This is a genomic window from Bradyrhizobium sp. JYMT SZCCT0428 (assembly GCF_018131075.1).
Classification (GTDB): Bacteria; Pseudomonadota; Alphaproteobacteria; order Rhizobiales; family Xanthobacteraceae; genus Bradyrhizobium.
This window is the reverse complement of record NZ_JAFCLS010000045.1, coordinates 1-56,832: the sequence shown is the minus strand read 5'-3', so window position 1 is coordinate 56,832 and position 56,832 is coordinate 1. Positions and strand designations below refer to the sequence as shown.

Annotated in this window: 52 protein-coding genes and 2 pseudogenes (1 of these 54 only partly in view); 25 read left to right on the top strand and 29 right to left on the bottom strand. The window is 63.3% G+C overall.

Translation table 11 applies throughout. The features are described 5' to 3' along the window. The 3 genes in view from JQ575_RS33930 to JQ575_RS33920 are tightly spaced (at most 18 nt apart) and all read left to right on the top strand, a layout consistent with a single transcriptional unit that may run on beyond the window. Positions 1 to 1,316, top strand: the 3' portion of a protein-coding gene (locus tag JQ575_RS33930; RefSeq protein ID WP_212037517.1) for an NAD(P)/FAD-dependent oxidoreductase. 103 nt of this gene lie to the left of the window's left edge; only the last 1,316 of its 1,419 coding nucleotides appear in the window; the start codon falls outside the window, past its left edge; its stop codon occupies positions 1,314 to 1,316. Next, positions 1,313 to 2,434, top strand: coding sequence for an FAD-binding oxidoreductase (locus JQ575_RS33925; protein ID WP_212037516.1), 1,122 nt, complete (start codon positions 1,313 to 1,315; stop codon positions 2,432 to 2,434). The genes JQ575_RS33930 and JQ575_RS33925 overlap by 4 nt, the downstream gene beginning before the upstream one ends. Positions 2,435 to 2,452: 18 nt before the next feature. Then, entirely contained in the window at positions 2,453 to 2,800 is a 348-nt protein-coding gene (locus JQ575_RS33920) for a RidA family protein (protein WP_212001947.1), read from the top strand. Between the two features lie 191 nt (positions 2,801 to 2,991). Here JQ575_RS33920 and JQ575_RS33915 read toward each other — a convergent pair whose 3' ends face one another. The 8 genes from JQ575_RS33915 to JQ575_RS33880 form a co-directional block, all read right to left on the bottom strand. Beyond that, on the bottom strand, positions 2,992 to 3,201 hold the full coding sequence (locus JQ575_RS33915; RefSeq protein ID WP_212037515.1) for a hypothetical protein: 210 nt from the start codon (positions 3,199 to 3,201) through the stop codon (positions 2,992 to 2,994). A 157-nt stretch (positions 3,202 to 3,358) separates the two neighbouring features. Beyond that, complete coding sequence (locus JQ575_RS33910) at positions 3,359 to 4,099, bottom strand: DUF3750 domain-containing protein (protein WP_212037514.1); 741 nt, start codon at positions 4,097 to 4,099, stop codon at positions 3,359 to 3,361. 170 nt (positions 4,100 to 4,269) lie between these two features. Next, on the bottom strand, positions 4,270 to 5,151 hold the full coding sequence (locus tag JQ575_RS33905) for an MBL fold metallo-hydrolase (protein WP_212037513.1): 882 nt from the start codon (positions 5,149 to 5,151) through the stop codon (positions 4,270 to 4,272). Between the two features lie 35 nt (positions 5,152 to 5,186). Then, complete coding sequence (locus JQ575_RS33900; RefSeq protein WP_212037512.1) at positions 5,187 to 5,978, bottom strand: alpha/beta fold hydrolase; 792 nt, start codon at positions 5,976 to 5,978, stop codon at positions 5,187 to 5,189. 106 nt (positions 5,979 to 6,084) lie between these two features. Beyond that, a complete protein-coding gene (locus JQ575_RS33895) occupies positions 6,085 to 6,534 on the bottom strand; it encodes a nuclear transport factor 2 family protein (protein ID WP_212037511.1) in 450 nt (149 codons plus the stop codon). Between the two features lie 306 nt (positions 6,535 to 6,840). Further along, complete coding sequence (locus JQ575_RS33890; RefSeq protein ID WP_212037510.1) at positions 6,841 to 7,035, bottom strand: hypothetical protein; 195 nt, start codon at positions 7,033 to 7,035, stop codon at positions 6,841 to 6,843. A gap of 83 nt (positions 7,036 to 7,118) precedes the next feature. Beyond that, on the bottom strand, positions 7,119 to 7,451 hold the full coding sequence (locus tag JQ575_RS33885) for a hypothetical protein (protein WP_212037509.1): 333 nt from the start codon (positions 7,449 to 7,451) through the stop codon (positions 7,119 to 7,121). Between the two features lie 136 nt (positions 7,452 to 7,587). Next, positions 7,588 to 9,057: a mannitol dehydrogenase family protein gene (locus JQ575_RS33880; RefSeq protein ID WP_212037508.1), complete on the bottom strand. Its 1,470-nt coding sequence runs from the start codon at positions 9,055 to 9,057 to the stop codon at positions 7,588 to 7,590. Between the two features lie 187 nt (positions 9,058 to 9,244). On the opposite strand from JQ575_RS33880, the gene JQ575_RS33875 reads away from it, so the two are divergent. The 6 genes from JQ575_RS33875 (at position 9,245) to uxuA (ending at position 15,383) form a co-directional block, all read left to right on the top strand. Continuing rightward, positions 9,245 to 9,979, top strand: a complete 735-nt coding sequence (locus JQ575_RS33875; protein WP_212037507.1) for a FadR/GntR family transcriptional regulator — start codon at positions 9,245 to 9,247, stop codon at positions 9,977 to 9,979. Between the two features lie 79 nt (positions 9,980 to 10,058). Then, on the top strand, positions 10,059 to 11,036 hold the full coding sequence (locus tag JQ575_RS33870) for a sialic acid TRAP transporter substrate-binding protein SiaP (RefSeq protein WP_212037506.1): 978 nt from the start codon (positions 10,059 to 10,061) through the stop codon (positions 11,034 to 11,036). A gap of 90 nt (positions 11,037 to 11,126) precedes the next feature. Continuing rightward, entirely contained in the window at positions 11,127 to 11,699 is a 573-nt protein-coding gene (locus JQ575_RS33865) for a TRAP transporter small permease (RefSeq protein WP_212037505.1), read from the top strand. 4 nt (positions 11,700 to 11,703) lie between these two features. After that, positions 11,704 to 13,110, top strand: a complete 1,407-nt coding sequence (locus JQ575_RS33860; protein ID WP_212037504.1) for a TRAP transporter large permease — start codon at positions 11,704 to 11,706, stop codon at positions 13,108 to 13,110. Positions 13,111 to 13,123: 13 nt separating this feature from the next. After that, positions 13,124 to 14,164 carry an L-idonate 5-dehydrogenase gene (locus JQ575_RS33855; protein WP_212037503.1) on the top strand — a complete coding sequence of 347 codons (1,041 nt, stop codon included), beginning with the start codon at positions 13,124 to 13,126 and terminating at the stop codon, positions 14,162 to 14,164. A gap of 25 nt (positions 14,165 to 14,189) precedes the next feature. Beyond that, complete coding sequence (gene uxuA, locus JQ575_RS33850) at positions 14,190 to 15,383, top strand: mannonate dehydratase (RefSeq protein ID WP_212037502.1); 1,194 nt, start codon at positions 14,190 to 14,192, stop codon at positions 15,381 to 15,383. A 37-nt stretch (positions 15,384 to 15,420) separates the two neighbouring features. On the opposite strand, the gene JQ575_RS33845 is transcribed toward uxuA, so the two are convergent. Continuing rightward, a complete protein-coding gene (locus JQ575_RS33845; RefSeq protein WP_212037501.1) occupies positions 15,421 to 16,278 on the bottom strand; it encodes an SUMF1/EgtB/PvdO family nonheme iron enzyme in 858 nt (285 codons plus the stop codon). A gap of 55 nt (positions 16,279 to 16,333) precedes the next feature. Next, on the bottom strand, positions 16,334 to 17,455 hold the full coding sequence (gene nirK, locus JQ575_RS33840) for a copper-containing nitrite reductase (RefSeq protein ID WP_212037500.1): 1,122 nt from the start codon (positions 17,453 to 17,455) through the stop codon (positions 16,334 to 16,336). A gap of 176 nt (positions 17,456 to 17,631) precedes the next feature. Here nirK and JQ575_RS33835 point away from each other — a divergent pair, with 176 nt between their 5' ends. Next, entirely contained in the window at positions 17,632 to 17,826 is a 195-nt protein-coding gene (locus JQ575_RS33835) for a DUF1858 domain-containing protein (protein WP_212037499.1), read from the top strand. 33 nt (positions 17,827 to 17,859) lie between these two features. Here JQ575_RS33835 and JQ575_RS33830 read toward each other — a convergent pair whose 3' ends face one another. Further along, complete coding sequence (locus JQ575_RS33830) at positions 17,860 to 18,558, bottom strand: Crp/Fnr family transcriptional regulator (protein ID WP_212037498.1); 699 nt, start codon at positions 18,556 to 18,558, stop codon at positions 17,860 to 17,862. Positions 18,559 to 18,767: 209 nt separating this feature from the next. Here JQ575_RS33830 and JQ575_RS33825 point away from each other — a divergent pair, with 209 nt between their 5' ends. The 6 genes and pseudogenes from JQ575_RS33825 to JQ575_RS33800 all read left to right on the top strand — a co-directional run bounded on the left by JQ575_RS33825 (position 18,768) and on the right by JQ575_RS33800 (position 24,618). Then, entirely contained in the window at positions 18,768 to 19,223 is a 456-nt protein-coding gene (locus tag JQ575_RS33825) for a pseudoazurin (RefSeq protein ID WP_212037497.1), read from the top strand. Positions 19,224 to 19,644: 421 nt separating this feature from the next. Further along, entirely contained in the window at positions 19,645 to 20,781 is a 1,137-nt protein-coding gene (locus tag JQ575_RS33820) for an NnrS family protein (protein WP_312016070.1), read from the top strand. 246 nt (positions 20,782 to 21,027) lie between these two features. Next, positions 21,028 to 21,930 (top strand): CHAD domain-containing protein, encoded by a 903-nt coding sequence (locus JQ575_RS33815; protein WP_212037496.1) that lies wholly within the window; start codon positions 21,028 to 21,030, stop codon positions 21,928 to 21,930. A 52-nt stretch (positions 21,931 to 21,982) separates the two neighbouring features. Continuing rightward, positions 21,983 to 23,218: pseudogene (locus tag JQ575_RS33810) on the top strand (SulP family inorganic anion transporter); the annotation flags it as partial. A gap of 67 nt (positions 23,219 to 23,285) precedes the next feature. Then, a complete protein-coding gene (locus JQ575_RS33805) occupies positions 23,286 to 23,921 on the top strand; it encodes an FMN-binding negative transcriptional regulator (protein ID WP_212037494.1) in 636 nt (211 codons plus the stop codon). Positions 23,922 to 23,991: 70 nt separating this feature from the next. Next, the gene (locus JQ575_RS33800; protein ID WP_212037493.1) at positions 23,992 to 24,618 is read left to right on the top strand and encodes a pyridoxamine 5'-phosphate oxidase family protein; all 627 of its coding nucleotides are present in this window, start codon (positions 23,992 to 23,994) and stop codon (positions 24,616 to 24,618) included. 11 nt (positions 24,619 to 24,629) lie between these two features. On the opposite strand, the gene JQ575_RS33795 is transcribed toward JQ575_RS33800, so the two are convergent. The 4 genes from JQ575_RS33795 to JQ575_RS33780 all read right to left on the bottom strand — a co-directional run bounded on the left by JQ575_RS33795 (position 24,630) and on the right by JQ575_RS33780 (position 29,965). Next, on the bottom strand, positions 24,630 to 27,002 hold the full coding sequence (locus JQ575_RS33795) for a hypothetical protein (protein ID WP_212037492.1): 2,373 nt from the start codon (positions 27,000 to 27,002) through the stop codon (positions 24,630 to 24,632). 234 nt (positions 27,003 to 27,236) lie between these two features. Continuing rightward, entirely contained in the window at positions 27,237 to 27,824 is a 588-nt protein-coding gene (locus JQ575_RS33790; protein WP_212037491.1) for a DUF2889 domain-containing protein, read from the bottom strand. 10 nt (positions 27,825 to 27,834) lie between these two features. Beyond that, positions 27,835 to 28,812, bottom strand: coding sequence for an NADPH:quinone oxidoreductase family protein (locus tag JQ575_RS33785; protein ID WP_212037490.1), 978 nt, complete (start codon positions 28,810 to 28,812; stop codon positions 27,835 to 27,837). A 79-nt stretch (positions 28,813 to 28,891) separates the two neighbouring features. Then, positions 28,892 to 29,965, bottom strand: coding sequence for an LLM class flavin-dependent oxidoreductase (locus JQ575_RS33780; RefSeq protein ID WP_212037489.1), 1,074 nt, complete (start codon positions 29,963 to 29,965; stop codon positions 28,892 to 28,894). 203 nt (positions 29,966 to 30,168) lie between these two features. Here JQ575_RS33780 and JQ575_RS33775 point away from each other — a divergent pair, with 203 nt between their 5' ends. The 4 genes from JQ575_RS33775 (at position 30,169) to uraD (ending at position 33,437) form a co-directional block, all read left to right on the top strand. Then, the gene (locus tag JQ575_RS33775; RefSeq protein WP_409364849.1) at positions 30,169 to 31,038 is read left to right on the top strand and encodes an aldose 1-epimerase family protein; all 870 of its coding nucleotides are present in this window, start codon (positions 30,169 to 30,171) and stop codon (positions 31,036 to 31,038) included. Positions 31,039 to 31,191: 153 nt separating this feature from the next. Further along, positions 31,192 to 31,605, top strand: a complete 414-nt coding sequence (locus JQ575_RS33770) for a DUF3830 family protein (protein ID WP_192734938.1) — start codon at positions 31,192 to 31,194, stop codon at positions 31,603 to 31,605. Further along, positions 31,606 to 32,544, top strand: coding sequence for an allantoinase PuuE (gene puuE, locus JQ575_RS33765; protein ID WP_212037487.1), 939 nt, complete (start codon positions 31,606 to 31,608; stop codon positions 32,542 to 32,544). It begins immediately after the preceding gene. A gap of 8 nt (positions 32,545 to 32,552) precedes the next feature. After that, a complete protein-coding gene (gene uraD, locus JQ575_RS33760; protein ID WP_212037486.1) occupies positions 32,553 to 33,437 on the top strand; it encodes a 2-oxo-4-hydroxy-4-carboxy-5-ureidoimidazoline decarboxylase in 885 nt (294 codons plus the stop codon). Between the two features lie 104 nt (positions 33,438 to 33,541). Here the strand turns inward: uraD and JQ575_RS33755 are convergent, their stop codons facing one another. Beyond that, positions 33,542 to 34,945, bottom strand: coding sequence for a nucleobase:cation symporter-2 family protein (locus JQ575_RS33755; RefSeq protein ID WP_212037485.1), 1,404 nt, complete (start codon positions 34,943 to 34,945; stop codon positions 33,542 to 33,544). Between the two features lie 179 nt (positions 34,946 to 35,124). On the opposite strand from JQ575_RS33755, the gene pucL reads away from it, so the two are divergent. Beyond that, positions 35,125 to 35,967, top strand: coding sequence for a factor-independent urate hydroxylase (gene pucL / locus JQ575_RS33750; RefSeq protein WP_212037484.1), 843 nt, complete (start codon positions 35,125 to 35,127; stop codon positions 35,965 to 35,967). 137 nt (positions 35,968 to 36,104) lie between these two features. Next, entirely contained in the window at positions 36,105 to 36,356 is a 252-nt protein-coding gene (locus JQ575_RS33745) for a DUF3551 domain-containing protein (RefSeq protein ID WP_192734935.1), read from the top strand. 14 nt (positions 36,357 to 36,370) lie between these two features. Here the strand turns inward: JQ575_RS33745 and JQ575_RS33740 are convergent, their stop codons facing one another. From JQ575_RS33740 to JQ575_RS33730, 3 genes are all read right to left on the bottom strand, one after another. Next, on the bottom strand, positions 36,371 to 36,643 hold the full coding sequence (locus JQ575_RS33740; protein ID WP_212037483.1) for a hypothetical protein: 273 nt from the start codon (positions 36,641 to 36,643) through the stop codon (positions 36,371 to 36,373). 166 nt (positions 36,644 to 36,809) lie between these two features. Then, positions 36,810 to 39,536 carry a molybdopterin-dependent oxidoreductase gene (locus tag JQ575_RS33735; protein WP_212037482.1) on the bottom strand — a complete coding sequence of 909 codons (2,727 nt, stop codon included), beginning with the start codon at positions 39,534 to 39,536 and terminating at the stop codon, positions 36,810 to 36,812. Further along, on the bottom strand, positions 39,533 to 40,366 hold the full coding sequence (locus JQ575_RS33730) for an FAD binding domain-containing protein (protein WP_212037481.1): 834 nt from the start codon (positions 40,364 to 40,366) through the stop codon (positions 39,533 to 39,535). The genes JQ575_RS33735 and JQ575_RS33730 overlap by 4 nt, the downstream gene beginning before the upstream one ends. A 124-nt stretch (positions 40,367 to 40,490) precedes the next feature. Between JQ575_RS33730 and JQ575_RS33725 the strand changes: the two genes are divergently transcribed. Then, complete coding sequence (locus JQ575_RS33725; protein ID WP_212037480.1) at positions 40,491 to 41,840, top strand: 8-oxoguanine deaminase; 1,350 nt, start codon at positions 40,491 to 40,493, stop codon at positions 41,838 to 41,840. Positions 41,841 to 42,054: 214 nt separating this feature from the next. On the opposite strand, the gene JQ575_RS33720 is transcribed toward JQ575_RS33725, so the two are convergent. The 10 genes from JQ575_RS33720 to JQ575_RS33675 all read right to left on the bottom strand — a co-directional run bounded on the left by JQ575_RS33720 (position 42,055) and on the right by JQ575_RS33675 (position 52,855). Further along, positions 42,055 to 43,134 (bottom strand): BMP family ABC transporter substrate-binding protein, encoded by a 1,080-nt coding sequence (locus tag JQ575_RS33720; RefSeq protein ID WP_212037479.1) that lies wholly within the window; start codon positions 43,132 to 43,134, stop codon positions 42,055 to 42,057. 76 nt (positions 43,135 to 43,210) lie between these two features. Then, positions 43,211 to 44,128 carry an ABC transporter permease gene (locus tag JQ575_RS33715; RefSeq protein ID WP_212037478.1) on the bottom strand — a complete coding sequence of 306 codons (918 nt, stop codon included), beginning with the start codon at positions 44,126 to 44,128 and terminating at the stop codon, positions 43,211 to 43,213. Then, positions 44,115 to 45,206, bottom strand: a complete 1,092-nt coding sequence (locus tag JQ575_RS33710; protein WP_212037477.1) for an ABC transporter permease — start codon at positions 45,204 to 45,206, stop codon at positions 44,115 to 44,117. Before JQ575_RS33710 ends, JQ575_RS33715 begins: the two co-directional genes overlap by 14 nt. After that, the gene (locus JQ575_RS33705; protein WP_212037476.1) at positions 45,190 to 46,761 is read right to left on the bottom strand and encodes an ABC transporter ATP-binding protein; all 1,572 of its coding nucleotides are present in this window, start codon (positions 46,759 to 46,761) and stop codon (positions 45,190 to 45,192) included. The genes JQ575_RS33710 and JQ575_RS33705 overlap by 17 nt, the downstream gene beginning before the upstream one ends. Before the next feature lie 219 nt (positions 46,762 to 46,980). Then, positions 46,981 to 47,478 carry a nucleoside deaminase gene (locus JQ575_RS33700; protein ID WP_212037475.1) on the bottom strand — a complete coding sequence of 166 codons (498 nt, stop codon included), beginning with the start codon at positions 47,476 to 47,478 and terminating at the stop codon, positions 46,981 to 46,983. 9 nt (positions 47,479 to 47,487) lie between these two features. Further along, the gene (locus JQ575_RS33695; protein WP_212037474.1) at positions 47,488 to 49,020 is read right to left on the bottom strand and encodes an ABC transporter ATP-binding protein; all 1,533 of its coding nucleotides are present in this window, start codon (positions 49,018 to 49,020) and stop codon (positions 47,488 to 47,490) included. Then, positions 49,017 to 49,700 carry a cysteine hydrolase family protein gene (locus tag JQ575_RS33690; RefSeq protein ID WP_212037473.1) on the bottom strand — a complete coding sequence of 228 codons (684 nt, stop codon included), beginning with the start codon at positions 49,698 to 49,700 and terminating at the stop codon, positions 49,017 to 49,019. The genes JQ575_RS33695 and JQ575_RS33690 overlap by 4 nt, the downstream gene beginning before the upstream one ends. A 13-nt stretch (positions 49,701 to 49,713) precedes the next feature. Beyond that, positions 49,714 to 50,640 (bottom strand): ABC transporter permease, encoded by a 927-nt coding sequence (locus tag JQ575_RS33685; RefSeq protein WP_212037472.1) that lies wholly within the window; start codon positions 50,638 to 50,640, stop codon positions 49,714 to 49,716. Beyond that, on the bottom strand, positions 50,640 to 51,749 hold the full coding sequence (locus JQ575_RS33680; RefSeq protein ID WP_212037471.1) for an ABC transporter permease: 1,110 nt from the start codon (positions 51,747 to 51,749) through the stop codon (positions 50,640 to 50,642). Before JQ575_RS33680 ends, JQ575_RS33685 begins: the two co-directional genes overlap by 1 nt. Beyond that, positions 51,746 to 52,855, bottom strand: a complete 1,110-nt coding sequence (locus JQ575_RS33675) for a BMP family ABC transporter substrate-binding protein (protein ID WP_212037470.1) — start codon at positions 52,853 to 52,855, stop codon at positions 51,746 to 51,748. Before JQ575_RS33675 ends, JQ575_RS33680 begins: the two co-directional genes overlap by 4 nt. Before the next feature lie 421 nt (positions 52,856 to 53,276). Between JQ575_RS33675 and JQ575_RS33670 the strand changes: the two genes are divergently transcribed. Continuing rightward, complete coding sequence (locus JQ575_RS33670) at positions 53,277 to 54,542, top strand: allantoate amidohydrolase (protein ID WP_212037469.1); 1,266 nt, start codon at positions 53,277 to 53,279, stop codon at positions 54,540 to 54,542. Positions 54,543 to 54,921: 379 nt separating this feature from the next. Beyond that, a pseudogene (locus JQ575_RS33665) lies at positions 54,922 to 56,285 on the top strand (hypothetical protein). The last annotated feature ends 547 nt before the right edge of the window (positions 56,286 to 56,832 follow it).

The window sequence follows — 56,832 nt, the reverse complement described above, 5'->3', positions numbered from 1 at the left end:
CGTTGCTGCTCGACGAGAATGCCGGTCCCGGCGGCCAGGTCTGGCGCGCCATCGCTTCAACGCCGGTGAGGGATCGCAACCATCTCGGCGCCGACTATTGGGCGGGTTCGGAACTTGTCGAGGAGGCGCGATCGAGCGGCGCCGAGATCATCCAGCGCGCCACCGTCTGGAGCCTCGACCGCAATCTCGAGATCGGCGTGTCGGTCGGCGGCGCGTCGTTCTTCGTCAAGGCGCGTCGTGTGATCCTGGCGACGGGTGCGCTGGAGCGGCCGTTTCCGATTCCCGGCTGGACCCTCCCGGGCGTGATGACCGCAGGCGCCGCGCAGACGATGCTGAAATCGTCGGGCCTCGTCCCGAGCGGGCCGACGGTGATCGCCGGCCAGGGGCCACTGCTTTGGCTGCTCGCCGCGCAGATCCTGCGCCTCGGCGGCCGTATCGACCGCATCCTCGATACGACCGAGCGTCGCAACTATCTTGCCGCGCTGCCTCACGCCTTCGCCTTCATGACGTCGCGCTATTTCGCAAAGGGTTTGGCGTTGATGAAGCAGGTGCGCGCCAAAGTGCCCGTCGTGACGGGTATTAGCGAACTCGCGGCCGCCGGCGACGGCCAGCTCGCAACTGTAACGTATGTGTCGGGCGGCCGGCGCGAGACTGTTCCGGCCGAGTTGCTGCTGCTGCACCAGGGCGTGGTGCCCAACGTCAATCTGGCGATGGCAACAGGGATCGAACATCGCTGGGATGATTTACAGCTGTGCTGGTCGCCGGTGCTCGATCGTGACGGCAACACATCGGTTGAAGGCATCGCGATCGCCGGCGACGGGGCCGGGATCGGCGGCGCGGATGCCGCCATTGTCCGCGGCCGTATCGCTGCACGCGCCGCGGTCGAGGCGCTGGCGCCGGCGGCTGCTGCCAGGCTCGCACCGATGGCATCCTTCAAGGCATCGCTGGTAAAGGCCGAGCGCGGCCGCATCTTCCTCGACACGCTGTTCCGTCCGGCCCCGCAGTTTCGCATCCCCTCTGGCGACACCATCGTCTGCCGCTGCGAGGAGGTGTCGGCCAGGGACATTCTCGACGCGGTCGCGATCGGTGCGACCGGTCCCAACCAGCTCAAGGCCTATCGCCGCACCGGCATGGGTCCCTGCCAGGGCCGGCTCTGCGGCCTGACGGTCACCGAGCTGATGGCGCAAGCGCGCGGCAAGAGTCCTCAGGAGATCGGCTACTACCGGCTGCGTGCGCCGGTGAAGCCGATCACGCTGGCGGAACTGGCGGCGGTGCCGAAGACGGAAGCCGACGTCAATGCGGTGGTGCGCGGATGACGAAGCTTGCGGATGCCATCATCATCGGTGGCGGCATCCACGGATGCTCGACCGCACTTCACATGTGTCTCGCCGGCATGAAGCCGGTGCTGATTGAAAAGGACTATGCCGGCCGCCATGCCTCGGGCGTAAACGCCGGCGGTGTCCGCCAGCTCGCACGGCATGTCGCCGAGATCCCGCTCTCGATCCGCTCGATGGGAATTTGGGAGCGGATTGAAGAACTGGTCGATGATAGCTGCGGCTTCGAAAGCCACGGCCAGGTGCTGGTCGCCGAGAACGACGCCGAATTCGACGCCTGTCGCGCGCGCGTCGCCGAGCTGAACGCGCTCGGCTTCACCCACGAGGAACTGATCGATGGGCCGGAGCTGCGGCGGCTGGTGCCGGCGGTGGCGGAGAGCTGCCCTGGCGGCGTGGTGTCGCGGCGCGATGGCGCGGCCGAACCGGCGCGAACCACTACCGCGATCCGGCGCAAGGCAGAAGCGCTCGGCGCCACCGTTCGTGAGGGCGTCGCCGCAACCAACATTCGAAAGCAGGATGGGCTGTGGCGGGTCGATGTCGGTGCCGATAGCTATGCGGCGCCGGTGCTGGTCAATGCCGCAGGTGCCTGGGCCGGCCGCATCGCCGCTGATCTTGGCGAGCCGGTGCCGGTCGAAACCGTGGCGCCGATGCTGATGATCACGTCCCGCGTGCCGCATTTCATCGATCCCGTCGTGATCCTGCGCGGCCGCAAGCTGTCCTTCAAACAATTCGCCAACGGCACGGTGCTGATCGGCGGTGGTCATCTGGCGACGCCGGACCAGGACCGCAACGAGACGGTGCTGGACTGGCGCAGTCTCGCCATCAGCGCCCGCACCGTGTTCGAGTTATTTCCCGTGATGCGCAGCGCCACCATCGTGCGCGCGTGGGCCGGCATCGAGGCTCGCACAAAAGACGAACTGCCCGTCTTCGGCCCGAGTGCTCGTCACTCAGGGCTCTATCACCAGTTCGGCTTTTCGCTGCACGGCTTCCAGCTCGGCCCCGGCGCCGGCGCCGTGATGACGGAGCTGATCGCGAGCGGTGGCACCCAGACCCGGATCGGCGATCTTGGCATCGACCGCTTTCATTCTTCCCAACCCTAGAACCAAGATGAGGACATCATGAACATCATCCGCAACATCCGCACGCCGATCATGCACCGCGCCGTCGAGGCCAACGGTTTTGTCTTTGTCGGCGGCACGATCGCCGACGACACCAGCGTCTCGATGGGCGAGCAGACTCGCAACATCCTCGGCAAGATCGCGGGCTATCTGAAGGAGGCGGGCACGGATCGATCGCGCGTCGTCAGCGCCTCGATCTTTGTCACGGATCTCTCGAAGAAAAAGGAGATGGATGCGGCCTGGACCGAATTCTTCGGCGACAATTTGCCGGCGCGCGCAACCGTAGGCGTGGCCGATCTCGGTGGCGGCGCCTTGATTGAGGTCGTGGTCACCGCGCTCAAGGGCTGACGCGGGCATTTCCCTCTCGTTTCACCGGCTGACCGGTGAAACGAAGGGGACCTGTGCGCGGTGCGGCTATTCTTCCGCTGGGCCGGCGAGGCTGCGACGGAGGCGCTGGGTTTCGCGCCACGTCTCATGAGCCTGTTTGCCAAAACGAGCGAGCCTGGTTGCGACCTGCATGATGATGAGTGTGACCATGGTTATCGGCCCGCTCTGGAGAACAAGCGGTCGATCTGGCGCTCGGCATCATCAGACAGGTTTTGCAGCCCGTGGGCGGCAACGTATGTCTCAACAATGTGGGCAGCCCGCCGCTCGTTGGATTCGATACGGACGCGCAACAATCTTGCAAGAAATGAGGGTTTTTTGGTCGGGGCAGAAAGCCAGGCCCCAGTGGTTAGAACATTCGCCATTAGATGGCTCCTTTTCGGAGTTGTCCTTGGAGCGAATTTCCTTCCTGATTCCTACATAGATATTGCAGCGCACAAATGCGAGGTCAAAAAGCGCGCATCAGGCATCAATTTTTGCCGCATCGGGTGAACGACAATTCGGCACAAGGTTAACGGCGGGTTAAACTCCGGCCGTCATTCCCAATCGGCCGATTCCCGGAAATTTCAGCGCCGGCCGGCGAACATCGAATCCCAGCACCGCGCCGAGGAAATTGATTTCGAAGCCTTCGACCCATCCGATGGTGAGGCCGAGATAACCCCCGAGCGACGCAAAAACGCCGGTGCCGGAAGCCGTCAGTCCGAACGACCTGCCCTCGTAGGGATAGTCTTTTCCGATCGCGGTGGGCGGCAGCACAGCCATCAGTTCGGGGACCGCGTTGAGGACGGCCTGCACGAAGGTGTTGGAGTTCGGACCCGGCCACGGGCTGTAGTCGCCATAGGCCCGGAATCGATAATTTTCGACGACGTGACGGATCTTGGGGATCAGGCGACTTGCTTCCTCGCCATCGACCGCGACGATGGTTTCAGGGGTGGCGCCGAACCAGCGCGCATCGGCCGCGAAGCCGTTGGTCCGAATCGGCTCGCCCCAGGCGGTGTAGTCATAGCGGGTGTAGGTCGCGGCGTTCTGCTCCTTGATAACGATCCAGGTGTGGATCGCGAAGATCGCCTTCCACCGCAGCGTGCGCGCGCCATAAATGCGAATGACCGCATCGGGATGGCGGGATGCCTCGGGCAAAAGCCCGGCGCTGGAGCGGTCCGCCGTCTGCCAGCCGCCGCGGGGTTCAGCGGAAAAATAGCGGGCCGCCGATACACCGATCGGCACAAAGACCAACGACAGAAAGATGATGACGGGTTTGATCAAGGGCCTAGCTGGCGTGATGGATATGACGGACTACGATCCCTCATATAGTCCGCATCTTTGTTTGCGCCAGTTTGGTACCCGGACTGGGCCCGGACAAAAAATCGCGAAAACAACCCCATGCAAAGTAGAACGGGCTCCTGGTCACGCCACCCGGGTTGCGCTGCGTCCCCCTAGGCCAGATTGTGAACCCATGCCTCCGGATAAAGCGCATAGGCGTCGCCACGGCGTGCAAGGCGCGAGAATGCGGGGAAATGCAGGTGCATCCCGGCGATCAGGATGCCGTCTGCGCTGACGCGATCGAACATACGTTTTCGTGAGGCTGCTGCCGCGGCGAGGTCGGTGTCGAAGGCCATGCCGGCTTCGGGAAACGCGGTCTGCACTTCCGGCACGTGCACGGTGTCGCCCCAGATCATCAACTGATCATTATCAGATGCAATCAGATACGCGGTATGACCCGGCGTATGCCCGAGGCTGGGTACTGCGGTTACGCCGGGAAAAACCTCGCCGTCTCGAAACAAACGCGTGCGTTCCCTGTACGGTTCGACCTGCTCCCGGCCGGCGCCAAAATAGAGCTGCCTGGCTCGCTCGTCGACCTTGCTCATCTCGCCATCGTCAAACCAATAGGCCTGTTCGTTTTCGTGCATGACCAGTTCCGCGTTCGGAAACAAGCGTTGGCCGTTCGACATGTCGGTCAGGCCGGCGGAGTGATCCGGGTGCATGTGCGTGAGCAGCACGGTGTCGATCGATTTCGGATCGATGCCGGCTGCCGCAAGATTACGCTGCACGTGGCCGGCGGTCGGCTGCAGATAATTGCCCGATCCGGTGTCGACGATCGCGATACGACCCCTCGAATGGATCAGGAATGTGTTGACGCTGGTTCGCCGCGCCGGCCGGAATGCGTCCTGCAGGATTCGGCGTGCTTTCTCGACGTCGACGTTACGCATTACCTCGAGATTGCCGTCGAGATAGCCATCGCTGATCGTGGTGACGACGATGTCCCCGACCTTGCGATGATAAACGCCGGGAATTTGCTGTGCGGGTTGCGAAGGCATGTTGGAAGACCCTGTGCAATGGAGGAGGGGTGCGATCAGGCATCGAGCGTGTTGAGGAACGCGTCGATGCAATCGGAAAACAGATCAGGCGTTTGCACCGCCATGTAGTGGCCGGAGGGAATTTCGACGTAGCGTGCCCCGGGGATCGTTTTGGCCGTGGCTTCCGCGAGTGCGGGCGGGCGCACGCGGTCAAAACTGCCGCCGATCACGAGCACGGGACAGCGCAGCCTTGTCAGTTCGTCCTGCATGTCGAGGCCGGCCAGCATGCGCCAGATCGTGGCATAGCTCGCGGGATCGTTGCCGAGCCACCGCGCCCGGTATCGTTCAAAGCGCGCGATGTCGCCGCGAAGCTCCGGCGCATAACCATTCTGCGTCGAATCGGCGACGGCGAAAGCCATGCCGGCAGCCTCGATCTTGAGGAGCCGTTCAAGCGCTGCCGCGCGACGCTCCGCGGCTATGCCGGTGGCCGGGCTGCTGACCGCGACCGCACTCGTGCGTTCGGGGTATCGGGTCGCGAAATGAAGTGCGATCGCGCCGCCGAGGGCGACGCCCGCCAGTGCGACCTTGCCGGCGATGCCGAGCGCATCGAGTAGACCTGCGATGTCGTCGGCCATCGTATCGATGCCAAGCTCGCCGCGCACCTTCTGGGACATTCCCGCGCCTCTGGTGTCGTAGCGCAACACCCGGCGCGCTTCCGAGAACCGTGGCACGACGTCGTCAAAACTTTCGAGCGAGCCAGCCATTTCGTGCACCAGCACCAGGGTGCGGTCACCCTTGCCGCTAAGTTCGTAGCGCAGCCCGACGCCATCAAGTTCGATGAAATCCATTACAAGTTCCCGGCTTCTTTTTTGGCACCTGCCAACGCACCAACAGCGCACGGCGTGCGCTGTTGGTGGTCGATTGGCGGCAAAGGCCGTTTCGAAGCGGAGGCTGCTACCCGAGCTTGGTCGACGAGCGCGACAGCAGTTTCCAGTCCGATCCCTGCTTTAGCCAGGTCATCAGGATGTGGAGGTTGGTGGCGGTCTTCTTGCCGTCGGCGACGGCCTCCTGCTCACCGAGCCAATTGAACCGGACGGTCGCGACCGGACCGACGACGCGGATCGCGGGGTCTTTATAGGTCAGCGACAGCCATTTCGATTTTCCGCTGGTCGCGCCGGCGATGAAGGCCGCCTTGTCCTCGACCCGGCCATCCGAGTGGCTGTAGCTGAGCTCGGCTGCGCAAAGCGCGGCGAGCCCCTCGGCGTTGGCGGCGGCCTGCGCGGTGCGGAAGGCCTCGAGGTTCTTGGCGATCGCATCTTCATCGGCGCCGGCGAAGGCCGGCATCACGCCGAGAAGTCCGATGGCGAGTACCGGTAACGCAAGCTGACGACGATCGATGTCCATGGATTTCCTCCGTTGTTATGGTTTTGAGACCGTGCGTTGTTTTCTGCTGGCCGGGACTCGCGATCGGGGCAGGATCCGGCCTGCGGACGCACGCGGTTGCAGTTTCCGCAGGACCGATTGAAACACAGGGTTGTGTCTTCTGAAAGTATTATCAGCGGTGTGCGCTGCGAGAGAGAACGATCCCGTGGCCCGAGTCAGGTTTGCAATTTTGGTGCTTGCAATCTGGCGAGCGTTAGCGTCAGGCGAGTAGAGGGTTTCGAATAGTTCTACGGCGGTTGTAAAATTCTGCCGCCATGCAGATCAGAATCAGACCAGCACCGTCGGCTTGGGTGGGTGGGCGGTCCGGGGATGATGATCGTGCAGGTAGGTTGCGAGCGTGTTTGCAATGACCCCGTCATCGACGGCAGCTGCAAACAGCATTTCCTGGGCGTCGCGCGACAGCTCCGGCCACACCTTCAGCGCTGCGTGACCGAGCAGTGCGGCGAACTTGTTTTCGTCCATCTCAAATCCTCAAGCGATACCGGAAACCAGGCGCGCCGAAGGCCGCAGATTTCTCTGCGGCCCCGACTTGACGAAACTGGATCTTACCAGCGCGGTCCGACGCCAAATCCAACACCGACGCCGCCCGGTCCCACGCCGATACCGACGCTCGGGCCGTCATTGTAATAGCCGCGGCGTTCAATGTATCGCTCGCGCGGAGCGTAATAATTGTAGCTGTCGCCGTATTCCCGCTCAACGACGACGCGGCGGCCGCCACGGGTGCGGTAGCACTGGCCATATTCGTCGCACACCATGCTGACATGTTCGATGCCGTTATCCGGCATCACGGTAATGCCATTCGAGAGTGGTGCGGCCGTTGCGCCGGTAGCGAGCAGCGTGCCGGCGCCAATCGCGAGCACTACGATAAATTTCTTCATGACTGAACTCCTTCAGGTCGATGAACACCAACCCCACCGCTTACCGAATGTTCCCGGATTTGGAATGTTCCCGGCCACTCATTTGGCGCGCGAATCGGAACCCTGCGAAGCAATGCACCGCGACCAGCGCTGTCGCTTATGCCGGCAGCCAGGCCTTCACCGCCCGACGGGCGCCCAATTCGTAGAGCTGCGCCAGCGCGCGCGTCACGGCGTTGCGCAGGCGGGGGTCGTTTCCAAATTCGCCGAAGATCGAACGAACGTCGAGCAGCGCAGGCGCCAGCCGATCAGCGACGGGGCCGGCTGTTTTGGCGATCGCGGCCAGTTCCGCCGCTAAGGGATCGCGCACCTCGATCGCCTGTCCCTTCTCATCGCTGGCCGTGACGTAGCGCATCCAGCCTGCGACGGCGAGCGCATGCGTATCGATCGGCAAGCCCAGCCGCAGCCGGTCCTGCATCGTGCCGAGCAGCCGCTGCGGCAGTTTCTGCGATCCGTCCATCGCGATCTGCCAGGTGCGGTGACGCAGGGCGGGGTTGGCAAAGCGCTCGAGAAGCGAGGCGCTGTATCCCGCCAGGTCAGTCCCCTCGGGCATCGAAAGCGTCACGGCGGATTCCTGCATCACGCCATGGGCGAACGCCGCAAAGCGATCGTCAGTCATCGCAGCGGCAATGGTCTCATGGCCCGCGAGATAGCCGAGATAGGCCAGCGCCGAATGGCTGGCATTGAGCAGCCGCAGCTTCATGTGTTCGAACGGCGTCACGTCAGCGACGAGCTGCACGCCGGCGCGGGCGAAGTCCGGCCGGCCGGCCGGAAAATTGTCTTCGACGATCCACTGCGTGAACGGCTCGGTAATTACAGGCCACGCATCGGTCACGCCGAGTTCGGACGAGACCGCCGCGCGATCGGCGTTGGTAGTCTCGGGCACGATGCGATCGACCATTGTCGATGGGCAGGCGACGTGATCGGCGATCCACTTTCCGAGCTCGGGCGAGCGCAGGTGCGCGAACTGCGTCAGGATCCGTTTCACGGTATGGCCGTTGGCCGAAAGATTGTCGCAGGAGAGGACGGTGAAGGGCGCGATATCAGCCACGCGGCGACGCGCCAAAGCGGCCACGATGAATCCCGGAGCCGATCGCGGCGCATCCGGATTTGCAAGGTCGTGGACGATGTCGGGATGGTCAGCGTTGAGTTCGCCGGTCTGCGGCGTGTGGCAATAGCCCTTCTCAGTGATGGTCAGCGAGACGATGCGCGTGGCGGGATCAGCCATGCGGGCGATCAATTGTGCGGGGTTGTTCTTGGCCACTTCCGTCTGCAGCACTGAGCCGATGATCCGGTGTTCAGTGCCCGCGCCGGAGCGAACGGCAACCGCATAGAGACAATCCTGCGGGGCAAGGGCGTCGTAGGTGTCCGAACTTCGAAGGCTGGCGCCGATGATTCCCCAGTCCGTCGGGCCGTTTGCGAGCAGGTCGTCGATCACGACCGCCTGGTGCGCGCGGTGAAAGGCGCCGATTCCGAGGTGGACGATGCCTGATGTGACGCGTCCACGGTCGTAACCGGGGCGGCGGATATGGCCGGGAAGCCGGTCAAGGCTGGCGTTCGAGAGGCGCAAATCGGCCTCCTTTGGGTTGGAATGGCGGAATTTTCGCCATTCGCCTTGACATAGCGCGCCCGTAAGGTCAATGTTTGGTCAATTGGTAAGGCCAATTTACCGATCGGTGGCGAAGCTCAAGGCCAGTCCGATGGCCAAGCCACCAGAAAAAGAACCGATCCGCGGGATCGTTCGGGGAGAGACCAGCGTGCCGCTTGAGGCAGTGGAAGCGCGACGCCTATACCGCCAGGTTGCCGATCAGCTGCGCGCGTTGATCGACAGCGGCGAATACGCCGTCGGCTCCAGGCTCCCGACCGAACGCGATATTGCCGAGCAATTGAAGGTCTCCCGTCCCACCGTGCGCGAAGCGCTGATCGCGCTCGAGGTCGAAGGACGTGTTCGCATTCGGGTCGGCTCCGGAATCTATGTCAGCGATCCGGCCGCGCTGGCCACGCCTTTGCCGGCCTCCGCAATGATCGAAGGGCCGTTCGAATTGCTGCGCGCCCGCGAATTTATCGAAGGCGCCATCGCCGAACAAGCGGCGAGGGTAGCAAAGCCCGAGGATATCGCGCGCATCGACGCCTCGCTGCTGGCGATGGCCAACACCCAGCATCCCGGCGACGCCTCGATGATCCATGATCGCGCCTTCCATGTCGCGGTGGCGGGAAGTCTCGATAACGCCGTGCTGGTTCGTGTCGTCGGCGAACTGTTCGACCAGCGGCTCAATCCCTATTTTGCCAAGCTGGCGCATTATTTCGAGAACCCGGAATCCTGGGGCGCCGCGCTCAGTGAGCATCAGGCGATCCGCGACGCCATCGCCGCGCGCGATCCCGACGCCGCGCGCACCACCATGCGCGAGCATCTGGCGCGTTCGCAGGAACGCTTTGCACAAAATTTTGGAACCGAAGCCGCAGCGCCTCGTGCGCAGGCCAGGAGCGGCTGATCAGGCATTCGAACGGTTCGGCCAAAAAGGCTGAAGCGGTTGAGTAAGAAAAGCAAATGTAACAACGGAGGAGATTTCAATGTTGAAGAAATTGACAATCATATTGGCGGCTTCCGCTGCCGCGCTTGTTGCGGCCACCAGCGCCGGCATGGCGCAGACCAAACTGAAATGGGCGCACGTCTATGAGACGTCCGAGCCGTTCCATACCGCGTCGGTGTGGGCCGCACAGGAGATCGGCAAGCGCACCAACGGCCGCTATGCGATCGACGTCTATCCGGCCTCGCAGCTCGGCAAGGAAGCCGACATCAACCAGGGCCTTTCGCTGGGCTCGGTCGACATCATCATCTCCGGCTCGAGCTTCGCCGCCAAGAGTTTTCCGCCGATCGGCGTGACCTATTATCCCTACACGTTCCGCGACGCCGATCATCTCCTGGCCTACACCAAGAGCGATGTCTTCAAGGATCTCACCAAGGGTTATGAAGACAAGACCGGCCACCGCATCGTCGCAGTGACCTATTACGGCGTTCGTCACACCTCGTCGAACAAGCCGATCAAGGTCTGCGCGGACATGAAGGGCCTCAAGATCCGCGTGCCCGACGTGCCGGCATATCTGGCGATGCCGCGCGCCTGCGGCGCCAACACCGCGCCGATCGCCTTCGCCGAGGTTTACCTGGCGCTGCAGAACGGCACCGTGGAAGCCCAGGAAAATCCGCTCACCACCATCGAGGCGAAGAAGTTCTACGAGGTGCAGAAGCACATCGTGCTGACTGGTCACATCGTCGACCACCTCAACACGATCATTTCCGGCGGGCTCTGGAAGAAGCTCAGCGAAGAGGATCGCAAGATCTTCACCGAAGTCACCCAGGAAGCCGCCGCCAAGGCAACCGGCGAGATCAAGGTCAACGAGGCCAAGCTGGTCGATTTCTTCAAGCAGAAGGGTCTCACCGTCACCGAGGTCGACAAGGACGCGTTCCGTGACACCGTGATCAAGACCACGAGCTTTGAAAGCTTCGACTACCGCAAGGCCGACTGGGATCGCATCCAGGCGGTGAAGTAAACCGACGGGCTTTTGTCCCTGCTTGCCGCATCCATCGCGGCGGGCAGGGGCGAGCCACCTCGAGCCAGTTTGGAAGGAAAGCCCAACTCCATGGCTGAAGTGCACAAGCAGATCACGGCGGAAGAGATCGCCCATACGTTCGAGGACGAGGCGCCGAAGGGCGCCGACCTCAGTCCGTATGCGTTCGAGGACTGGCTGGCGCTGGTGATCTTCTGGATCATGGCGCTGTGCGTCTTCCTGCAGTTTTTCACCCGCTACGTCCTCAACGACAGCTATGCCTGGACCGAGGAGATCGCGACCTATTGCCTGATCGGCGTGGTATTTATCGGCTCGTCGATGTGCGTGCGGCTGTCGCGGCACATCCAGGTCGACCTGGTGTTCCGCTATCTGCCGCATGCGGTGGCGCGCGCGCTCTCGACCGTGATCGACCTGATCCGGATCGCCTTCTTCGGCTATGCGATCAAGCTGGTCTGGGTCTACATCCAGATCATCGGCGAAGAGCGGATGACGACGATCAAGATCGAAAAGGGTTTTGTCTATTACGGCGTGCTGCTCGGCTTCGTGCTGATGTTCGGCCGCTCGATCCAGATCGCGATCGAAAACTGGCGGCGCGGCTATTCGATACTGGAGCGCCCCGGCGCGTTCGACGGAACGGAAGGGTAGGGCGATGCTGCTGCTGCTTGGGGGATTTTTGCTGTTGATGCTGGTCGGCCTTCCCGTCGCGCTGGCGATGGCGGTGTCGTCACTGTTGTACATTCTCGTCACCGGCATCACGCCCGACGTGACGCTGGCGCAGCGCATGATCGCGGGCGTCGAAAGTTTTCCGCTGCTCGCGGTTCCGTTCTTCATCCTCGCCGGCAACCTGATGAACATCGCCGGCGTCACCGGCCGCATCTACAGCTTTGCGGTAGCATTGGTGGGCTGGATGCGCGGCGGGCTTGGCCACGTCAACATCGTCGGCTCGGTGATCTTTTCCGGCATGTCCGGCACCGCGATCGCCGACGCCGCCGGCCTCGGCACCATCGAAATCAAGGCGATGAAGGACCATGGCTATTCGACGGAGTTTTCGGTTGGCGTGACCGCGGCTTCCGCGACGCTCGGCCCGATCATCCCGCCGTCGCTGCCGTTCGTGATCTACGGCATGATGGCGAACGTCTCGATCGGCGCGCTGTTCCTTGGCGGCCTCATTCCGGGCGTCGTCATGACCTTGATGATGATGGCGACCGTGGCCTATTTCGCCCACAAGAACGGCTGGGGCAGCGATACGCCGTTCTCCTGGCGGCAGATCGGCTCGGCCGGGCTCGAGATCGTGGTCGTTATGTGCTTTCCGCTCGCGGTCTGGCTGCTGGTGCTCGCCGGGCTCTCGGTCAACATGGCGGTTGGCATCGGGCTCGTGGCGCTGCTGGCGCTCGACTGGTATTTCGATTTCTCCGCCGTGATGGCGCTGATGGCGCCGGTCATCCTGATCGGCGGCATGACGCTGGGCTGGTTCACGCCGACGGAGGCTGCGGTCGCCGCCGTGATCTGGTCGCTGTTCCTCGGGCTGGTGCGCTATCGCTCGATGACGTTGCAGACGGTGGCGAAGGCGACGTTCGACACCATCGAGACCACGGCATCGGTGCTGTTCATCGTGACGGCGGCCTCGATCTTCGCCTGGCTGCTGACGGTGTCGCAGGCGGCGCAGATCCTGAGCGATGCGATACTCGGGATCACCCAGAACAAATGGGTGTTCCTGCTGCTGGCGAACATCCTGATTCTGTTCGTCGGCTGCTTCATCGACACCATCGCCGCGATCACCATCCTGGTGCCGATCCTGCTGCCGATCGTCCTGAAGCTCGGCATCGATCCCATTCATTTCGGGCTGATCATGACGCTCAACCTGATGATCGGCCTGTTGCACCCGCCGCTTGGCATGGTGCTGTTCGTTCTCGCCCGCGTCGCAAAGCTCTCGGTCGAGCGCACGACGATGGCGATCCTCCCCTGGCTGGTGCCGCTGCTGCTGGCGCTCATCGCCATCACCTACATCCCGGAGCTGACGCTCTGGCTGCCGAAATATATGGGACTTGCTAAGTGATAGGACTCGCAAAATGACATCGATGGCTTTGGCTGCAACACTGTTCGGCCCCGAGGACCTGCGCATGGTCGAGCGGCCGCTCGATCCATTGGCGTCAGGCATGGTGCGAATTCGTTTCGGCGCCGGCGGCATTTGCGGCTCCGACATGCATTACTACCGCCATGCCCGCACCGGCGATTTCGTCGTCACCTCGCCGCTGGTGCTCGGCCATGAGATCGCGGGCGAAGTGGTCGAGATCTCGGGCAGCGCGCCCGGCCTGAAGACCGGCGATCGCGTCGCCGTCAATCCGTCGCGCTGGTGCGGCCACTGCACGCCGTGCCGCGAGGGCCGGCTGAACCTGTGCGAGAACATCTTCTTCATGGGCTCGGCTTCCAAGACGCCGCACATGCAGGGCGGGTTTTCCAGCCTGTTCGATGCCATTCCCGCGCAATGCGTCAGGATTCCGGACCATGTGACGTACCAGGCGGCGGCACTGGCCGAGCCGCTCGCGGTCTGCCTGCACGCGGTCGCCCGCGCCGGCGATATCAAGGGAAAGCGCGCGGTGCTGTTCGGCTCGGGCCCCATTGGCCTGCTGACGATGCTGGCGGCGCGCCGCGCCGGCATTGCCGAAGTGACCGTCGTCGATATCGCCGCCGCGCCGTTGGCCTTCGCAACCCGGCTCGGCGCCAACCATGTCATCGATATCTCAAAGGGCGATGAGGCCCTGAAGGCTGTCGCGCCTTACGACGTGGCGTTTGAGGTTTCCGGCACGGCGGCCGGCCTTGCCAGCGCCATCGGCGCGGTCAGGCGCGGCGGCGTCGTCGTCCAGATCGGCAATCTGCCGGGCGGACAAATTCCGACGCCCGCGAACGCCGTGATGGCCAAGGAGATCGACCTGCGCGGCTCGTTCCGCTTCGGGCCGGAATTCATGACCGCGGTCGAACTGATTTCCGACGGCAGCGTCGATGTGCTGTCGCTGGTGACGGCCGAGCGCCCGCTCTCGGTCGCGCCCGATGCGGTTCGCCTCGCGCTTGACCGCTCGCAGAGCGTCAAGGTCGTGCTGACGGCGCAGTGAGCGGAAGATATTCAGGAGATTTCCCATGATGCTGCAGGGATGGCGGTGGTACGGACCTGATGATCCGGTGTCGCTCGACGATATCCGCCAGGCCGGCGCCACCGACGTGGTCACCGCGCTGCATCAGGTGCCGATCGGCGAAGCCTGGACGCGATCAGGCGTCGAGGAGCGCAAGCACATCATCGAGAAAAGCCAGCCCGGCCGTTCGCAGCTGACCTGGTCGGTGGTGGAATCGATTCCGATCCCCGACGACGTCAAGCGGCTCGGCGGCAAGGCCACACGCTCGATCGAGGCCTGGATCGCCAGCCTCGAAGCGGTGGCCTCGGCCGGCATCAAGATCATCTGCTACAATTTCATGCCTGTCGTGGACTGGTGCCGCACCGATCTGGAATGGGAGCTGCCGAACGGCGCCAAGGCGATGCGCTTCGACCAGGAGCGGTTCGCGGCGTTCGATCTGCACATCCTGCAGCGTCCGGAAGCGGCGGCGGAATATTCGGAAAGCGCGCGTGCCCGTGCCAAGCAGGTTCACGCCGGGATGACGCAGGCCGATATCGATGTCCTCGTCACCAACATCGCCAGCGCCTTGCCGGGATCGACCACCGATCCCCTGACCATTCCGCAGTTCCGCGACCGCTTGCAGCAATATAGCGGCATCACCACCGCCGTGCTGCGCCAGCATCTGATCGAGTTTCTCGCGCGCGTCACGCCGGTGGCCGAGCAGCTTGGCGTGACGCTGACGCTGCATCCCGACGATCCGCCGCGGCCGCTGTTCGGCCTGCCGCGCATCGCTTCATCGGCGGAAGACTACCAGGCGCTGTTCGACGCGGTTCCGTCCAAGGCGAACGGCATCTGCTTCTGCACCGGCTCGCTCGGTGTGCGCGCGCAAAACGATCTGCCGGCGATTGCAAAACAATTCGCACCCAGAATCGGCTTTGCACATTTGCGGGCGACCAAACGCGAGGCCGACGGCCTGTCGTTCTTCGAATCCGACCATCTCGATGGCGACGTCGACATGATCGCGGTGCTCAAGGCGTTGCTGACCGAAAACCGGAAACGTTCGGCAGGCGAAAAGGTCATATTCCGGCCGGACCACGGCCATCGCATGCTCGACGATCTCGCCGAGACCAAGCGCACCAATCCCGGCTACACCGCGATCGGCCGGCTGCGTGGGCTGGCGGAACTGCGCGGCGCCATCCGCGCCATCGAGCACGCCGGCTGATCGCGGCGCGACAATTCATGACCTGACGTAGGCCGTTCTAACCCGGCGTGAAGGTCGCGACGATCATTCTTTGCAGCGCTGGCCAATTTTTGTCTTCGACTACCAGGCGGAAGCCGAGATTGGCGGGTGGCACGCCGGCAGCGCAGCCGCCGGTGCGAGGATCGCGGATGAAGTCGGTCATATAGGTCCGGTGGGCGCCCTGCACGACGCGAACGCCGCAATTGGTGTTGGTCACGCGCGCAGCCCCCGTCGGCTCCAGCGTCATGCGAAGGAAGCAGCTGTTGGTCCATTCCCAGATATTGCCGCCGACATCCAGCAGCCCGTTCTCGTTGCGACCGAAGGCGCCGACCGGTTGCGGGTCGAGCGCGCCGGGCCGCGCTCGGTTGGCTTCCGCCTCGTAACGCGCAATCCAGGCCTGCGCGGGATCGACCGGGTCGACCAGCGGCAGCGCTTCTTCGCGGACCTTCTGGCCGGCTGCGAACACCCATTCCTCGTCGGTGGGAAGGCGGTGCAGGACCCCGGTCTTGTTCGTCATCCATTCGGCATAGGCCGTTGCATCCCGCCAGCTGACGCCGACCATTGGACGCTCCGCCATCGCGGAGGCTTGCGGGATTTTAGGACATCGGCCGTCATCGGCGCAGCGCGCATATTCGCCCGCGGTGACCTGACGGTTCATGATCTTGATGCTGGCGGCTAGAAGCGCTTCACGCAGCGGGGCTGGCGCGGGTTTGCCGTCGCGGGAGAAATCGCCGGCGAGCCGATACTGAAACGGTTTTGCGGCAATTTCGGTGATCGCGGAATCGACGGGGTGGGCAACAGGGGCGACCGTCAGCGCGATCGGACTGGCCAGAACGGCCGCTGTTATCGCGGCCTTGATTTTCATGGCGAGCAGCATGGGGCGGTCCTCCGGTCACCGCGGCCCGCAGCAATGGCTTCAGGCCGCGAGGTCGTTATCTGGTTTTCACCACAGCATCAGCCGCGCTGGACTTGCCGGGCAGGATCGGGCCGGGAGGCTGTACCTGCGTCATGAGGTCGTTGTTCCATTTGCCCTCGACCTTGAAGTGGGCAGTGGCGCCGAGTTCGACGGCCTCGATCAGGTTGTGGTTGACGTAGGCGTAGATGCCGGGCTGCCTGAACGTGTAGAGCGCAGCTCCTGCTGAGCCGCCACGAATGAACCAGGTCTCGAGATCCTTCTCCGGCGGGTTGACGAACTTGCCGGTCTCCCAGACGTAATCGCCGTGACCGCCGATCAGATGCGGACGGCTGTCGCGATTGGCCTGCGAATGAACGATCATGACGGTCTCGCCGACCTTCGACGTCATCGCATTCTTGCCGGTGAGGGCGCCGACCTTGCCGTTGAAGACGACGTGGGTCGGGATCAGCTTGCGCATGACCTCGGTGGTGTCGGCGAACGATTCTCCGACCGTTTCGTAGCTCTTGTATTGTCCCTTCTCGTCCTTGGGCACGTAGAGGTCGTTCTCGCCAACGTAATAGAGGCGGTCGTAGCGCAGCGCCTTGCCCTCGCGGTTTTTCAGGCCGTCGCGCGGCAGCACCATCACGGTGCCGTGCATGCCCGACACGACGTGCCAGGGAATCATGCCTTCCGGGGCACAGTGATAGATGAACGTTCCGGTGCGCGTTGCTTTCCAGCGCAGAACCACCTGTTCGCCGGGGTTCACATGGGTCAGAGCGCCGCCGCCCAATGCGCCCGTCGCGGCATGGAAGTCGATGTTATGAGGCATCGCATTGGTTTCGGGGTTGACCAGCGTCACCTCGACGTAATCGCCTTCATGGACGACCATCAGCGGACCGGGCATCGAGCCGTTGAAGGTCATCGCCTGGAACTTGGTGCCGGCCTCGTCGATGACGACTTCCTTCTCCGTGATGACAAGTTTGAACTCGATGATCTTCGGGGCTTCCTTGGTGGCCTGTTCGTGCGGATGCACGAACGGCGGCGCCACCAGCGCAACCGCCTGACGCGGCAGGTTGAGATCGTCGGCGGCCAGCGCGGGGACGGCAACGACAAATGCGGCGACTGCGACGCCGAGCAATGCGATACGGCGGGTGATCATGACACTCTCCTGTTGGTGTCTGCATTTGAATTTCGTGTCACCCTTGTGCCCCAAGGATCGGAAGCACTCTTTGCGCCAGCGCAAGCTTTCCGGAAAGAAGACCAATCGCGCCGCTGTTTGCTCCCGAACAAAGAAAGAAGTGGTCGGGTGCCTAGGCTGGCAGCATGAAAAAGAGCATGCCCACGCCTGACATGACGGTCGACCAGGTGATGAACCGCTGGCCTGCTTCGATACGGGTGTTCATGGATTTCAGGATGGGCTGCGTCGGCTGCCCGATCGCGACATTCCATTCGATTGACGAAGCCAGCCGCGAGCACGAGGTAGACGGCGGTGCGTTCCTGACGGCACTGCGCGCCGTCGTTCAAGCCTGAACGGGTCCTAGTTGCCGATCTTACCGGTCGATCTTATTTGCCTTGGCCTTCCGCGATTTCGAACAGTCGGTGGGGATCGCGCAGCACGATGCGCTGTCGTCCGCCCTCGACCAGCCCCTGTTGCTCCCATGCGCTGAGAATGCGGCTCACGGTGTGCAGGGTGGTGCCGGTCATCTCGGCGACATCCTGCCGGCTGATCGGAAAATCGATCTCGACGCCATGCTCGACCTTGCGGCCTGCCTGCTTGGCCAGGCGCAGCAGCGCGTGCGCGACGCGCTGCTCGACCTGTTCGCTGGACATTTCGAGGACGCGGTCCTGCGTATCCTGCAATCTGCTGCCGACGGTCTGCAACGCGCCTGCCGCCAGCGCCGGGAACTTCGCGGTCAGCTGCGGCCACAGCGCCGATGGCCACGACAAGGCCACGCTGTCGACGACCGCAATCGCAGTTGCCGGATAATTTTTGAGCGCCAGCGCCTGCGCGACGCCAAACAATTCACCCGCCGAGACGTAGCGAACCACGATTTGCTGGCCCTGCGGCGTGGTCTTTTCAACCCGTAGATGGCCGTGCAGCAGAACGAAGAACGAATGAGCTTCGCCGCCCTGGTCGAATACGCTGCTGTCTTTCGGATATCTGACCGATCGGGCGTCGCACAGGATGGCGTCGAGATCGTCGGCGCTCAAGGAGGCGAAGATCGGGACATTTGCGACAATTGAACGGTCGAGGGGGGCCATGGGAGGTTCCGGATGCCGTTCTGAAATCGGACGTGAGAATTACGGGTGGCAATCGGCCGCCGTCATTTGGCGTGACCGGCGCTGCAGCCTCATCATACCGCGACAATCGGCTGGGAGCTTGCGCTAAAACAAGTTCCGCCCTGCGATTGGGGACTAGAAGGCGCGCATGGGGTCCGAATGGAGACCCGACCGATCGACAGGAGATCAGGATGCGCAGATATTTGGTAATGGCCGTGGTGGCCGCAGCCATGGCGGTGGCCGGTGGCGCAACGGCGGCCGAAGTCGAAGTCAAGATGCTCAACAAGGGAACCGAAGGATTGATGGTTTTCGAGCCGGCCCTGGTAAAGGTTGCGCCGGGCGATACCGTCAAGTTCGTGTCGACCGACAAGGGGCATAACGCGGAGACCATCAAAGGCATGCTGCCGGACGGCGGGGTCACCTTCATCGGAAAGATGGGTGAGGATGTCGCCGCCAAATTCGATCAGGCCGGGATCTATGGCGTCAAATGCGCGCCACATTACGGCATGGGCATGGTGGCGATGATCGTGGTGGGGACGCCCGCCAACGAGGAGCAGGCCAAGGCCGTGCCTCAGGTCGGCAAAGCCAAACAGGTATTTGCCGCGCTGTTCGCAAAGCTTGCCGCGACAAAGACGGCAGCGAAATAAATTGATGGCATGAAAGAAAGGAAAGCGGCCTTGTCGGCCGCTTTCCTTGTTTTATCGCGCGCCTGGCAGTTCCGAAATGTGCCCTTCGGCGTTGCCTGAACAATGGCCGCAGCACATGATTTCGGCTGTAGGGGAACTGGATGGTGCAGTCGCAGCCATTTCTGTCCCGTCGCGAGTGGTTTTCGAGTCGTCCTGAGGCTGAATCGGCAACCGTCCCAAACCTGTCCGTAGTCGCGCAAAGATTCGCATCGTCTATCTCCATTTTGCTGAACCTTCTTGCGAATACGCCTGGGCGCGGCCGTCGTCTTTGCGCCTCGACAAAGAGGGCGCGCTTCGCGCCGGCTAGGGTGCGGCCAGCAACAGCCGGAGCAGGGTCCAAATCATGTCAGTATCGCGCTTGAGAGATTATCGAGGCCCCGCCTTGTTTTCGTATGGTTTCCGGCCGTTCTTCTTTTTCGGATCCGTCTATGCTGGTGCCATCATTCTGATGTGGCTGCCGGTGTTTTACGGTCGGCTGCAGCTCAGCACGGCGTTCGCGCCCCGGGACTGGCATGTCCATGAGATGCTGTTCGGATATATCGCGGCCGTTATCGCCGGTTTTCTGCTCACGGCGGTGCCGAACTGGACGGGCAGATTGCCGCTGCAGGGCAGGCCGCTGATCCTGCTGTTCTCGACCTGGGTTGCAGGCCGAATTGCCGTCAGCGTATCGGCCTGGATTGGCTGGGCGCCGGCCGCGGCGATCGATTCGGTGTTTCTCATCCTGCTGGCGGCTTCCGCCGCGCGCGAGATCATTGCGGGCAAGAAGTGGGGCAATCTCATGATCGTCGCCATCATCAGCCTGCTCGCCGCCGGCAATCTGGCGTTTCATCTGGAGGCGCATTTCGAAGGCTTGGCCGAATACACCACCCGTGGCGGCATCGCCGTGGTGATCAGCCTCATTGCGCTGATCGGCGGGAGGATCATTCCAAGCTTCACCCGCAACTGGCTGGCAAAACGAACTCCCGGCCAGATGCCCGCGCCGTTCGGCCGCTTCGATGTCGCGACCATCGCCTTGAGCGTGGTCGTCCTCCTGTTTTGGGTTGTGCGACCGCTGGACCGGACCTCCGGCGGATTGTTGCTGGTCTGCGGCGGCATGCACCTGATCCGGCTTGTGCGCTGGACCGGATACCGGACATTCGCCGACCGGCTGGTGCTGATCCTGCACGTTGCCTATGCGTTCGTCCCGGCGGGATTCATCCTCACCGCGCTCAGCGCCTTCGACCTCGTGGCGCCGAGCGCTGGAATTCATGCGTGGACGGGAGGAGCGATCGGCACCATGACACTGGCGGTGATGAGCCGGGCAACGCTCGGTCATACCGGACAGCGGCTCCAAGCGTCTCCGGCGACACAGCTGATTTACGCTGCGGTGATTATCGCCGCCCTCGCGCGGGTCTGCGCCGTGCTGGAAACGGACCACACGGGTCCGCTGCTGGTGGCTGTCGGTATCGCCTGGGCTGCGGCGTTTCTCGGATTTGCCGCAATCTACTCGGTGGCGTTCTGGTCGCCACGCCGGCTCTAAGAGCGATAGGCCGAACGACGTAAGGCATCTCAACTGCTGATTGGCCTGACACGAAACCCTCTATCCCGGCTCGACGGTTGCGGCGATTATTCTCCGCAAGCCGCGGCCTGCTTTTGGCCGGCCGTACGGGCTGGCGCCGTGCGACGCGTCAGGCCATGCTAGGCGGGATGGACCGGAGCGCGTGACGGGGATGAAACCTTTGCGGTGCGGCAGCCTATATGCCCGGCGCGCCATAGGGCGCGGCAGATGAAGGGCGCCGGCAAAACCAAAATTGGCCCGCGCAAGGCCGCTGCGGCGGCGCAGTTCGATTGCGCGACGGCGTTCCAGAAAATCGCGCAGGACTGCGTCGGCAAGGTCAGGCTGCATCACAGCAGCGCCTGCGCGGGCGATGCCGAAGCCGTGCATCAGATTCGTGTCGCCATTACCCGGTTGCGGTCCGCCGTGTTCTTCTTCGCTTCGATCGTGGTCGATGCTGAATGGCGGCGCCTGAAGAAGGAACTTGCATGGCTGAACGGCTCGCTCGGCGCCGCGCGCGATAGCGACGTGGTCGTGGAATATGCACGCCGCAAACGCTACCGGGACTGGGCGCAACGCATGATCGGCGAGGATCTCGAGGCCCATCAGACGCGCGACCATCGTCGGATGGTTCACTGCCTGCGTTCTCCGCGATTTCATGACCTGATCGAGGCGATGTCTGGCTGGATCGGGGACGGGTCATGGCTTTCGCGTTGGGAGCGGATGCAGCGCCGCAAGTCCGCAAGGCCGCTGAAGGCCTATTGCAAGCGGGAGCTCAATCGCTGGCGCCAACAACTGATCCGCAAAGGCCGGCGGCTCAAAGCCCTCGGCGCATCGGCTCGTCACCGGCTGCGGATCAGGGCGAAGCGGTTTCGCTACATGCTGGAGGCGCTGACGGGAATCGTCCCGGTGTTCGACCATGGCGAATTCCGCCACGTCCACAAGCCGGCGAAACAGCTGCAACGCACGCTCGGCGATCTTCGCGACCTCAAGCGCTTCGCAAGGCCCGGACTGTCGGCTCAAGGGGATAATCCCGGCCAACGCCGGCCACCGGGCTATCGCGGGCAACGGCAAAAGCTGCGGAGCGCCGCGATGGACGCTTACCAGACCCTCAAGGAAGCCGGCGCGTGCTGACGGCCGCTTGATCCTCGGCTATGATGCCCAAGTCCCAATCGGTTTACCCGCAATGCCCGACGGCTCCGCTACGGCCCATACCTATCGTCCGAAACTCGCTACCGTGCTGGCCGAGGGATACAATCTTGGCCACCTCCGCCGGGATATGCTGGCGGCGCTGACGGTTGCGATCGTGGCGCTGCCGCTGTCGATGGCGATCGCCGTCGCCTCGGGGGTTTCGCCCGAGCGGGGATTATATGCCGCCGTCATCGGCGGCTTTTTAGTCTCGGCGCTCGGCGGCAGCCGCTATCAGATCGGCGGCCCGGCCGGCGCTTTCATCGTGCTGGTCGCGGCCACCGTCACCAAATTCGGCCTGGAAGGCCTGTTGCTGACCGTCTTCCTCTCCGGGTTCATGCTGGCCCTGATCGGCCTGCTGCGGCTCGGTTCGCTCATTCGCTACATTCCGCACGCCGTGACCGTCGGCTTCACCTGCGGCATCGCTGTCACGATCTTTGCCAGCCAGCTGCGCGATCTCGGCGGCCTGAAATTGGCCGGTGCCGAACCCGGCCCGTTGCTGCCCAAGCTTGCGGCACTCAGTCAGGCGCTGCCGACCATCAGCCCGGTTGCCCTTGCGGTCGGCGTCGGCTCAGTCGCCTTGATCTTCCTGCTGCGGCTGATAGCGCCGAACTGGCCGGGCATGCTGATCGCGGTGACGCTGGCCTCGGTGGCGGCATGGCTGTTCGGCCTGCCGGTCGAAACCATCGGCAGCCGCTTTGGCCAACTGCCGGACGGATTGCCCGGACCCCGGTTGCCATCGATCTCCTACGCGTCCGTACTCGCTGTGCTGCCGGCCGCGCTCTCCTTCACGCTGCTCGGCGCGGTCGAGAGCCTGCTCTCGGCCAAGGTCGCCGATGGCATGACGGGGCGCAAGCACCGCTACAATATGGAAGTCGTGGCGCAGGGTGTCGCTAACGTCGCCTCCGCACTGTTCGGCGGCATCAGCGTCACCGGAACGATCGCGCGCACGGCCACCAATATTCGCGCCGGCGCCGTCAGCCCGGTCTCCGGCATGATGCATGCGCTGTTCGTGCTTGTTTTCATGGTGGTCGCAGCGCCGCTCGCAAGTTTCATCCCGCTGTCGGCGCTGGCGGGCGTGCTTGTCGTGGTGTGTTGGAACATGGCGGAGAAGGAAGAATTCCTTGATCTGCTGCACGATTGGCGCGGCGCCGGCGTGCTGCTCGCCACTTTCGGCCTCACGCTGATCGAGGATCTTGCGGTCGGCATCATCGCCGGCTGTGCGCTGGCGGCGGCGTTCGCCATTTTCGACCGCGTCAGGCGGCAAGACCCGTCCTCCTGAGCAAAGCAAGGAGGCCGCCGTGCACATCCTTCGTCCGACGTTCGCCTGGGACCGCGATGGCGCGCTGCAATTCGCCGCCTCGCGCGGGTTCGGTGCGATGGTTGCGAGCGGCGCCGACGGCCCGATCAGTTCGCATGTGCCGTTCAGGATCAACCGGACGGGCGATGCCGTCACGGTGCAGTTTCACCTGACCGCACGCAACAGGCTGGCCGAACTCGCCGACGGCAAGAATCCGTTCCTGCTGATCGTGTGGGGCCCGGACGCCTATGTTTCGAACGACTGGTATGCGACGCCCGACCACGTCTCGACTTGGCTCTATGAGGCCGTGCATCTTTCCGGCCCGGTGCGGCGGCTGCCGATCGAAGACCACCGCGATCACGGCGATGCGCTGCTCTCGACATTCGAGGAGCGGCTGGTACCGAAGCCGCCATGGTCGCTGTCATCGATGGAAGCCGCCAAGCGCGAGACGATGCTGCAATCGATCGTCGTGCTCGAAATGGACGTGAAGCAGGTGCAAGGACAGCGCAAACTGAACCAGCACAAGTCAGATGAGGATTATGCCTCGATCACGCGGCATCTTTCGCAGTTGGACGACGCCGACGCCCGTGAACTTGCCGCCAAGCTGAAGGCGCTTCGTCCCCATCTCGAATATTAGCCGTCCGGCCACGGCTGGCGGCTGCGCTGGATCGGGGTTAATGTCTCCCGCGAAAAAAGGGAGCAAGTCGATGTGGCAGCGGGCGTTCTATCATGAAGGCATGAGCGAACTGCAGGACCGGTTCGACGGGCGGCGTGTGGCCGAGGCGATCGAGCGGCACCGCAAGCATTATGAGTTCTGGGACGACGAGAAGGCGTTGATCGAGAGTTCACCGTTCTTCTTCATCGGCACTTCCTTTGCGGATTATGTCGACTGCAACATCAAGTCGGGCGATCCCGGTTTTGTGAAAGTCGTTGGCCCCAACGTTATCGAGTATCCGGAATATGACGGGAACTCGATGTACCGCACGCTCGGCAACCTGTCGAAGAATCCGAATGTCGGGTTGTTGTTCGTGCGCTTCGACGGCAAGAGCCGGCGCATGCGCATCAACGGCCGTGCGGCAATTCTGGATGACGCGGCGGCGATCGGCCGGCATTACGGCGCGCAGCTCGTGGTGCGGATCGAGTGCGAAATCTATCCGAACTGCCCGCGCTATGTGCCCGACCTCGCCGGCGCCAGTCCGTCGCCCTACGTTCCCCGCGAAGGCGAGGGGCCTCCGCCGCCGCCGGAATGGAAGGGCCGCGATTACATCCGCGACATCCTGCCCGCCGGCGATCCGCATGCGGAGGTCGTCAAGGCGGGGCCGCGCGAGAGCTGACCGGTTGCCGTTTATGGTTGGTACGGCCAGTCGGCGGCCGATATCGTCATATCCGGCGTGGATTTGATTGGCCCGCTGACATACTCATTCGAATCGAGCGGATCGCACGTGACCTGGCGTGTGAAAGTGCCTGCTGCGCCGACCAAGCTCTTCTCTGGCACCAAGGTGCCGTCTTCGTTCTGCCTCAGGATAATGGGGGGGCCACTCTCGCAATACTCGGGGAAAGCGATGCCGTATCCGCCGCGCCCGGCAAAGTGTCCCACCAGCAGCTGGGATGCCTGCATTCTGGCCGCGGGCGACGACCGCATAGGGCGCTTTGGATCGAACGAGCGATAGCAGGGGAATTCTTCGTGGCGCCTGAACGTGTATTTCACCACGCAGGCCACGGCGCTCTTCTTCACGAATGGCTTATCCGAAGAGGGCGTCGCATCGCGTTCAAATATCAATGTTTCCAGGGCCAACGATTCGGTTTGCGGCTTTGTGCCGTCAAATGGCAGATTTGGCGACTCGACGATTTCCGACTCGTTGTCGAGGGGCTTGTGCGGGTCGACCGCAATTGCTCCGCGGGAGAAAACAAGCCTGGTCTTGGGATTCGGCCCCCGCGTTTCAAGCACGAGCAAAGGCCGCGACGCCCAGGACGGATGCAAGTTGACTTCGGTTTTGTTCATCTCGAGCTTCACATCGCCGACGGCAGGGTTCTCCTTCGCAAAGTCGATCATGCGGACGCTGACCTGATTCTCCGTGTTCTCCAGGCCCAGGAAGCGCAGATCGTCTATATTCCGGCTGATCGGCATCATCGGATCAAGGCGGTCTTCGATTTTGAATCTCACCGCTTTCTTGAGTCTTGGCTTCACAGATCCTTTTTCCGCCGAGGCAGCGGTAACGTCGATCACCAGCATCACCCCGTCGGGCGAGTATTTTATACCCCGCAAGCTGCGAGAAATTCTGGTCCACAGCGAAGCCGGTGACGTCACAATATCACGCGCGAACAGAATCTGCTGACCTGGCCGTATGATTGCAAAGTTCTGAAAGGCGCCGAGGCCGGCACCGTTGCGAACCACCGATTTGTCGATTGGAATGCAATCGGCCTTGTCGTCGTCCTTCTTCATTGGTGGTCGATCGACGTTCCTGGACGCAGACCGTGAACAGAAGCTCAGGCTCCCATCGTCTTCCCGGCTCACGCTAAGCGCGATTGCGAAAATGCTTTCCTTCGAAGCCGGAAGCTCCATGACAAGTGGGGAGGTTGCGAACATGTCGACTTCAACCATGGTGAGTTGAGAGGCTGCGTCACTCGAGCAATTGTCCCGCTTTGGCAGCGTGTAGGTCAGGAGTCTTGCGGTATCCGCAAGGACAATGCAGGAGATGGTGTCGCCCGGATTGTTTCGGGTCACCCAGATCAAGTGATTTTTGCCGGTGCTGTCGACCAGCAGGTGTGGCGCGGCATGACGGCGGCGGGGCGGCAGCCAAACCGGACTGGTGTCGGACAGCTGTTGTCCGGTGTGCTGCAGCAAGGCGTCCGGGAGCTGTGTGATCCCGACCGATCGAAGTTCCTCGGTGGTGTCGTAACGATCACTGGTCTTCTCTCGAAGCACCGGCACTTGCTTGCAGGTGACGCAGGTAACGGTAAGATTGGATCGAACATTGTCGAAATTCAGAATGACTTGATCCGGCTCATCCCGGTACTTCTCGCGATCTACGGATTTAAAGGGATGGTCGACCACCCGGCTGACGGAAAATCCGTTGGAGCGCCAAGGATCCGACTCGAACTCGAAATAGGTCGACCGGTCCCAGGCGCGATAGGCGTCGGAGCCGCCCAGACTCACGCCCGCCAGAACCATTTTTGATTCGGTTTGGCAGCGTGCCTTTCCCTCCAATGGATTCCAGACGTAGCAGAGCCGAAGCGCGGCGTTCTGCAGAACGCGATCGCAATCGTTCTGGTTATACCCGTAGGTGGCAAGGCCATGGCGATAGCACAGATCGTGAAAGACGCATGCCTGCCGGAAGCGTTGCAGCACCAGAGCGCTTTGGCCGTGCCGATTTTTCATGCCATGGAAGAACATGTTGGCCAGGCCAGGGAGGCTGCAGTTCAGTCCGTCGCCGCTGCCGCCAATGGTGCTGACGACGTCAGGGCCGGATTGAAAGGAAGTAACCGTCGTTGGCATCTCGGTAGCGTCGGAGATGTCTTCGACGTTTTTGTAGATCGAGTTGATCATTGTTTGGTGAAGAAAAATCATGTCAACGACTACGACCAGCACCGGAAGCAGAAGTGCCGTAACGCAGGCGAACAGTAATCCAATTCCAAAACGCTTCGACACAAAACGCTTCGACATGAGATCCCCCGCGCGCCAGGAGCGCGAAACAGCCGGACAGGCGTTTTGCTTCAAGCGCGATGTCCCGTTCAGAACGCCGTTCGCGACTTCGCCAAATAAGAGACGTATATCGGTGGAGGGGAGACAACCATAGGTTAGAGCATTGTCAAGCGCGTGGCTTCACAAGGCAGCGCAGCCCGGCGGTTGCAATTTCGTGATCAGGGCCCGCGCCGGATCGTTGCGCCTAGGATTCTTGTTTTTGACGCGTTTTCTTCACGCGAACCGGTATCCACTTCGCTTGAAAACGCTCTAATCCCGCGGGGCCGGCTTGGTCGCAAATTGCGGAAACTTGTCGGCAACGATGGGGCCATCGGTGCGCCAGGAATAGCAGCCGCCGATGAAGAACGGCCGTTCACCGGAGTTGCGCTGCTCGTCCATCGAATCTCGGCCTTCCGGATCCTTGCCGTGCGACATGGTCTGAAACAGCGTGGTCACCGCCGGGCCTAGCAGTTCCGACAGATGGGTGCAGCCCTCGAGCCGGCCGATCTTGCGGCGGACCACCTCGCGCCAGCCCTTGCCGATGCTCTCGCCGACCAGCCGCTGCAGGATCGGCTCGACGTCGATGCAGGTGGGATAGGGCGTCGCCGCCATGGTCGCTTCGGCCTCGTGGATCCTCATGGTGTCGTCGATCGCGAGCCGCAGGCGGATATCGTGCACGGGATCGCCGGGCTTCAGCTCCTCGCGATAGCGGTCGGCGGCTTGCGTGAAGGGTTTTACGTCGACCAGCCGTGCCTCGACTTCCCAGAGCCCGTCGTCCCTGATGTAGCCGTTGCATTCGACCGTTCGCGTATGCATCAGGCGACGCCCGGTTCCGTCGGCGGGCTTGTCTTGGGGCATGTTGCTGTCCTCAGTCGAATTTGACGATCATTTTACCGAGCGCGGATCGCGACTGCATGGTCTTGAACGCCTCGCGAAAATTCTCGAACGGCACGACCTTGCCGACCACGGGGCTCAATTGGCCCGAGGCGAGCCAGTCGAACAATTGTGCGATCAGGCGGCTATGGGTTTCCGGCTCGCGCTTCTGGATTTGCGCCAGATCGACGCCGAGCAGGGCGCCGCCCTTGAGCAGCGGCAGATTCAAGGCCAGCGCCGGAATGGTGCCGGAGGCGAACCCGACCACCAGGTGCCGTCCGCGCCAGGCGATCGAGCGAAACGCCTGCAGCGCCACCTCGCCGCCGACAGGGTCGAAGATAACGTCCGGACCGTTACCGCCGGTCAGGCCCTTAAGCGTGTCGCGCCAGTCCGCCTTGGTGTAGTCGATCGTATCATCGGCGCCGTAACCTTTGGCAAATTCGCGCTTCTCATGCGTCGATGCCGCCGCGATCACCTTCGCGCCCATCAGCTTGCCGAGTTGTACCGCCGCGATGCCGACGCCGCCCGCGGCGCCCAAGACCAGCAGCGTTTCGCCCTTGCGCAGTTCGGCGCGCGCATCCAGCGCGTAAAGTCCGGTCAGGTAGTTCGCCTGAAAAGACGCTCCGGCCTCGAAGGTAGTCTTTGGCGGCAAATGCTTCAGCGCCGCCGACGGCACGCAGATGTATTCGGCGAGCGCGCCGGACCTGACCATGCCGACCACGGGCATGCCCGGCTTGAACGCGGCGACGTCGCCTGCGGCAGCGTCGACCACGCCAGCGAATTCCGTGCCCGGCACGAACGGCAGCGGGTCCTTGGTCTGATACAGCCCTTGCACCTTCAAGCCGTCGACGAAGCCGATGGCAGCGGCGCCGATCCTGACGCGAACACCGCCGGGCGGGATATCGGGCATCGGCATCTCCTTGATGGAGATGCCGTCAATCGAATCGTAATTCTCGACCACCACGGCTTTCATGCAACTGGTTCCAAAGTCTTTCCTGGCGCCGTGCTGTAAACCGGCGTTCTGATGTGTTTGCAGATTCTGAGGGCCAACGCTACTCGGCCGCCTCGGCCTGCCGGTCGATCGCTTCTGCACCGCCCTTGATCAATGGAATGAGGTCACGGCCGATCGCCATCGTGTCATGCGGATTCTCGAATCCACGCAGCAGGAACGAATGGACGCCGATCCGGTAATACTCCAGCACCGCAGCCGCGATCTGTTCCGGCGTTCCCACCAGGCAGGACGTATTGCCCGGTGCGCCGGTGGCGCGCGCGATCCCCATCCATAACCGTTCGTCATGCACGTCGGCACGCGCGGCATAGCCAAGCAGGCGTTCGCTGGAATGGTTGCTTGGCTTCGGCGCTTCGCCCGTTTTGCGTTCGACATCCGCCAGCAGCGCATGCGCCTTGTCCCAGGCTGCGCCCTCGGTTTCCGCCATGATCGGGCGCAGCGACATGTTGAAATCGGCGCGCCGTCCGAAGGCGGCCGCGCGACGGCGGAAATCGTCGACGCGGGCGCGGGTCTCGGCGAGCGGCTCGCCGAAGATCGCGAACACATCGCAATGCGCGGCGCCCATTTCCAGCGCGCCTTCCGAAGAGCCGCCGAAGAACAGACGGGGATAGGGCTGCTGAGACGGTTTGATATCGCTGTACGCGCCCTCGATGCGATAGAATTCGCCCTTGTGGTCGAAGGGGCTGTCGCTGGTCCAGATCCGGCGCATGACATCGAGATATTCCGCGGCGCGGCGGTAGCGGTCGTTCTTGGGCAGGAAGTCGCCTTCGCTGGCTTGGTCCTGGTCGCTGGTGCCGGCGATGACGTGCAGCGACATCCGTCCCTGCGTCAGCTGGTCGAAGGTCGCGATCTGCCGTGCTGCCAGCGCCGGTGCCACCGAGCCCGGGCGATGCGCGATCAGGAATTTTATTCGCTCGGTATGATCAGCCGCATAAAGCGCGATCGCAAAACCTTCGGCGGCCGAGGCGTAATATCCGACCAGCACGGAATCATAGTTCCACTGCTCATGCAGGCGGGTGAAATCGATCACCCATTGGCGCGATATCTGGCCCTTGATCAGGTGAACCGCGACGCCCTCCTGCTGGGTGCCGATCATACCGATGATTTTCGCTGGCATGGTTGTTTCCCCGGGGTGTTCGTTCGTTGCCTGAATGAAACGCGCAACAACAGGGGAAATCAAGCGCTTCACAGGCCGGAAGCTGTGTCAGCCTTGCAACCATGCCATCAGGAAATGACGCCGCCAGGGCATCGCCGTTGCTGGGGGCAATGCCATGACCTATGAGAGGTGAGAGGGGATAGGGGCACCTCGGGTGGTGAAGTATCAGCATGGACAAGCATACGCTTCGCAGCGGCGCGATTGAGGCGACCATCAAGGCCGATGGCGCCGAACTATGCTCGCTCCAACATGAAGGGGTCGAGCTGCTTTGGCAGGCGGGGCCGGCATGGCCGCGCCACTCGCCGTTGCTGTTTCCGATCGTCGGCCGCCTCAAGAACGATCGACTGCAGCATCGGGGCAAGACCTACCCGATGACCCAGCATGGTTTTGCGCGGGATCTCAGGTTCGAGTGGGTGGAACAGGGGGTCTCGTCGTGCAAGCTGGTGCTTGTCGATAGCGAGGCGACGCGCGCCCGCTATCCCTTCGCGTTCCAGCTCGAGGTTACCTACAGCGTTGAAAATGCCGGCCTGAAAGTGGCGTTCGACATCACCAACACCGGCAACGAGATTTTGCCGGCTTCGATCGGCGCCCATCCGGCGTTCAACTGGCCGCTGCTGCCCGGATTGGAAAAGGAAGCCTACGCGCTCACATTCTCGGACGAAGAGCCTGCGCCGATCCGCAGGCTGGCAGGCGGCCTGATGCGCGCCAAGGCGGAACCGTCGCCGGTTCGCGGCAACAGCCTCCCCCTCTCGGAGCGGCTGTTCGAAGACGACGCGGTTATTATCGATCGGCTCGCGAGCGGATCGGTTCGCTATGCGGCCGATCGTGGGCCCTCGATCGAGATGTCCTGGGAAGGATTTCTCGAACTCGGCGTCTGGTCGAAACCATCAGGCGCGGCGTTTCTCTGCATCGAGCCCTGGCATGGCTTCGCCAGCCCGTCGGAGTTCGACGGCGAATTCACCGGCAAGCCCGGATTGATGCAGATTGCGCCGGGCGAGAAGCGGAGCCTTTGCTATCGGATACGCGCGGGTTGAGGTTGCGAACGTCAATCGACGGGCATTTTCGGCTGATTTTACGGGCAGGGCGCCAAACAAACCGCATTTTCCGGGTTGAATGGTCCTTGCTTCCGCTTTTCCCGGCTGCAATGGATATGGCTGAACCCTATCCCCACCCAAGAGAAGAGATCGATGAGCCAACTAATTGTCCGCGCCGGCGACTTCACCTTTGAGGCCCGTTTTGAAGAGCAACTGGCGCCCAAGACGGTTGCCGCCTTTCGCAAGGCGATGCCGTTCGAGAGCCAGGCGATCCATGTCCGCTGGAGCGGCGAGGGGGTCTGGATGCCGCTCGGCGATCTCGATTTCGGCGTTTCCTACGAGAACCACACCAGCTATCCCGCACCGGGCCAGATCATCCTCTATCCCGGCGGCATCAGCGAGACCGAAATCCTGCTCGCCTATGGCGGCGTGCATTTCGCCAGCAAGATGGGCCAGCTCGCCGGCAACCACTTCATCACCCTGACCTCGGGGCTTGAGAACCTCACCGCATTCGGCAAGACCGTGCTGTGGAAGGGTGCACAGAAGATCCGCTTCGAGGAAATCTAGGTGACGGAGCCCGGCTACCCCCGCGACCTCCGCGGCTACGGCCGCAATCCGCCCGATCCGCGCTGGCCGGGCAATGCGCGCCTCGCCGTGCAGTTCGTGGTGAATTTCGAAGAGGGCGGCGAAAACAACATCCTGCATGGCGATCGCGCCTCCGAGGCGTTCCTCTCGGATGTGCTGGGCGCGCAGCCCTGGCCCGGCAAACGCCACGCCAATATCGAATCGATGTTCGAATATGGCTCGCGCGCCGGTTTCTGGCGGCTGTGGCGGATGTTCACCGAGCGCAGGATGCCGGCCACCGTGTTCGGCGTCGCGACCGCGCTGAAGCGCAATCCCGAAGTGGTCGTTGCCATGAAGGAGGCCGGCTGGGATATCGCCAGCCACAGCCTGAAATGGATCGAACATAAGGACATGTCGGAGGCCGAAGAGCGGGCGGAGATTGCCGAGGCGATCCGCGTTCATACCGAGGCGACCGGCGAGCGTCCGCTCGGCTGGTACACCGGGCGTTCCTCGATCAATACGCTGCGGCTCTTGATGGAAGCCGGTGGCCTGCTCTATCTCAGCGATTCCTATGCCGACGATCTGCCATACTGGATCAGGGCGGGCGGACTGCAGCCGCATCTGGTGATCCCCTACACGCTCGACGCCAACGACATGCGCTTTGTGAACCCGCAAGGCTTTGGCGGCGGCGACGAGTTCTTCACCTATCTGAAGGACAGTTTCGACGTGCTCTATGCGGAAGGCGCGATCTCGCCGAAGATGATGTCGGTCGGCCTGCATTGCCGCGTCGTCGGCCGCCCCGGCCGCGCTGCATCGCTGATGCGCTTCCTCGATTACGTCATGAAGCATGACGGCGTCTGGGTGCCGACGCGGTTGCAGATCGCGCAGCATTTTCACGCCAATCTCAGCCATCTCGCCGAGCGCGCCGCTGAGATCGGATAGGCCGGGGAATGCCGATGAAGCTTTCCGATCTCAATATCGCTGGCAAGGACGAGTTCGTCAAAGCGCTCGGCAATATCTTCGAATATTCACCCTGGATCGCCGAACAGGCGGCCGCAGCGCGGCCGTTCGTCAGCCTGAAAACGCTGTTCGACGCGATGCGGGCCGTGGTCGATCGTGCGCCGGCCGACATTCGCCTGGCGCTGATCCAGGCGCATCCGGATCTCGCCAACAAGACCCAGCGCGCCGCGGGGCTCACGGCCGAATCCAACGCCGAACAAAACAGTGTCGGCCTCGGTCGGTTGTCGGATGCTGAATTTGAGGCGTTCGAGCGCGTCAACAATGCCTATCGCGCAAAATTCGGTTTCCCCTACATCGTCTGCGCACGCCGGCAGACCCGGGATTCCATCCTGCGTGATTTCGAGCGCCGGCTGCCGAACGATAGCAAAACCGAAACGCAGGTCTCGATCGCGGAAATCTACCGGATCGCGGCGCTGCGTCTCGACCAGCTGGTGACGGCCGACGACAAGCTCGCCGTGCACGGACGGCTGTCGACCCACGTGCTGGATACCCACAGCGGCAAGCCTGCGGCGGGAATATCGGTGGTACTGACCGAACTGTCCGATCTCGGCGAAGCCCGCGTGGTGGCGCGCGCGATCACCAACAGCGACGGCCGCACCGATCAACCCCTGATCGGCGGCCGCCCGGTCCCGATCGGGCGCTATGAGCTGATGTTCAGCGTCGGCGAATATTTTGCGGGGCGTAACGTGCCGATGTCGGATCCGCCTTTTCTCGACCAGATCCCACTGCGGTTTTCGGTGAGTGAGCCGGAAGGCCATCTCCACGTGCCGCTATTGGTCACGCCGTGGGGTTATACGACCTATCGGGGGAGCTAGGTTTTGCTAAATCGTAGGATGGGTAGAGCGAAGCGAAACCCATCATTTGCGATTTGCGGATAGATGATGGGTTTCGCTTCGCTCTACCCATCCTACATCAGTCCTCACACATGCTGCGCCGATGACGCCGTGGCCGCGGCATCCGCTTCCGCAGCCCCTTTGCCGCCGAAGCCATTGAAGAACGCATTCAGCACCACCGCGACCAGCGCGCACAGCAAGATGCCGGACTCCAGAAGCGGATGAAGGCCGTGCGGCAGGTTCTTGAAGAAATTCGGCGCCACCAGCGGGATCATGCCGAAGCCGACGGAGATCGCGACCACGAACAGGTTGAACTGGTTGTTCTTGAAATCGACCGTCGCCAGAATCCGCGCGCCGGTCGCGGCCACCATGCCGAACATCACGAGCCCGGCGCCGCCGAGCACGACCAGCGGCACCGCTTCGACCAATGCGGCCATCTTCGGCAGCAGACCAAGCAGCAGCATGATGGCGCCGCCTGTTATCGTGACCCAGCGCGAGCGCACGCCGGTGACGCTGACGAGGCCGACATTCTGCGAAAAGGATGTGTAAGGGAACGTGTTGAAGATGCCGCCGAGGAAGGTGCCGACGCCGTCGGCGCGCAGGCCGCGGGTCAGTGCGTCGCGATCGACCTTCTTGCCGGTGATCTCGCCGAGCGCCAGGAACATGCCGAGCGATTCGATCATGACAACGATCATCACGATGCACATGGTGATAACAGGCACCAAATGGAATGTCGGCATGCCGAAGCGGAACGGGATCACGAGCGCGCCCCATTGCGCCGCCGTGACCTTTTCGAAATGCATCATGCCAAGCGCGCTGGCGAGCGCCGCCCCCGCGACGATGCCGAGCAGCACGGCGACATTGGCGACGAAACCGGCGCCCCATTTGATCAAGGCGAGAATGACCAGCAGCACGAACAGCGCGATGCCAAGCCCTGGAAGCTGGCCATAATTGGGATTGGGGAAAGCGCCGGGGACGCCGTCGATCACCTTGGTCAGGGTCGGCAGGCCGCCGCCGGCCCAGTTGATCCCGACCCGCATCAGCGAGATGCCGATCACCAGGATGATGGTTCCGGTGACCACGGGCGGAAACAGCGGCAACAGCCGGCTGATGAAGGGGGCGGCAATGATGCCGAAGATTCCGGCAGCGATGACCGAGCCGTAGATGCCGAGCAGGCCGATATCGGGCGCCGCGGCCATTGACAGCATCGGGCCAACGGAGGCGAACGTGACCCCCATCATCACGGGCAGCCGGATACCGACCCCGGGAAAGCCGATACATTGCACCAGGGTCGCCAGCCCGCAGGCGAACAGATCGGCCGAGATCAGGAACGCGACGTCTTCCGGCGGCAGTTTCAGCGCCCGGCCGATGATCAAGGGTACCGCGACCGCGCCGGCATACATGACAAGCACGTGCTGCAGGCCAAGCGCCAGCAACCGCGGCGCCGGCAGCGTCTGGTCGACCGGATGGATTTCAGTGGTCGTGGTCATGATTGGCTCCCCCTGGCGCGGGCACGCCGGCCCATGCGAAACCGTTACAAGGCCGTGCCAAAGCTTGCCCCCGGAAGCCACTCCAGGCGCTTGCCCAATGGCACGAACGTTGCTCAATATTGGATCATATCGGGCGCCCATCGTCCCGCAAGATTGCTGGCTGAACTGGAGGCTTCCACGTGCCGCTGATCAGGAACAGATACGGGAAGGGCCGCGTCCGCGTGATGCGCATCCATCGCGACGCCGACCGTCACGAGGTCAGCCAGCTCAACGTCAAAGCGATGATCGAGGGTGACTTTGCCCGCACCTACACCCATGGCGACAATTCGAGTTCGGTATCGACCGACACCATCAAGAATATCGTCAACGTCATCGCGCGTGAAAATACCGGCCTGTGCACCGAGGAATTTTGCCAGGTGCTGGCGGCGAAATATCTCGACACCTATCCGCAGATCGCCTCCGTCGCGCTGACCGTGCACGAGACCAAATGGAGCCGGCTCAGTTTCGACGGCAAGCCGCATCCGCATAGTTTCGTGCTCGACAGCAACGGCAAGCCTACCGTGGAATTATCGTCCGTCCGCGGCGGTGTCACCACGATGTCGTCAGGCATCGACGGCTTTGCCTTCCTGAAGTCGACGCAGTCGGGCTGGGAGAATTACGTCAAGGACGCCTACACCACGATCCCGCCGACCGCCGACCGGCTGTGCGCGACCAGCATGGTGGCGTCGTGGAAATGGTCGGGCAAGCCTTTGAGCTATCCCGCGACCAACAGGAAAGTCCTCGACACCGTGCTCGAAGTGTTCTCGATGACCTACAGCAAGAGCGTGCAGGACAGCCTCTACCGGATGGGCGAGGCGGCGCTGGCAGCGGTGCCGGAGATTTCCGAAATCAGCATGGCCTGCCCGAACATGCACTTCATCCCGATGAACCTGTCGGCATTCGGGCTCGATAACAACAACGACGTATTCCTTCCGACCGACGAGGCGCACGGCCAGATCGAGTGCACGGTGGGTCGGGGATAGTTCCGCATGCAATTGCTGACCCCAGCAACGTCGGTTTCTCGGGCGGACCCGCGCGTGAATGTGAATTGACTGCCGGCAGTATGGCCTGTCTGGTTCGGTGGATTCATGCTGTGACGTCAATCCCGATGGAGGTCCCGATGCGCATTCCGGCTTTGATGATATTGACGGCCGTCACCGTTTTGACGTCTGCGCCGGCTCCGGCCCAGACTTTTGGCGGCAATTATCCGGTCTGCATCCAGAACTACCGCTGGGGAGGAAGCGACATCGATTGCCGCTTTACCTCGATGGCGCAGTGCGCCGCGACGGCCTCGGGCCTCTCTGCCCAGTGCCTCACCAATCCATATTATGCGAATGCGCAAATGCCCCGCGGGTCTCGCCGCGCGTACTGATTTCATGCCGTCGTTCACCGCGACGGGCGGCGACGATGGCCTTGGACGCCGGCTGAAGGCGCGGCGCCTCCCAATCCCGCGTTGGCCCTGTTTATCGCATAGAGCGCCGCAGCGGCATCACCAGGTTGCTCCCGCGCCAGCCTGCCTGCAGGCGTGAGCACGCCGCCATTCAGCACATCCCGATCCGGATTCTGTGCCGCATAAGCTGCCGGCTCCTGCGCCAGCAAGGGTGTTGCCAGTATTGCCGAGGCCAGCACGCTCGCGACGAGCGACTTGAGCCCAGTCATGGTCATTCTCCATTATTGCTTTTTACGCAATAGGTTGCGGCGGCGCGTGCCGCCTTTGGGCGCGCTCTCCGGGTTGTGCTAACGGCCATCTAGGCATTGCCGAGAAAAAGCGTGCTGCCGCCGGATCACTATTCCGCGAATGACCACGGGCATGACAGGTGCCCCTTCACCCGGACCCAAACTTCTCATGCAACGCCGGCCACAGCCGGTCCGGTTTGAACGGCGTCGCCGTGAAGCGGATGCCGGTGGCATCGGCGATGGCGTTGCCGAGCGCGGCGGCGACCGGGTTGTACGGGCTCTCGCTCATCGATTTGGCGCCCATCGGCCCCAGCGTGTCCGACGTGTCGGCGAACAGCACGTCAGTGCGGGGGACGTCGGCGAATGACGGCAGATGATAGTCGCGGAACTTGGGATTGATGACGCGGCCGCGTTCGTCGATGACCATCTCCTCATAGAGCGCAGCGCCCAGCGATTGCGCGACGCCGCCTTCGATCTGGCCGCGGCACTGCAAGGGATTGGCGACGCGGCCGGCGTCGGCGGCCTGCACGCTTTTCAGGATCTTGAGTTCGCCGGTGAATTTGTTCACCGCGACGCGAAAGCCCTGCACGTTGAAAGCGATCGAGCGCGGCGTGCCTGATGAATTGCCGCTGGCGCTCAGCACCTTGCCGAGCGATTGCGCTGAAGCGGCGAGGACGGCGTAGGGCGTGCGGCGTCCGGCGCAGACCGCGGCGTGGTTGTCCAGCGCGCAGGCATCAGGGTTTTCGCCCAGCATCGACGCCGTGAATTGTTTCAACTGATCCGCCAGCGCCTCCGCTGCCGCCAGCGTTGCATTGCCAGCGACAAAGATGCCGGCGCTGCCATAGGCGCCGGTGTCGTGGCCGCCATGCGCGGTGTCGGACTGGCGCAAGGAAATGCGATCGACGGTGGTCGCGAGCGCGGATGCGGCGATCTGGCGATGCACGGTGCTGGTGCCGTTGCCGAATTCCGCGGTGCCGACCGTGAGGTCGAAGCCGCCGTCGCCGCGCAACGAGATGCTGCAATCGGCGAAATGCCCGGCCGGCGGCACGGTGTCGATCATGGTCAGCGCGATGCCCTCGCCGGTGAGCCAGTCCGCGGACAGTTCGGGCTTCGGCGCATCCGCGGCCATCGCGCCCTCGACCAGGTCGAGGCACTGGTCGAGGCCGTAACTGCCGTAGAGCACGTCGTGATACTTGGATTCCGGCGGCGAACGCATGGGATCGCCTGACTTCACCACATTGCGACGGCGCATCTCGAACGGGCTGATGCCGAGCTGCTTTGCCAGTTCGTCGATCGCGGCTTCCACCGCGATCAGGGTTTGCGGCAGGCCATAGCCGCGAAACGCGCCCGACGGCACGGTGTTGGTATAGGCGGCGATGCCGTCGACTTTCTTGTTCGGGCAATTGTAGACGCCGAGGGATTCGCCGACCGAATGAAACAGCACCGGCCCGGCGTGGTTGCCATAGGCCCCGGTGTTGGAGAGCACATCGAGCTGCAGCGCCGTGAGTTTTCCGCTTTTGTCGGCGCCGGCTTTCACCGTGACGCGCATCGGATGCCGCGTCGAGGTCGCGATGAACTGTTCTTCCCGGGTCAGTTCGAACTTGACCGCGCGGCCGGTCTTCAGCGCCGCCAGCGCCAAAATGTCCTCGACGAACATTTCCTGCTTGCCGCCGAAACCGCCGCCGACGCGCTCACAGAACACCCGCACCTTGTCGGGCGGCAATTCAAACAGGTCCGCCAGCGTGCGCCGGGTCAGGAACGGCACCTGCGTGCTGGAGCGGACGTTCAAAATTCCGTCGGCGTCGACCCAGGCGAGGCCGCCATGGGTTTCCAGCGCGGCGTGCTGGACCCGCTGCGTTGTGAAGTTACCCTCATAGGTAACGGCGGCCTGCGCCAGCGCGGCTGCGACATCGCCAAATTCGCCATGGATTTCGGCCACGATATTGCGCGCGGCGTTGGCGACGCGATTTTCGGATGTCTTGTCGCCGTGAAGCACGGGCGCGCCAGGCGCAATCGCGGCGGCGGGATCGATCACGTCAGGCAGGATTTCATATTCGACCTTGAGCCGCCGGCAGCCTTCCTCGGCGGCGGCTTCGGTGTCGGCGATCACGGCGGCGACCTTCTGGCCGATGAAGCGGACAACGGTGTCGAGCACCTTGGTGTCATCAGGGTCCATCCAGTCCCATTCGTGGCGCGCCGTCGAGAACAGGCGATCCGGCGCGTCTTCTGACGTCAGCACAGCATGCACGCCGGGGACGTCGAGCGCCGCAGTCTTGTCGATAGCAATGATTCTGGCGTGCGGATGCGGCGAGCGCAGCATCTTGATATGCAGCAGGTCCTCCGGCGCGACATCGAACGTATAGCGTTCCGCGCCGCGCACCACCTGAGGGCCGGCGGGCACGGGCAGGCTGCGGCCGAACGCGGTGCCGGCGTCGGCGTCCTCGATGTTGATCTTGCCATCAAGTGCATCCTCGATCGAGCGATAGCCGGTGCAGCGGCAGATATTGCCCTTCAGCGACGCGCCGAGGTCCTGCCGCTGCGCCTGGTTCAGCGATGCGCAGGTCAGGATCATGCCTGACGTGCAGAAGCCGCATTGAAACCCCTGCGCATCGAGAAACGCCTGTTGCATCGGATGAATGCCGTCGTCAGGCGCAAGGCCTTCGATCGTGGTGATGGCGTGACCGGCGGCGCGGAACGCCGGGATCAGGCAGCTATGCACCGGCTCGCCGTCGAGCAGCACGGTGCAGGCGCCGCAGTCGCCGGCGTCGCAACCCTTCTTGACGCCGAAATGCCCGAGCTCGCGCAGGAAAGTGCGCAGGCATTGTCCGGGCTGCGGGGATTGCGAGAATGATTTGCCATTGATCTCGATGCTCATGGCGTCACTCTTGGCACCGCCTGCAATTCGCCGCGGATTTCTTCGGCCAGCCGCAGCGTCATCGCCTTGCGCCACATCGGCTTGCCGTGGACGTCGGTGTGATAAAGGCCGTCGGGGATACGCTGCAGGATCGCGTCGCGCAGGTCCTTTGCTGCTGGAATACCCGCAAAGGAAAACTGAACGGGCCGCGCGGTAGACGCGGTGACCGTCAGCGCCAATCCGCCGTCGCTGCTCACACTTCCGATCAAGAGCGCTGCCGAACGGCCGACCGGCGTCAGCGAGATCTGACGGAACGCGGAGCGTCGCTTCAGCGCCGCAAGGGGAATATCGATCTGCCGCAGGAGATCACCGGGCGCCAGCACGTTACGCTGGTCACCGGTGACGAAATCCGCCACCGGAATTTGCCGTTCGCCGCCGCCGGCCTGCCAGATCGTACAGATGCCGTCGAGCGCCGCGGTCAGCGAGATCATCGGCCCCGCCGGCAGCGACATGCAGATGTTGCCGCCCACCGTCGCGGTCTTCCAGATCTTGAAGGAAGCCAGGAACGCACGGCAGCATTGGTTGACCAGCGGCGAGGCGGTCCATTCCGGCGGGCAGGCAAGCGCATCGAGTTGCGCCACCGTGCAGGTCGCGGCAACCGACAAGCCGGTTTCGCTGACGGTGAGCGCCGGCCATTTCAGATCGGTGAGGTCGATCAGCCGGGTCAGATGGGTTTGCGGTTCCGAGAACAGCCAGGTCCCGCCGGCAAGCCAGGTGTCGTCTGCCGTCCAAACGGGCAATTCATCCCGCGTGGTCGGACGTGCAACGGCGCGGATGGTGTTCAGGTCCATGGATACGCTAACGCTTTCAAGGTGATGCATCTCCGATTATGAAGTGTTGCAAGACCAGCGCCAATTGCCAATGCCGTTGGGATGGTCTTGCATTCCTAAGTGCGTCCGCAAATCAGGTGGGATCATGGACCAAACGCAGGCGATATGGATCAAGGATCCGCTTTCTATTTTCGCCGACGGCGCCGAGCGCGGCGTTGTGGTTCGCGGCAGCAAGATCGTCGAACTGGTGCCGCGCGGCCGGGAACCCGCGACATCAGATACCGCCGTCTATGATGCCGGCGTCCATGTCGTGCTGCCCGGGCTGATCAACACCCATCATCACTTCTACCAGACCCTGACCCGGGCGCTGCCGGCCGCCCTCGATCGCGAGCTGTTCCCGTGGTTGCAGGCGCTCTATCCGGTCTGGGCGCGGCTGACGCCGGAATCGCTGCATCTCGGCGTCACCGTGGCGATGTCGGAATTGCTGCTGTCCGGCTGCACCACCACGACAGATCATCACTACGTGTTTCCGGCAGGCCTCGAGGATGCCATCGATATCGAGGTCGCCGCCGCGCAGCGCCTCGGCATTCGCGTGCTGCTGACCCGCGGCTCGATGGACCGCTCGCAAAAGGACGGCGGCCTGCCGCCCGACAGCGTGGTGCAGGACGAGGACACGATCTTGGCCGACAGCGCGCGCGTGGTGGCAAAACACCACCAGCGCGGCGAGGACGCGATGGTGCAGATCGCGCTGGCGCCGTGTTCGCCGTTTTCGGTGACGACCTCGCTGATGCGTGCGACCGCCACGCTTGCGGATAAACTCGACGTTCGCCTGCACACGCATCTGGCGGAGACGGAAGACGAGAACAGGTTCTGCGAGCAGATGCATGGCTGCCGGCCACTGGATTATCTCGAACAATGCGGCTGGCTCAATTCGCGGACCTGGCTGGCGCACGGCATCCACTTCAACGCTACGGAAATGCAGCGGCTGGGCAAGGCCAGGACCGCGATTACGCATTGCGCCTGCAGTAACCAGACGCTTGCCTCCGGCTGCTGCCCGGTCTGCGAGATGGAGGAGGCGGGGGTTTCGATCGGCCTCGGCGTCGATGGCTCGGCGTCGAACGACGAGTCCAACCTGATGCAGGAAGTACGCGCCGCGTTTCTCTTGCAACGGGCGCGCTACGGCGTCGGCCGCGTCAGCCACAAGGACGCGCTGCGCTGGGCCACCAGGGGCTCGGCGGCTTGCGTCGGCCGCCCCGAACTCGGCGAGATCGCAGTCGGCAAGGCGGCCGATCTCGCGCTGTTCAAGCTCGACGAGCTGCGATTCTCCGGCCACGGCGATCCGCTCGCCGCGCTGGTGCTGTGCGGCGCGCACCGTGCCGATCGCGTCATGGTCGGTGGCAAGTGGGTAGTGACCGATGGCGCGATCCCCGGCCTCGACGTACCGGACCTGATCCGCCGCCACAGCGCGGCGGCGCGTGCGATGCAGGCGGGGTAGGGTGGTGCGCTAGGTGCGCTCCCTCGCCCCGCGCTTGCGGGGAGAGGGTTGGGGTGAGGGGCTCTATCCCCAGGTCAGATGAGAGTTGTCTTGCGAGTGCTGTCTTCGTGAGGCCGTCAAAATTGCGAGCGTGTGCCTCGCCCCTCACCCGGATCGCAAGGGCGATCCGACCTCTCCCCGCAAAGAGCGGGGAGAGGTGAACCGAGACCACCCCTCACTTCCCCGGAATCTTCTCGTCGATGCCCTTCACGTAAAAATTCATGCCGAGCACCTGACCGTCGTCGAGATGCGTCCCGCCCTTGCATTCGACTTCCTTGCCGTCCTGGCCGACGATCGGGCACTTGAACGGCTGCAGTCTGCCTTCGATGATGGCGGCTTCGGTGTCCATTGCCAGTTTCTTCACGTCGTCGGGCATGTTGGTGTAGGGGGCCATCACGACCAGTTTCGACTTGAGGCCGCCCCAGAAATCTTCCGACTTCCAGGTGCCGTCAAGCTCGGCCTTGACGCGCTGGATGTAGTAGGGGCCCCAATTGTTCATGGTCGAGGTGAGCTGCGCCTTCGGGCCGAACTTGATCATTTCGGAATCCTGGCCGAACGCCAGCTTGCCGCGCTCGGCGGCGACCTGCATCGCGGCGGGGCTGTCCGTGTGCTGCATGATGATGTCGGCGCCCTGGTCGATCAACGCCTTGGCGGCGTCGGCTTCCTTGCCGGGATCGAACCAGGTGTTGGCCCAGATGATCTTGACCTTGATGTTGGGATTGATGGTCTGCGCGCCGAGCATGGTGGCGTTGATGCCGGAGATCACTTCGGGAATCGGGAACGAAGCGATATAGCCGAGCACGCCCGATTTCGACATCTTGGCGGCGATGATGCCCTGGATGTAGCGGCCCTCGTAGAACCGCCCTGAATAGGTCGACATGTTCTTGTCGCGCTTGTAGCCGGTGGCGTGCTCGAAATGCACGTTAGGATATTTCTTTGCGACCTTCAGCGTCGGCTCCATGTAGCCGAACGAGGTGGTGAAGATCAGCTTGTTGCCGGCGCGCGCCAGCTGCTCGATCGAGCGTTCGGAGTCCGGGCCTTCGCTGACGTTCTCCAGGAACGTGGTTTCGACCTTGTCGCCGAATTCCTTGACCATCTCGAGGCGGCCGAGGTCATGCTGATAGGTCCAGCCGAGATCGCCGACCGGGCCGAGATAGATGAATCCGATCTTGAGTTTGTCGGCGGCGGAAGCACCGAGGAGGCCTGCGCCGGTGGCGAGTACCGCTGCGGTTGCCGCGATCAGAATCTTTTTCATGGATCTCTCCGTTTCGCTGACGGGTGGACGCACTCTTCCCGATGCGCAGCGCCCCGTCGCGCGCGCTTCGGGCATGTTACCGGTCGGGCACGAACACGGTCCCGAGCGCTGCAGGCGCGGTCGAACCCCCGGTTCGTGCACGTGAAATCAGGACAAGGACGATGATGGTCGCAAGATACGGCAGTGCCGACATCAATTGCGAGGGGACGCCGACGCCCCAGCCTTGGGCGTGCAGTTGCAGGATCGTCACCGCGCCGAACAGGTAGGCGCCGATCACGAGGCGCCCCGGCAGCCATGAGGCGAACACGACCAGCGCCAGCGCGATCCATCCGCGCCCGGCCGTCATGCCCGGAATGAAAAACGGTGTGTAGGCGAGCGGCAGATAGGCGCCGGCCAAACCAGCACAGGCGCCGCCGAACATCACCGCGAACATCCGGATCCTGAGCACGGGATAGCCGAGCGCATGCGCTGACGTGTGGTTGTCGCCGGCGGCGCGCAGGATCAGCCCGGTCCGGGTCCTGTACAGGAAGAACCAGACGCCAATCACGAGCGCGAGCGAGAGGTACACGAAGGCGTCCTCGCCGAACAGGATGCGCCCGACCAGCGGGATGTCGGTGAGGCCGGGAATATGCAGATGCGGCGCCAGCGAAATCTTTTCGCCGACGAAGCGGGAGCCGATCAGGCCGGACAGGCCGATGCCCAAAATGGTCAGCGCGAGGCCGGTTGCGACCTGGTTGACCGCAAGGCCCAGCGTCATCAGCGCGAAGATCAGCGACATCAGCACGCCGGCGCCGATGCCGCACAGCGCGCCGATGATGACCGAACCGGACAGCCAGGCGCCGCCGAAGCCGCAGGCCGCGCCCACGATCATCATGCCCTCGACGCCGAGGTTGAGCACGCCGGCGCGTTCGGTCACGAGTTCGCCGGTCGCAGCCAGCAGCAGCGGCGTGGAGGCCGCCAGCACCGCAAGGATGATGGCCTCAATGAGCCCCACGGGACACCTTTGGTGACGCGAAGACGAGTTTGAACCGGTAGAGAATGAGGGAGTCGCAGGCGAGCACGAAGAACAGCAGAATGCCCTGGAACACCTTGGTAACGTCCAACGGGATTTTCATTGTGATCTGCGCCTGCTCGCCGCCGATGAAGGTGAGTGCGAGGAAAAGTCCTGCAAATAATATTCCAATCGGGTTCAGCCGTCCCAGGAACGCGACGATGATCGCGGTGAAACCGTAACCGGGCGAGATGCCGGGTTGCAGATGTCCGACCGGCCCTGCGACCTCGATGATCCCGGCCATGCCCGCCAGCGCGCCTGAAATTGCGAAGGCCAGCAGGATCAGCTGGTTGGAATTGAAGCCGCCGAAGCGCGCGGCGCGGGGCGCGGCGCCGACAACGCGGATTTCAAAACCCTTGATGGTCCTGGCGAGCAGCACCGCGCCTGCCGCGACCACGACAAGCGCAATGACGCCGCCAAGGTGCAGCCGTCCGCCCTCGATCAGCACAGGCACGGTCGCGACCGGATCGAACTCGGCGGTGGTCGGGAAGTTGAAACCCTTGGGATCGCGCCACGGACCGCGCACCAGATAATCGAGCAGCAGGTCGGCGACATAGACCAGCATCAGGCTGGTGAGGATTTCGCTGGCGCCGAACCGGACCTTGCAGATCGCCGGGATCAGGCCATAGAGCGCGCCGCCGACAGCGCCCAGCAGCAGCATCGCCGGAAATACCCAGGGGCCGGCGTCGGTGCCCTGGGTCTTTACAGCGAGCCAGCTGCCGGCGACGGCGCCGATCAGGAATTGCCCTTCGGCGCCGATGTTCCAGGCATTGGCGAGATAGCACAGGGACAGGCCGATCGCGATCATCACCAGGGGAGTCGCCTTCACCGCGATCTCCTGCAGCGAATAGCTGTCGACGAAGGGAGCGATAAAGTAGACGCCGAGCGCCGATATCGGATTCTTGCCGAGCATCGCAAACAGGATGCTCATGGTCGCCAGCGTCAGGCCGATCGCGATCAGCGGCGAGATCAGCGCGATCGCGCTCGACCGCTCGGCGCGCTTTTCAAGCACCAGCTGCATGCGCCGCTTCCTTCTGCTCCAATGTGCTTCCACCCATCAACAGGCCGAGCTTCTCGCGGCTCGCATCCACTGTTGCCATCGGCTCCGACAGATGGCCGTGGAACATCACCGCGATACGGTCGGTGATCTCGGTGAGCTCGTCGAGATCCTGGCTCGTGACCAGCACCGCCGCGCCGGAGGCCGCGAGATCGAGCAGGGCCTGGCGGATCACGGCGCCAGCGCCGGCGTCGACGCCCCAGGTGGGCTGGCTGACAACCAGCACGGCAGGACTACGCAGGATTTCGCGGCCGACGATGAATTTCTGCAGATTGCCGCCGGAGAGGCTGGCGGCTTCCGGATCGCGGCTGGCCTTGCGCACGTCGAAGGCCTCGGTGGTGCGGTCGACGGTTTTCAGCATGGCTGCGGTGTTGACGAAGCCGTGCTGGACCATGCCGGAGGCCGCATGGCCGGTCAGCAGCGCATTCTCTGACAATCTCATGCGTGGCGCGGCGGCGTGTCCGAGCCTTTCCTCGGGAACGAAGGCCGCGCCGAGCTTGCGGCGTTGCGTGATCGACAGGTGCCCGGCGGCACGCCCGTCAATCACCACTGCGCCGGGGTCCTGCGCCAGCCGTTCTCCCGACAGCGCCGCGAAAAGCTCGTCCTGGCCGTTACCGGCCACGCCGGCGATGCCGAGGATTTCGCCACCCCTGAGTTCGAACGAGATGTGCTGCAGCCGCACGCCGTGGAGATCGTCCGGCGCGAGGGTGAGGTCGTTGACGACCAGCCTCGCCACGTTCGTTTGCCGGTCGGCGGCAGCCTTCACTCGCCTGATCTCGCCGCCGACCATCATGCGCGCGAGCGAAGCTGCGGTCTCCGCTTTGGGGTTGCAGGTCGATACCTTCTTGCCGTCGCGCAGGATGGTCGCGGTGTCGCAGAGCCGTTTCACCTCTGCCAGCTTGTGGCTGATATAGAGGATCGCGCACCCCTCCGCCTTGAGACGGTCGAGCACGATGAAGAGCTGATCGGCCTCCTGCGGCGTCAGCACCGCGGTCGGCTCGTCGAGGATCAGGAATTTCGGGTTCTGCATCAGCGCGCGCACGATCTCGATGCGCTGGCGTTCACCGACCGACAATTGCCAGACCTCGCGTTTGGGATTGAGCGGAAGCCCGTAGACACGGGATACTTCCTCAAGGCGCGCCGACATGTCCTTGAAGGATTCCTTGCCATCGAGCCCGAGGGCGACGTTTTCCGCAACGGTGAGATTGTCGAACAGCGAGAAATGCTGGAACACCATGCCGATGCCGCGCGCGCGGGCGTCCGATGGTCCGGACAGAACCATCTGCTCGCCTTGCCAGCGCATCTCGCCTTCGCTCGGCTGGATCAATCCGTAGATGGTCTTGACCAGCGTCGATTTGCCCGCGCCGTTTTCGCCGAGCAGCGCGTGGATCTGCTGCGGCCAGATATCGATGCTGACAGCGTCATTGGCGAGGAGCGTGCCATAGCGCTTGGTCAGGCCCACCGTCTGGAGCAGCGGTGTGGCGCCGGTGTGCTGCACGGCAGGCGTCGAATCCGGCATTCGTGGTCACGCGTCCCCAAGGAGTCCCAAGCAATGGATGCCTCAATACTGGGCTAGTTTAAACCCGCGCGTAAGTAGCAGGCGCGATTTTCTTTGAGCACCCGTCGTCATGCCCGGGCTTGTCCCGGGCATCCACGTCTAGCTTTCTTCAGTTGTTGCAAAGACGTGGATGGCCGGGACAAGCCCGGCCATGACGGAGAGAAGACACAGCCTGAAGAATTACTTCCACACCCCGGCATGAACCGCCGCGGCCTCGTCCTCCAGCAGTGGGCCGACCACTTCGGTCGAGCGCTGGCCGCTGCCGAACACTTCCCGGCAGGGCAGATCGAGGGTCGGATTTTCCGGATGGTTGCCGGTCAGTTCGCGCAAGCGATGTTCGCTCAGGCCGTAAACCAGCCGGCCGATCCCGGCCCAGTAGATCGCACCGGCGCACATTGCGCAGGGCTCGGCCGATGAATAGAGCGTGGCGCCGCGCAGGATGTTGGCATCGATCGTGGTGCAGGCCTGGGTCGCCAGCAGCCGTTCCGCATGCGCCGTGCCGTCATGGGACGGCATGTAGCCGTTCTCGGCCTCGAGCAGCACGTTTCGGTTCGCATCGACGAGCAGGGCGCCGAAGGGATGATTGCCGTGGGTCATGGTGCGGCGGGCGACGTCGAAGCTCAGGCGCAGGAAATGCGCATCGAGCTCCGGTTGGGTCAGCGCAGCGATATCCGCCATCAATGCCTGTCAATGCCCGGCCATATGCCGCCCGATCTCGGTGAGATCGGCCTCGCTGGCGCGGGCTTCATGGACGAACTGTCCGTGGAACATCACCACCAGACGATCCGACAATTCGAGGAGTTCGTCGAGGTCCTCGCTGACCAAAAGCACCGCGGCGCCGCGGTTGCGGGCGGCCATGATCTCGGCATGGATCTGGGCGACCGCGGCAAAATCGAGCCCGAAGCAGGGATTGGCGGCGATCAACACCTCGACCTCGCCGCCGAGTTCGCGCGCCAGCACCGCGCGCTGCACATTGCCGCCCGAGAGCGCCGCGATCGGGGTGTCCGGCGAGCGGGTCTTGATCTTGTACAGCCCGATCTTGCGCTCGGCATCCTTTCGGAACGCGGAGCGATTGAGCCACCAGCCGCGCGTGGCGAACGGCGCGCGGTCGAATTCACGGAACGCGATATTGTCGGCGACGCTCATGCCGCCGACGCAGGCGTTCTTCAAGGGCTCCTCCGGGAGCAGCGACATCTTGTGACGCCGCATCTCCTCGCGGCTCGCTGAATAGAGATCGCCGCGGATGCGGATTTCGCCGCTCTCGGCCTCGCGCTGGCCGGCCAGGACTTCCACGAGTTGCCGCTGGCCGTTGCCGGAGACGCCGGCGATGCCGACGATCTCGCCGCCGCGGACGGTGAGCGAGACATTTTCGACCGCGACCGCGCCGGCATCGTCGATCGCACAAAGCTTGCTCAGCTCAAGCCGCGCCTCGCCCAATTGTCCGACGCGCGGCGGCTGCACCGTCAGCTCCTCGGCGCCGATCATCATCCGCGCCATGCTATCAGGCGTGAGATCGGCGACCTTGCCGTTGCCGGCGAGCTTGCCGCGGCGCAGGATCGTCACCTCGTCGGCGAACGCCATCACCTCGCGGAATTTATGCGTGATCATCAGGATGGTCAGGCCGCCGTTCACGACCATGTCGCGCAGCATGCCGAGCACCTCGTCGGCCTCGCCCGGTGTCAGCACGGAGGTCGGCTCGTCCAGGATCAGAAAACGTCGCTTCAGATAAAGCTGTTTCAGGATTTCGCATTTCTGCCGCTCGCCGGCGGAAATGTCGGATACCCTGGCGTTGAGCGGCACCTTGAACGGCATCCGCGCCAGAAACGCTTCCAGCTCCTGTTTTTCCTTGGCCCAGTTGACGACAGCAGGAACGTCATCGCGCGCCAGCACCAGATTTTCGGCGACCGTCATCGCCGGCACCAGTGTAAAATGCTGGTAGACCATGCCGAGCCCGAGCGCGTGCGCGTCCTTGGGGTTGGCGATCGCCTGTTCGCGGCCGCCGACCAGAATGTCGCCCTCGGTCGCGTGATAGTAACCCATGATGCATTTGACGAGCGTGCTTTTTCCTGCGCCGTTCTCGCCGAGCAGCGCGTGGAACGAACCCGGCTGCACCTTCAGTGCGACATTGTCGAGTGCAAGGAAGTCGCCAAACTTCATGGTCACCGCGACCGCGTCGACGCCGAGCGGGCCTTCGGGAAGCGGTGTCTCGCCGATGATCATGACACGGCCTTGATGAACGCGCCGGAGGTTGCGACCGCGCCGAACACGCCGCCCTGCATCTTGATCATCTTCAGCGCGTGGTCGTGATTGCTCTTGTCGGTGGCGGCGCAGCAATCCTCGATCAGCACGCATTCAAAACCGCGGTCGTTGGCTTCGCGCATCGTGGTGTGGACGCAGACGTCGGTGGTGATGCCTGTGAGTACGAGGTTCTCGATGCCGCGCAGCCGCAGCATCAGTTCGAGATCGGTGGCGCAGAACGATCCCTTGCCGGGCTTGTCGATAATGGGCTCGCCGGGCAGCGGCGCGAGGTCGGGAATGATCTCCCAGCCGGCCTCGCCGCGCACCAGCACGCGGCCGCACGGGCCGGGATCGCCGATCCCGGCGCCGATCTGCCGCGAGCGCCACTGCTTGTTGGCGGGAAGATCCGTGAGATCAGGGCGGTGGCCCTCGCGGGTGTGGATGATGTGAAAGCCCTGCGCGCGCATCACGACAAGCAGTTTCTTGATCGGCTCGATCGGCGCGCGGGTCAGCGAGAGGTCATAGCCCATCTTGTCGACATAGCCGCCGACGCCACAGAAGTCGGTCTGCATGTCGATGATGACGAGCGCGGTGTTTTGCGGGCGCAGGTCGCCGTTGTAGGGCCAGGCATAGGGTTCGGATGAGATATAGCGCTCGGGCATGGGTCGCTCCCGTCTATCGGGTGATGGACAATTCGGCCGGCGCGCCGGTCAGCGTGCGCTTCGGCGAACAGGTGATGATCATGATCGCCAGCGTAAGGATGTAGGGCGCGGCGTTGAACAGGTGATAGCCCGAGGTGACGCCGACCGATTGCAGCGCCGGTCCCAGCGCCGCAGCGCCGCCGAACGCCAGCGACGCCCACAGGCACAGCATCGGGTCCCAGCGCGCGAAGATCACCAGCGCCACCGCGGTGATGCCCTGGCCGGAGGAGAGGCCCTCGTTCCAGCTGCCGGGATAGAACAGCGACAGGAACGAGCCGCCGATCCCGGACAGGAAGCCGCCGACCATGGTGGCGCGCAGCCGGATCGCCAGCACCGAATAGCCCATCGCCCGCGCCGCATCGGAGCTTTCGCCGGCGGTGCGGATCAGCAAGCCCCAGCGCGTGGTCTTGAACGCCCAGTATAACAGCGGCGCCAGCGCGATGCCGATCAGGAACAGCACGTTGATCCGCAAGGCCGCGCGGACCTGCGGCACATCGCTCCACCAGCCGAAATCGATCGCCGGCAGCCGCGCCGCGGTCGGTTCGATCAGCGGCTTGCCGAGATAGAAGGCAAGGCCGGTCCCGAACAGCATCAGCGCGATGCCGACCGCGATGTCGTTCACGCGCGGCAGCGAGCAAATGCCCGCATGCAGCGCGCCCAGCATCGCGCCGGTGATCCCGGCGGCGAGCACGCCGAGCCAGGGCGAGCCACTGAGATAGGAGATGCCGTAGGCGCTCATCGCGCCCATCACCAGCGTGCCTTCGAGGCCGAGATTGATGCGCCCCGAACGCTCGGTGATGCATTCGCCAAGACTCACGAACAGAAACGGCGTCGAGACGCGGATGGCGCCGCCGAACACGGCCAAGGGAACGGTCCAGAGTCCGAGCGATCCATCCGCCATCAGGATTTTCCTTTCAGGAAGCCGATCCGGCCGTACAGCGCGTCGCTCGCCAGCACGAACACGAAGATGATGCCTTGCAGCACCAATACGGATGCGTCAGGCAATCCGAGCCGGCGCTGCAGCAGCCCGCCGCTGGCGCTGATGCCGCCGAGCAGGATCGCCACCGGAATGATCGCCAGCGGATTGTGCCGCGCCAGGAAGGCAACGAGGATGCCGGTAAATCCGTAGCCGGCCGCGAGATTGGCGTTGGTGCGGCCCTGCACGGCGGCGACTTCGACCATGCCGGCGATCCCGGCGGCGCCGCCGGCGAGAAAGCAGATGATCAGGATCAGTTTGTTGATGCCGAGGCCGACGATTTTTGCCGCACGGATGTTGCCGCCGGCCACCCGCGCCGAGAAGCCGAACACGGTGTGATAGATCAGGATGTAGGACGCGAACGCCGCGACCAGGCCGAACGCCAGCCCCCAATGCACGTCGGTGCCGGGAATGCTGCCGATCATGTTGGCCGCGCCGATTTCGCGGGTCGATGGCTTGTTGAGGCTGGCGGGGTCGCGCATCGCGCCCTCGACCAGATGGTTGAGCACCGCAAGCCCGATATAGACCAGCAGCAGGCTCGAGATGGTCTCGTTGACGCCGCGATATTGCCGGAGCGCGCCCGCCAGCGTGATCCAGAGACCGCCGCCGATCACGCCGGCGCACACCATCGCGGTCTGCACCACCAATGGCGAGGCCCATGGCATCGCCAGCGCGACTGAAGTGGCCGACAGCGCGCCAATGAGCAGCGCGCCTTCGCCGCCGATAATGACCATGCCGAGTTGCGCCGGCAGCGCCGTGCACAACGCGGTCAGGATCAGCGGCGCGGCACGTGTCAGCGTGTTCTGCCAGGAGAACCAGGTGCCGAACGCGCCCTGGTACATGTAGAAATAGAGATCGAGCGGGTTCTTGCCGAACAGCGCCACGAATAGCCCGAAGGTTGCAAGCGCGCCGACCAGCGCCGCGCCCGGGATCAGGATATATTCGATGGTCGCGCCGTAGCGTTGGAGGAAGCCGGGATCAGCGGCCGGCGCAACGCCGACCGCCTCCACCGGATCCGCCGAACCTGTTGTCACGAAGTGGCTCCGAGCACGCCTTCCACCAGATAGTTCATCTTCTCGAGTTCAGGATCCGTCTGGCCGCGATCGGTACCTGACGTAATGACCGCGTTGCCCTTGTTGTCCATGATCGGGCCCTTGAAGATCGTGTAGTTGCCGGCGACGAGCTTGGCCTTGATGTCGTCGGCGTGCTTGCGCGCCTCGGCCGAGACCGCCTCGCCATAGGGCGAGCATTTGACGATCTCTTCCTTGAGGCCGCCGCGATAGAAGTTCGGAATGGTCTCTCCGGCCGCGATCATCTTGACGAATTTCGGATACAGCGCTTCCCAGTTCCACTCCGCGCCGGTGAGATACGCCTTCGGCGCCAGCGGCGACTGGTTGACGTGATAGCCGCACACCATCGCGCCGCGGCGCGCGGCGTTCTCGACCATGGTCTTGGGACCGTCGACGTGGCAGGTGAGGACATCGACGCCCTGGTCGATCAGGCTGTTGGTGGCTTCGGCTTCCTTGACCGGCATCGACCAGTCGCCGGTGAAGATCACCTGCGTGGTCGCCTTCGGGTTGGCGAGCCTTGCGCCGAGCGTGAAGGCGTTGATGTTGCGCAGCACCTGCGGGATCGGTTTCGCCGCGACGAAGCCGAGTTTGCCGCTCTTGGTGGAGTAGCCGGCAACGATGCCGGAAATATACTGGGCCTCGTCGATATAGCCGAAATAGCTGCCGGCGTTGGTCGGGTCTTTATCGCTCCACAGGCCGCCGCAATGCTCGAAGCGCAGTTTTGGAAACTTCTTCGCCATCTTGATGACGTGCGGGTTGTAGTAGCCGAACGAGGTCGGGAACAGCAGCGACGCGCCGTCGAGGTTGATCATGGACTCGATGGTCTTTTCGACCGCGTCGGTCTCAGGCACCTTTTCTTCCTCGATCACCTTGAGGCCGGGCAGCTTCTTCAGCGCCGCCGCGCCTTGCGCGTGCGCCTGGTTGTAACCGTAATCGTCGCGCGAGCCGACATAGACGAAGCCGATGGTGGTGCCGGCTGCGCGCGCGGCGCCCGCGCCGAGCGCGGTGCCGAGTGTCAGCGCCGCACCTCCCTGCAACAGATGCCGTCGTGAAATCCTGCCAAATTCCATGTGCTGCTCCCTCTGGCGGTTGGACCGCCCGCTATTTCGTGGGCCGCGCCGATGCGGCGGGCTCGGGGAGCGATGTCGCAATCTTCATGCCAGAGCGCGTGAGGCGGGCATTCCTGCATAAGCTGATGAGCGGATTGAATTATCTGGCGGGCGTTGCTCGGCATGTAAAATATGTGCAGGGCCGAAATGGCTAATTTTTAGGCGGCATTTCATGATTGTATGCAAGGTCGTTAAGCAATTGTTAGATCCCGCAGTGCCGTCAGCAGGCCGAATTGGCGGCGGATTTCTTGCCTCGCCGGCTGGTCAGGCGAATTGAGGCTGCTACCAGTCAGGGGCCCGCGGCTTGCGTCGACACCGTCGGCATTGAATGTGTATCGATCGGCCCCGCGCTGGAAACGGCGCGGCGCTGGACAGGAAAAGCATGAGCAAGACAGAAGTGGCCAGCAGCGTCTCGGGCAAAGCAGCGCTTGGCGATGAAATCGTCGGCCGGATCAACCAGCTCGCGGCGATCTCCGAGACCCCAGAGCATCTGGCGCGGATCTTCCTTTCGCCCGAGCACCGCATCGCCGCCGATCTCATTCTGTCATGGATGCGCGAGGCCGGCATGGCCGCGCATCTCGACGCCATCGGCAATGTCTGCGGCCGCTACGAAGGCGACCGGCCGGGCCTGCCGTGCCTGATGCTGGGCTCGCATTACGACACCGTGCGCGATGCCGGCAAATGGGACGGCCCGCTCGGCCTGATCACGGCCATCTCCTGCGTCGCCGATCTGAACAAACGCGGGCGGCGGCTGCCATTCGCGGTCGAAGTCGTTGGATTTGCCGACGAGGAGGGCGTGCGCTTCGCCTCGACGCTGCTCGGCAGCCGCGCGGTCGCGGGCACCTTTGTGGAGAGCGCACTCAATTCACGCGACCATGCCGGCATCTCGATGCGCGATGCGATGGTCACATTCGGCCTCGACCCCGAGCATATCGGCGCGGCCGCGCGGACCCGCCGCGAACTCCACGCCTATGTCGAGCTGCACATCGAGCAGGGGCCGGTGCTGGAAGAGAACAATCTGCCGGTCGGCGTCGTCACCGCGATCGCGGGCGCTACGCGGCTGGCAGCAAAACTGACTGGTATGGCCGGCCATGCCGGCACGGTGCCGATGGCGTTCCGGCGCGATGCGCTGGCAGGCGCCGCCGAATGCATCTGCATGGTGGAGGAATTCTGCAAGACCGATGCGGCCGGTCTCGTCGGCACCGTCGGCTATATCGACGCGATGCCCGGCGCCACCAACGTGATCCCCGGCCTCGTCTCCTTCACGCTCGACATCCGCGCGCCGTCAGATCCGCACCGCAAGATGGCCGTCGCCGACATCGTGCGCCGCATCGAAGCCATCGCGAAACGCCGCAATCTCGTCCTGCAGCTCGACGTCACCCACGAAAACCGCACCGTGCCCTGCGCGCCCTGGCTCAAGGCGCAGGTCGCAGACGCCGTCGCCGCCGAAGGTTTTGGCGTGTTCGACCTGCCGAGCGGCGCCGGGCATGACGGCATGGCGATGATCGATATATCAGACGTCGCCATGCTGTTCGTACGCTGCCGCGGCGGCATCAGCCATAATCCGGCGGAGCATGTCGAGACGGCCGATGCGGATGCAGGGGCGAGGGTGCTGCTGAGGCTGGTGGAGAATTTCAGGCCGAAGTAATTCGTAGGATGGGTAGAGCGAAGCGAAACCCATCGCCTTCTTTCGTCATTCCCCGATGCGCAATTGCGCATCTGTGGGCGCGCGCAGCGCGAGCCCGGAATCCATCAGGCCGCATGCTCTGTCGTCCGATGGATTCCGGGCTCGATGCTGCGCATCGCCCCGGAATGACGGAGCTCGTAGGATGGGTAGAGCGCAGCGAAACCCATCGCCTTCGTCAGTGTTTGGCGTGGTGGGTTTCGCTGCGCTCTACCCACCCTACAGACCTACATGACAGTTCGATGACAAACTTCCCCGCGCTGTTGCGGAGAGACGAATCAATGATGCCTGGAGTACCAACGCGTGATACCAGACACGCCGGACATTGCTCTCATTTCCGCCCATGAACAGCCAGATCACATTTTCATCGCATCGCGGATACCGCTTTCATCAAGGCATGTTGGCGAGTTTTGTCGCCAACAGCATTCAGGCCGTCATTTTCTCGGTGATCGTTTCCTTCGAAAATATCATTTGTCGGCGGGCATCGAGGAGCTGTACCGGCATTCGATGAATGCGGCGTTTGCCGAGAAGGAAGCCTTTCTGGTTACCGGGGCGCCGCACGCCTCCGCCTATTATCCGCGCGACTTTGCCTGGTTCTATCCTGATGTCCTCGACCCCGAGACCATCATGGATGCGCAGGACGCGGTCCGCAGGGTTCGGCTGCTCGAGAAAAGCGTCCGGCTGATGCTGGAAGCCGTTCGTGCCGGCGTCGTCACCACGACGATCGTGCCTGCCGGGCGCAACCGCTACATCGGGATCAACTATTTTTCGCGCCCCTCGGATACGCTGCTCGGTATCCTTGCTGGCCTGGAGCAACTGCTCTCCGCCGAGCAAAGGCCGGCTTCGTATCTGGCGATGTCGCAAGGCGCGCATGCCGGCCGCCTGTTGCTCGCGGAGTATCGCGCCGATTTGAAGCGGGAGATATTCAAGCTCGCCGGGGCGCTGGAACGCTTCGATGACACCGGGCTTTCGGCGCTGCTGTGCGACGTCAGCGCGCCCCGTTCTGCGGCGACCGATACCCGTGCCGAACGCCGGCGGTTCGTCACCAATGCCTGCGTCTATGCGACGTTCCTGCGCGGTATCAAGCTTGGGATCATCGAGCAAACCGAGCTGGAGCAGCTGCTTGGACGCGCGCTGTCACAGTACAAGAAGGAGCTGCTGCTGCTGTTCGGCCGGCACGGCTATATCAGTCATTCCCTGGACTCCCGCGCGCCGTCGCCGGTTTATTCCATCGCGCTCGATTTCGTGAATGTGCATCAGGGCTTTTGGGATTTGAACGACGCGGAGGAACGCGCGCTGTTCGCGGCCACGACCGACTTCATCCTCGCCGAGCCGCGGTTTCGGGTCCCGGATACATCGCACTTTCTGGTGTCCGCCGATAATCCGCTGAACAAGCTCATTCACAAAATTGCGGCGCCGGCCTATCAGGGCCGTTCGTCCTGGCCGACCTTCAACGTCGAATTCGCCGATCGCATGCTTGAGCACGATGAATGTTCCGGCTCCGGGATTTATCGGGCTTATGCCTGCGATATATTGCGCAACATCCGCACCGTGACCGAAACCCACGGCGGATATCAGGAACTGATTTCTGAAAAAGGCCTCAAATACCGCACCTGGGCCTATCAGAGCGCCGTCGCGCACTCCTGGTTTCCACGCTTCCTGACAGTCTGGCGGCGAGCGTTCGGGACGTCGCTGCTCGGGAGTTAGCTCGTAGGATGGGTAGAGCGCAGCGAAACCCATCGCCTCCTTGGTCATTCCGGGGCGCGCGTAGCGCGAGCCCGGAATCCATTGGGCCGCATGCGCTGGCGCCCGATGGATTCCGGGTTCACGCTTCGCGTGCCCCGGAATGACGGATAGAGAGTGCGACAAAGTAACCCGACGGGCAAATCAGTTCTGATTTGCAGAAATCATGCCAAGCCTTGAAATAAAAAATATTTCTGTTTACCAGAATGCAAATCAGGTGCATATATTTGCCCATCCCGTCCCACTCAGAGGGCGTCGGCCGTCGTCACGGACGTTGGACGGGTTGCGGTGGACGCTGGTTTGCGCTGAGACGATGGCGTGGATAAGCGTACGGCAAAACCGTGTGGTCCTGGCGCCCGTTGCAGGCGTCAAGCTGTCGGAGAAGCGCAAGCGGGAACGGCGGCGACGGAGTCAACCAAGAACTCGTCTCCGGGGAGATCACGGCATAAGCCGTAAAGCCATTGCGCAGGGAAGGCCGGGTGTTCTCCGCTGCCCTGTATGCTCGTGTGCA

Coding starts and splice junctions, on each gene's coding strand:
- JQ575_RS33925 (WP_212037516.1), top strand. CDS start 1,313: ATGACGAAGCTTGCGGATGCCATCATCATCGGTGGCGGCATCCACGGA.
- JQ575_RS33920 (WP_212001947.1), top strand. CDS start 2,453: ATGAACATCATCCGCAACATCCGCACGCCGATCATGCACCGCGCCGTC.
- JQ575_RS33915 (WP_212037515.1), bottom strand. CDS start 3,201: ATGGCGAATGTTCTAACCACTGGGGCCTGGCTTTCTGCCCCGACCAAA.
- JQ575_RS33905 (WP_212037513.1), bottom strand. CDS start 5,151: ATGCCTTCGCAACCCGCACAGCAAATTCCCGGCGTTTATCATCGCAAG.
- JQ575_RS33900 (WP_212037512.1), bottom strand. CDS start 5,978: ATGGATTTCATCGAACTTGATGGCGTCGGGCTGCGCTACGAACTTAGC.
- JQ575_RS33895 (WP_212037511.1), bottom strand. CDS start 6,534: ATGGACATCGATCGTCGTCAGCTTGCGTTACCGGTACTCGCCATCGGA.
- JQ575_RS33890 (WP_212037510.1), bottom strand. CDS start 7,035: ATGGACGAAAACAAGTTCGCCGCACTGCTCGGTCACGCAGCGCTGAAG.
- JQ575_RS33885 (WP_212037509.1), bottom strand. CDS start 7,451: ATGAAGAAATTTATCGTAGTGCTCGCGATTGGCGCCGGCACGCTGCTC.
- JQ575_RS33870 (WP_212037506.1), top strand. CDS start 10,059: ATGTTGAAGAAATTGACAATCATATTGGCGGCTTCCGCTGCCGCGCTT.
- JQ575_RS33865 (WP_212037505.1), top strand. CDS start 11,127: ATGGCTGAAGTGCACAAGCAGATCACGGCGGAAGAGATCGCCCATACG.
- JQ575_RS33860 (WP_212037504.1), top strand. CDS start 11,704: ATGCTGCTGCTGCTTGGGGGATTTTTGCTGTTGATGCTGGTCGGCCTT.
- JQ575_RS33855 (WP_212037503.1), top strand. CDS start 13,124: ATGACATCGATGGCTTTGGCTGCAACACTGTTCGGCCCCGAGGACCTG.
- uxuA (WP_212037502.1), top strand. CDS start 14,190: ATGATGCTGCAGGGATGGCGGTGGTACGGACCTGATGATCCGGTGTCG.
- JQ575_RS33845 (WP_212037501.1), bottom strand. CDS start 16,278: ATGCTGCTCGCCATGAAAATCAAGGCCGCGATAACAGCGGCCGTTCTG.
- nirK (WP_212037500.1), bottom strand. CDS start 17,455: ATGATCACCCGCCGTATCGCATTGCTCGGCGTCGCAGTCGCCGCATTT.
- JQ575_RS33835 (WP_212037499.1), top strand. CDS start 17,632: ATGCCCACGCCTGACATGACGGTCGACCAGGTGATGAACCGCTGGCCT.
- JQ575_RS33830 (WP_212037498.1), bottom strand. CDS start 18,558: ATGGCCCCCCTCGACCGTTCAATTGTCGCAAATGTCCCGATCTTCGCC.
- JQ575_RS33825 (WP_212037497.1), top strand. CDS start 18,768: ATGCGCAGATATTTGGTAATGGCCGTGGTGGCCGCAGCCATGGCGGTG.
- JQ575_RS33815 (WP_212037496.1), top strand. CDS start 21,028: ATGAAGGGCGCCGGCAAAACCAAAATTGGCCCGCGCAAGGCCGCTGCG.
- JQ575_RS33800 (WP_212037493.1), top strand. CDS start 23,992: ATGTGGCAGCGGGCGTTCTATCATGAAGGCATGAGCGAACTGCAGGAC.
- JQ575_RS33790 (WP_212037491.1), bottom strand. CDS start 27,824: ATGCCCCAAGACAAGCCCGCCGACGGAACCGGGCGTCGCCTGATGCAT.
- JQ575_RS33785 (WP_212037490.1), bottom strand. CDS start 28,812: ATGAAAGCCGTGGTGGTCGAGAATTACGATTCGATTGACGGCATCTCC.
- JQ575_RS33780 (WP_212037489.1), bottom strand. CDS start 29,965: ATGCCAGCGAAAATCATCGGTATGATCGGCACCCAGCAGGAGGGCGTC.
- JQ575_RS33770 (WP_192734938.1), top strand. CDS start 31,192: ATGAGCCAACTAATTGTCCGCGCCGGCGACTTCACCTTTGAGGCCCGT.
- uraD (WP_212037486.1), top strand. CDS start 32,553: ATGCCGATGAAGCTTTCCGATCTCAATATCGCTGGCAAGGACGAGTTC.
- JQ575_RS33755 (WP_212037485.1), bottom strand. CDS start 34,945: ATGACCACGACCACTGAAATCCATCCGGTCGACCAGACGCTGCCGGCG.
- JQ575_RS33745 (WP_192734935.1), top strand. CDS start 36,105: ATGCGCATTCCGGCTTTGATGATATTGACGGCCGTCACCGTTTTGACG.
- JQ575_RS33740 (WP_212037483.1), bottom strand. CDS start 36,643: ATGACTGGGCTCAAGTCGCTCGTCGCGAGCGTGCTGGCCTCGGCAATA.
- JQ575_RS33735 (WP_212037482.1), bottom strand. CDS start 39,536: ATGAGCATCGAGATCAATGGCAAATCATTCTCGCAATCCCCGCAGCCC.
- JQ575_RS33730 (WP_212037481.1), bottom strand. CDS start 40,366: ATGGACCTGAACACCATCCGCGCCGTTGCACGTCCGACCACGCGGGAT.
- JQ575_RS33725 (WP_212037480.1), top strand. CDS start 40,491: ATGGACCAAACGCAGGCGATATGGATCAAGGATCCGCTTTCTATTTTC.
- JQ575_RS33720 (WP_212037479.1), bottom strand. CDS start 43,134: ATGAAAAAGATTCTGATCGCGGCAACCGCAGCGGTACTCGCCACCGGC.
- JQ575_RS33710 (WP_212037477.1), bottom strand. CDS start 45,206: ATGCAGCTGGTGCTTGAAAAGCGCGCCGAGCGGTCGAGCGCGATCGCG.
- JQ575_RS33705 (WP_212037476.1), bottom strand. CDS start 46,761: ATGCCGGATTCGACGCCTGCCGTGCAGCACACCGGCGCCACACCGCTG.
- JQ575_RS33700 (WP_212037475.1), bottom strand. CDS start 47,478: ATGGCGGATATCGCTGCGCTGACCCAACCGGAGCTCGATGCGCATTTC.
- JQ575_RS33695 (WP_212037474.1), bottom strand. CDS start 49,020: ATGATCATCGGCGAGACACCGCTTCCCGAAGGCCCGCTCGGCGTCGAC.
- JQ575_RS33690 (WP_212037473.1), bottom strand. CDS start 49,700: ATGCCCGAGCGCTATATCTCATCCGAACCCTATGCCTGGCCCTACAAC.
- JQ575_RS33685 (WP_212037472.1), bottom strand. CDS start 50,640: ATGGCGGATGGATCGCTCGGACTCTGGACCGTTCCCTTGGCCGTGTTC.
- JQ575_RS33675 (WP_212037470.1), bottom strand. CDS start 52,855: ATGGAATTTGGCAGGATTTCACGACGGCATCTGTTGCAGGGAGGTGCG.
- JQ575_RS33670 (WP_212037469.1), top strand. CDS start 53,277: ATGAGCAAGACAGAAGTGGCCAGCAGCGTCTCGGGCAAAGCAGCGCTT.